Genomic DNA, 52,207 nt, shown 5'->3' with positions numbered 1-52,207 from the left:
TACCAAGAAGGTGACACGCACCCCCCTCTTAACCTGGATTACCGCATCACGAGAAATTGAAAGTTTGTAGCTATCTTTACAGTTTTAGATGCGTTTTCCTTGTCTGCTAGTATCGTAGGGTTAATGAGTCAGGTATTGCGCTGATGCACCAGCCACTACTGCTGGGGGATGCTTCCCCTTCTAATTTTTATGCCCAGGTTGAATGGGCAACAGGATTTACTCATACGATTTAGTGGCAGCATTGGATAAGTGACAGTGCTGAGATCGCCACAGATGCAGCCTATTGGAATTGTCAAAAACTATCCAAAGCTACGCTTAATGTCGTCCTGATGCAGAGGCTCAATCTAGCCTCCTCAGCCATTCTAAGTGGCTCAATCTTTTATCTGGACATCTCCCGTTTGTAGGTCGGCTGCAAGCGCCTGATATTGAGACTTGCTGTGTTAAGTCCTGGAACTAGAACACCAATCAAACTTTTGTCAAAGTTGAGAAAATAATGCAAACTATCTCGCCTTCCTCCTCCAGTCATCTTAATTTCACGACTCAAGATTACATTGACCTAGAAACTACCTACAGTGCAAACAATTATCACCCGTTAGATGTGATGATTACCAAAGGACAGGGAGTCTGGGTTTGGGATACCGATGGGAATCAATACCTAGATTGCTTGAGCGCTTATTCTGCTTTAAATCAAGGTCATTGTCACCCGCGCATCCTCCAAGCACTGGTGGAACAAGCCGCTAAAGTCACCCTGACTTCTCGCGCCTTTCGCAATGATCAGTTGGGGCGATTCTACGAAAAGCTGTGTCAGATTTCAGGCTTACCCAAGGTGCTACCAATGAATTCGGGAGCAGAAGCGGTCGAAACGGCGATTAAAGCCATTCGTAAATGGGCTTACACCGTGAAAGGCGTACCTGCAAACCAAGCTGAGATTATTGTGTGCAGTAATAACTTTGCCGGACGCACGATCAGCATTGTTAGCTTTTCTACGGAGGAGCAGTATCAATATGGGTTTGGGCCGTTTACATCGGGATTCAAAGTGGTGCCCTATGGCGACGTGGCAGCCCTGCAAGCCGCCATCACTCCTCATACGGCGGCTTTCTTTTTGGAACCGATTCAAGGGGAAGGCGGTATTATGATTCCCCCCGATGGCTATCTTCAACAAGCCGAACGCCTATGCCGCGAGAACAGCGTGCTACTGGTGTTTGATGAAATTCAAACCGGATTGGGGCGCACGGGTAAAATGTTTGCCTTTGAACATGAAGGGGTGAAACCGGATGGCATTACCATTGGCAAAGCCCTATCCGGCGGGTTCTACCCAATTTCTGCCTTTGTCAGCACCCACGAAGTCATGGATGTGTTTAATCCTGGCGATCATGGCAGCACGTTTGGGGGCAATCCCCTGGCAGCGGCTGTGGGCATGGCGGCGCTGGATGTAATTGTAGAGGAACAATTACCCGATCGCGCTGCCGAATTGGGAACGTACTTCATCATGCGATTGCATGAAATTGCCAGTCCTCATATCCAAGAAGTGCGGGGTCGAGGATTGTTGATCGGAGTGGAGCTAAAACCGGAAGCGGGTGGCGCACGACGATTTTGCAAAGCGTTGATGCAAGAAGGCATTCTGGCGAAAGAGACCCGCGAAAATATCATTCGATTTGCACCGCCACTGGTGATCACGCGATTGCAACTCGATTGGGCCTTAGAGCGAATTGAGCGGGTGCTGATGACAAATTGATTTGCAATCCAAATCTAGATAAACAGAGCCAATGATCGATCGCTCCAATCTCGTCTAATAGGGAGTTGGGTGGCGGTCGCTCGTTTTCAGGAGCTTTCAGACAGTTAAGTCCCTGCACTACCGGGATAATTTAAGGAGCAATATCCGTTTCTGTTAGAAGTCCGAGGAAATGAAGATACCTATGTTCAGTTAGAATTTCACTCTCCCTAAACGGAGAGGAAATGCCCACTTGGAGCTTTAAGGCTTTGAAGTTGAGATTTTAACCAGGTATACCAATTCTCTAAACCTTCCCCTGTAGTCGCCGACACCTGAAAGATTTGAATGTGAGGATTTACTTGTTTGGCATACTCAATACAGCGATCGACATCAAATTGAACGTAAGGCAATAGGTCAATCTTGGTCAAAACCATCACCTCACTGGCACGGAACATGTAGGGATATTTGATTGGCTTATCTTCTCCTTCGGTCACGGAAAGAATCACTACTTTAGCGCATTCGCCCAAGTCAAAGAGTGCCGGACAAACCAAGTTGCCAACATTTTCAATCGCCACAATTGAGTCAAGGGGCGGATTGAGCTCGGTGTACCCTCTTTCTACCATGGCTGCATCTAAATGACAGCCTTTCCCTGTATTGATCTGGACGACTTGACACCCCGTTGCTTTAATTTTTTGAGCATCGTTAACTGTCTCCTGATCTCCTTCAATCACACTAATGGGAATTTGAGCTTTGAGATCGTTAATCGTGCGAATTAATAGGGTCGTTTTGCCAGCACCAGGAGAACTGACCAAATTGAGTGCTAAGATCTGGCGGCCTTTAAACCAACCTCGATTTTGAGCAGCAATTAAGTCGTTTTTCTGTAAAATCTCCTGTTCTAAGCTGATGGTCGTGCCGTGCATTGGAGCATGAATTTGAGATGTATCCACAGAGGAATTAGGATGTTGGTGTGGGTGGATATGACTATGAGAGTGAGTAATTACTGTGCCATCGGCCAAGGTATGAATGTGCGACTGAGAGTGATGGTGTTCGTTGGCTTCTGTTGGCGAATTAGTGATTCTTACGTTACTATCATCGGAACAACCGCAGGTTACGCACATAGATCGTCTACCTCCATTGCCTTAATTTTCAGTTCATTGCCCCGCACGATTTCGAGATCGATGCTACCACAGCGATCGCAAATACCAAAGGGCTCGCTTAAAGGTATTTCTGCCCCACACTGACGGCATTTCCCCAAACCAGCAATTTCTAGGATTTCTAAACTGGCGCCTTCCAATACCGTACCCCGGCAGCAAACATCAAAGCAAAAACGAATGGCATCGGGCATCACTACTGCTAGTTGACCAATTTCTAGGGTTACTCTTTTGACGGGAAGGTTTCGAGCGTGCTCGGCTGCGATAGCAACAATATCTCGTGTAATTCCGAGTTCGTGCATTACGAGGATAATTGAGGTGGGATGATACTTTTATTGCAGCATTAAAATTGGTGGCTTTGAGGTTTTTCCTGGAATTTTTTAAGATTGTTTAATCACTCTAATGCACTTTTTACATCAGTAGTGCGATCGCAGACCTTAGACTGGACTCCTCACACACCCCCCGATGTTACGGTGGCGATCGTTCACCGAAATGAGGTTGAGCGAAAACTAGTCGGGTTTCTTCAAGCTGAACCAGGAGTTCGCTATCCATTTCACCGTCATGCAGTAGTCGAGGAAATCTTCATGCTAGAAGGGAATCTGGTAATTGGGGATGAGGTCTACGGTGCCGGAGATTATATCCGCTCTCACCCCGGTTCCAGTCATACGCCCTACACCAACAGAGGTTGCCGTTTCTTCGTCCATACCTCAATTGATGACAATATCCTGAATTAACCGGGGTGGCTTCTCTTTAAGCCGAGAGCACTACGCCTGCTCCCAAAGCTCTCGAACTCCATTTTCGGGTAGCCAACTAGCAATTTCCTGAATGCGCTCTTCAGAGAGTTCACGCTCCGTTGCTGAGAACACGGCTTTCACTGCCTGCCTGCGCTCAGTATCTTTATATTCGGGGTTTCGCTCAAGTCCACCTTCGTTTGCAACCCGGAAGAAAAAGCGATCGGAATCAATTTTGAAAATACCTAGACTTTGCCAGGGTGGACGAACCCGACTTAAGAAGCCTACTAGTGGATTCGTGTCTTGCCACAGATCGGTCATGTCCATCTGAAGTACTTTTTCTTGAGCTGGCATTTTCCGTTGGATCAATCTCCGGAATGTCTTTTCTCAATGTTTCATCTGCCATCATGATCTCCTTTGCCATGTGACAAAAATTTTGAATCTTGATTTAAATTAAGAGACCTCTGGTTAAAGGGTATCCTTACATAGTCGTGTGCGGACAAACATAAACCTTAAACGACTTAATACAAGACTTTTACCTAACACTTCCTATAGTTACTAATTGCAATGTAAGGATTGTGCTGCTTTTTTTGAGTCGTGCCATTGCAATAGATCAGCTTCAATAGTGTCGGGGAGTATAGATCCATTGTTTTCCCTGACACTGTTGTACGATTCGAGTTTTACTAGAGCCAATCAAAATCACCGTTCGCATATCGGCATCGTCGATCGCCAACTGCTCCAACGACTTAACCTTTACTGTTTGCCCAGGTCTGCCCAGATTGCGAGCTAACACGATGGGGGTTTGGGGCGATCGCCACTGCAACAAAATCTCTTTTGCTTTTTCGAGTTGCCAAGTGCGCTGTTTAGAGACGGGATTGTAGAAGGCGATTACAAAATCTGCTTGGGCAGCGGCTGAAATCCGTTGAGCAATCACCTCCCAGGACTTAAGAATATCGGAGAGAGAAATAGCACAAAAGTCATGTCCCAGCGGTGCGCCCACTTGGGCAGCGGCGGCCTGCATCGCCGAAATTCCGGGACAGACCTGAATTTCAACCTGCTCCCACTCTGGTTTTGCCTCTCGCTCCAGCACCTCAAAGACGGCAGCAGCCATTGCATAAATGCCTGGGTCACCCGATGACACGATTGCCACCGTTCGTCCTGTCGCCGCTAAATCTAAAGCAGAACGGGCGCGATCGAGTTCTACTCGATTATCGGATTCGTGTCGAGCAGTGTGAGGTTTCCGCAACGGTTCTGCTAGATTCAGGTAGGTTTTGTACCCGACCCAATCCGTCGCAGATTGCAGAATTTCTTTCACTTCGGGAGATATCCAGGCAAATGAGCCGGGACCTGTACCAACGATCGCCAGTTTTCCAGGCCGGGAGTCGGGAGTCGGGAGTCGGGAAGAATTAGACTCTGGATCAAACTCATAAACTAGACAGTTTTTACCCGGTGGTTGCATCGCTTCAGTGCGATTCTTCTGCACGATTTGAATCGTAAGAGTTGGAGAGTGGAGAGTCAGAATATTTTCCTTATTCTCCTCCCCACTACTCCCCGCTCCCCATTCCCCATTCTCCTTTTCTGCAATTGGTAATCGACTCTGCTCTAGCCAAGGTGCTTCACCTATCAGTTTAACGGTTGCCCCAGCTAGCACATTTGAGATAAACGTTTTAGCATCCTCAGGATTGACTAAGCGATATTCCGGTGGAGGCGACAACAGGGTTGTTTGAAATCGTAACTCACCCGTTGTAGTAATCGCAGCAGATACGTGCAAAACGGCTGCAATTTGACGTGCCAGATGATTCACGCCTTGCAAGCCGCCTAATAACGGCACAACGGCACTGCCATCTTCAGCGATCGCTAAAACTGGGGGTTCTTGCCATTTATTGGTCAGCAGAGGAGCGATCGTCCGAATCAAAATTCCAGCGGCACAAATGCCAAGAATGGGGGTGTTCGATCGAAACAGTTCCCGTACAGTGTCCCCAAAGTTGTCGTAGGTGAGATCTGCCGATTGAGTCCGGTTGGTTAATCCATAGACGACAGCTTCAGGAATGACAGTCTGAATTTGACGGGCAACAGGAATACTGGCTTCTCCTAGAATGATAATGACAGGTGCATTCATTTCCCTGGGATTTTCTAGCGGATTATTGAGTTCATTGTTTGATAAATGCTTGATGTTCTGCCGAACCAATTCCCGTTTGCAAAGTGGCTAGAATCTGTTTCATATTGCCTTGCAGCATTGCGGGCACATCTAACCATAATCCTGGAAGGACCTGACTGCAAATGACTCTCTGTTGATCCGGTTGCAACGAAACATAATCTCCGTCTTGCAACGTGAACCAATCAATCTTCTGATCAAAGACTTGCCAAACAATATATTCTTGAATGCCATTCCGTCGATAAGCCCGCTTTTTATCCCCCCAGATCGATACTGACGCTACTAGCAGCAATTTCGGTAACCAATTCCGGCGCACCTTCCAAATAACCATCATCGCTGAGTATCGAACGTCCGCCATTGGCTTGACGAATCAGCGAAACACCATCGGGTTGAGGTTCATTGTCAATGTCCAACCGCGCTGTTGGCTCAATTCCCATTTCCACTGGGGGTGTAGCGGCTTGATAAACCCCCAACCAAGTAATTAAACATCCGTGGGGTTCAGCATGGGATCTAAGGCGCAGCGGCGATGCCATGTAGACGACTCCTTCAATCAATTCGGCTTTTTTGATTTCTGGCATGGCATGGTAACGGCGCTCAAATTCGAAACGCGTTAGGCGATCGCCATTTTCCAGAGTTGGTAATTGAGAGCGGATGAACGGAAGAGTAGAAGTCATGGCAAATGGGGAATCGGAAATGGAAAGTGGGGAATCGGGAATGGAATTAGTTCTCGCCTACTCCCTACTCCCTATTCATTATCAACGGTTTCATTGGGGTTGGGTTTGGCTAGGAATCAGAATCAGCGACCAGTAGGGAACCTCGGCTGGATCAATCTCGGTAATGGCGACAATTCGCTGGTTGGGTTGAGTGGCTCGTTCGATATAGAGGGCGCGATCGAGTAAACCGAGTTGATCCAGAATGGTGCGGACTTTGGCAAAATGTCTACCCAATTTGATAATGACGGCTGCATCTACCACAGCAAGGCGATCGCGCAATGTTTCTGCATCCAATGTTGCAGGCATAATGCTCAATACATCATTGCGAAAGGTAATGGGCACCCCTAACATGGCGGCACTGGCTGTGGTGGACGAAATTCCTGGCACGACTTCGGTGGGAAATCGCGATGCTAACCGCTGAAACAAATACATGAACGTACCATACAACATAGGTTCTCCCTCGCACAGCACGGCCACGTCTCGCCCGACGCTCAGATGTTCAGCGATTTTCTCGGCGGCAATATCGTAGTACGGTTGAGACGATCGCTCCACGCTAAAGGGCAGCGGCATCGGAATTTCAATCTGGTCGGGACGAATGAAATCAGCCACGATTGCCCGTGCCAAAACTTTGCCGTTCTCTAAGGTCGGGTAGGCAATCACAGGAACGGAGGTCAAAATCCGGTGAGCTTTCAGTGTCAGCAGTTCGGGGTCACCTGGACCAATGCCTAAGCCGTAGAGTTTACCAGTGTTCATAGTTCATTCTCCTGGGCTAGAGCATTGACGGCAGCAGCGGCGATCGCACTCCCACCCCGCCGACCGTTGAGCGTGATAAAGGGAACACCACGACTATTGGCCGCCAGTTCTGCTTTCGATTCGGCAGCTCCGACAAAGCCAACCGGAAAGCCCAAGATCAATGCAGGTTTGGGTGCTCCCTCATCCAGTAGTTCGAGCAGACGGTACAGGGCTGTTGGGGCATTGCCGATCGCCACAACAGCCCCAGCCAGGTAAGGTTTCCAGAGATCCACTGCCGCTGCCGATCGCGTGTTGTTGATGCGCTGGGCAATCGCTAAAACTTCAGGCTGATTCAGGGTGCAAATAATCTCATTATTCGCAGGAAGTCGCTTGCGCGTAATGCCATTTGCCACCATTTGCGAATCGCACAATATGGGCACCCCTGCAATTAGAGCCTCTCGTCCTGCTTGTACTACATCGGGTGAAGCCACGAGATCCTGCACAATATCCGTCATGCCACAGGCATGGATCAGCCGCACTGCCACCTGCGCCAAATCCTCAGATAAGTTTTCTAAACTAGCCTCTGCGCGAATGATGGCAAAGGATTTGCTATAGATATCCTCACCGTTGCGAATATAGTCCATCATGCGAGTTTTAATATCATCAAATTCTAATCATCAAGTTCTAAAGGTTCGGGGAAGTTATCAATTGTTTAATCGTTGGAATTGAAAATCGAGTTGCGAATTCTCCAAAGGATTCGTCTGACGTTCGTCGGTGTTGTTGATATAGCGTCAGCAGTTTTTCTATTTGTGATGGCAATTCAGTAGCAGTCACTTCGCCCAGATAATGTTGAATGGCTTCTTGCTTCGAATTGCCACAGGAGTATAGATTCGTACTTACATAAATCTGATAGCCTTCTACAGTTTCACCGGACTGTTCAATCGTTGTGCCCAACAGGGTAATTTCAGCCGGACTGGGTTGGGCACAGGATTTGGGACATCCTGTTAGATGAATGTTGACGGGACATTCTAACGCCAGGTGTTGATTAAAGGACTTGGAAAGGGCGATTGCATGCGTTTGAGTCTGCGTTTTTGAGGCAGCACAGCCCGGTTTACCGCCACACGCCACGATCTGCGCTTCGCAGCAGCGCTTCGCTATCGCCGCAGCAACCCGATTGTCGGACACTGAGAATCCTAATGCCGCAAGGTTTTGCAATACTTCAGTCACGTATTGATCGGGAATATCCGGCAGCAAAATGGTTTGCCAGGGGGTCAGGCGCAGCTCACTGCTACCAAAGGTTTTGGACAGTTGCACCAACTCTCGCAGTTGTATTGCGGTCAGTTGCCCTAAACTCAGATGAATGCCGATATAAAACAAGCCAGGTTGTCGTTGGGGATGAACCCCCAGATGGGCATATCGCTGCGTCGGCAAGGGAGGGGGGCAGGCTGTCGCTGGGCGGAGTGGACGGGATAGACACTGATTCACCTGCCGGAGATAGCGCTCTATGCCCCAATCTTGCAGCAGATGTTTCATTCGGGGCTTTTTCTGTAGACGCGGCGACTGATTCACATAATCCAGATAGCCCTTTACCAAGGCTGCTACGACAGAGACACACTGATCGGGTTGAATCAACACCTGCGTGTCCCACAACTGTTTATCACCACCCAATGCCAACTGAAAGTAGACGGTTTGGAAGTCGGAAGTCGGAAGTCGGAAGCTGGGAGTCTGACATTCCCCCCTCTCCATTCCCCATTCTCCGCTTCCCAGAACTGCCGAAAGCTGAATCTCGTTGTAACGATGCTCCCACGGAATTTCTGACCGAGTACCAATTCCAACTGTGCCTCCTCCATCAATCCCAATACTAAATTTGGCAGGCAAATCAGCCAGTTCTGAATGGCATTGAATGTAATCATCCAGTGCTTGCACCCATGGACGAGTATCAATTAATTCTTGTGGATCAATGCCCGCTGTGGGGCTGGTCATCACGTTGCGGAGATGATCAATCCTGGGATTTTGAGCTGCAAGCCCCAGTGTCTGCAGGGTCTGAAAAACGTCGGCAGTCGGGGCGGTGTGAACGGCTCGAATTTGTAAGTTGGCTCGATTCGTTATCTGGATCGCTGCGCTGCCCCATTGTTCCACCAGAGTTGCGATCGCTTGTCCTTGCTGAGAATTTAATCTCCCACCAGGGATGCGAATCCGAACTAAGAATCCGTCCTGGGCTAGGGTGCCATAAAACAATCCTGGGCAAACATTCGGTTCAAGCAGCCAAATCAAAGTAGCCTCCTCCGTGCAACGCAGAGAGTTGATCAGATAACGCCCCTTCAAGACGTACTTGAGACTGGCATTCTGACTCGATCTATTTTAGACTTAATATTCTGAATTTCTGATTGAACGGTATGGTTTCAATCTAAAATCGCATTACAGTTGCGGCACAGTACCGAAATCGCACCGGACTTTCCCAGCCTCAAGCCCATGTAATATAGCACACTGAAGAAACAGAACTCTAATTCTCAAATTTTTCTTAATTCGCTGGAGCTTTTCGGCTTTTTGGCAAGGCGGATATGGAGCAAACCCCGTGCAACCCATCTACAGAAAAGCCTCGTTAATGTTTTGATTAAATGGATGACCTGGGATTCGAACCCAAAACCAGCGAATTAAGAGTCCAATGCACTGCCATTGCGCTAGTCACCCGTCAAAAATTTTAGCCGACTTTGTAGGCTCATAACTCAGCGATTAGCAAGTAAAAAGCCTAGTCCTCTATTGCGGAATATTAAGGAGTGATGTGATGCAAAAGTGGCTATCAATCGTAGGGATTGGCGAGGATGGGCTAGCCGGAGTCAGTCCAGTAGGACGATCGCTCCTGGCTCAAGCCACTCTGATCGTCGGTGGAGAACGCCATCTTGCCCTATTACCTTCAGAGGATAAACGCGAAAAGCTACTCTGGACTTCCCCAATCGCAGACTCGGTACAGCAGATCACTCAGCGTCGGGGTCAGTCGGTCTGTATACTGGCTAGTGGTGATCCGATGTGTTATGGCATTGGCGTAACCCTGAGCCGCCACATCCCCATCACGGAAATGATGATTGTTCCCGCTCCATCTGCCTTTAGCCTCGCCTGTGCCCGTCTGGGTTGGTCGCTCACCGAGGTGGAAACCCTCAGTCTCTGTGGGCGCGATCTGGCTCTCTTAAACGCTGTGCTTTACCCTGGTGCCAAGATTTTGCTCCTCAGTGCCGACAAAACGACCCCCAGCACGGTCGCTCAACTGCTAACCCAACAGGGCTATGGCGACAGTCAAATCACAGTTCTAGAACGCATGGGCGGCATTCACGAACGGATCACTGAAGGCATTGCCTCCGACTGGACGATCACCGACCTTGCCGATCTCAACACTATTGCCATTCACGCCCACTCCCCGCTCCCAACTCCCCATGCCCACCGCCTTCCCGGCATTCCCGACACTACCTACCGCCACGACGGACAATTAACCAAACGAGAAGTTCGCGCGATCACACTATCTACCCTTGCGCCATTACCCGGACAACTGTTATGGGATGTAGGAGCAGGCTGTGGTTCGATCGCTATTGAATGGCTACGCAGCGATCGCCGGTGTCGTGCGATCGCCATTGAACAACACCCCGATCGTCTGCAATACATTGCCGATAACGCAACAGCTTTAGGCGTTCCCCATCTGCAAATTGTGGTTGGGGCGGCCCCAAACGTCCTCAAAGATTTACCAGAACCGGATGCCATTTTCATTGGCGGTGGACTCACCACACCAGATTTGTTGGAGACCTGCTGGAAAGCGCTTCGTTCCGGTGGTCGCTTGGTTGCCAATGCGGTTACAGTCGAGAGCGAACACATACTCTTTCAGTGGCAAGGCAAGTTGGGCGGAACCCTGACCCGCATTGCCATTCAGCGGACGGAACCTGTTGGAAAATTCCTGGGCTGGAAAGCAATGGCACCTGTGACACAGTGGGCTGTGGTAAAAGGATAAACCACGAGGCTGAAAATATAGTCTATGAAGTGAAAGGTTCACCATCTAAGTTTGAGGTTAGTTGCAGCGGGTGATAGGGCATATTAGCTAACTATTTATCGAATCGCGACAACATATTTTTGAGCCACGACAAAGCACTCTCTATATCTGCAACGATGTCTCCTGGTGGAATGGGTGGACGCTGGATCATCACAACCGGAATTCCTAACTCCCGTGCGGCAATAATTTTGGCATAGGTGGCATTTCCACCACTGTTTTTACTAACGATCGCCCCAATCTCGTACTGTTGCAACAGCGATCGCTCATTGTCAAGTGAAAACGGTCCCCGTTCCAGCAGGAGCTTTCCGGGGGGTACAGCGGCATTGAGCAGAGGCGGATCAATCATTCGCATCAGGAACCAAAGATCTTGCAGATGGGCAAAGGCAGCGAGTTCTTGCCGCCCGATCGTTAGAAAGATTCGTTGAGCAAGTTTCGGTAACTTTGCAGCAGCAGCTTCATGACTGTCCACTTCAATCCAATCATCTCCCTCTGTTCGCTCCCAGGCTGGGCGAATCAACATTAAGTGGGGAATGCCCACCGCAGCGGCAGCGGCAGCAGCATGGCATGAAATTTGAGCTGCAAAGGGGTGAGTGGCATCAATCAACCCATCAATCTGCTGTTCTTGCAAGTAATGTGTGAGTCCTGCCACTCCCCCAAATCCACCAATGCGGGTGTTTTCAGAGGTTACTAGCGGATACTGAGTTCGACCTGCCAGCGATGTGATGACTTCTACTCCAGCGATTGTGGCAGCTTGAGCCGCTAATGCTGTTGCATCCCCGGTTCCACCCAAGATTAGCACTCGCTTGCGATTGCCCATGCCCCACCCCACTGTCTTTTCTGTCTAACCTTATCGCCTGAAGTACCAGACCGCAATTTCCATCTCATGCCTTCGAGAACCGGGCTATTGCGCAATTTGCCCATGGCAACGCTGCGAGACTGCTCTGGGAGTTCCCAGTTGGCACCTGTTGCTGTAAAAAGGGAGTAAGAATGGTTTCCATCTCCACTCTCGATAGTCTTCAGTTTCCAACCTCAATGGCACGTTCCGGCTACACCCTTCCCGTTTTCGCTGTCGCAGCTGCTAAAGCCGCCTTAGTTCATCTTCAATGCAGTAACCCCGAACCCCTGCAAACCATCACCCTGGATATATTACCCGACGAAGCCATCATTCCCATCCAGCAAATCGCCCGTTTAGACCGCAACAGTGCTCTGGCAATTACCATCAGCGACCCTGGCGATAATTTAGACCTAACTCGCAACACCCCGGTTTGGGCGTGGGTCAAACTTTTGCCCCGCCAAGCAGAACCACTGATTCTAGAAGCTGGAGAGGGCGTTGGCAAAACGCCATCCGGTGAGCCGGCCATTTATCGGTATGCTCGCCGTTTATTTGAAGCAAACCTGCTGCCCTTGATTCCTGCCGATCAAACCGTCACGGTGACCCTTGTTATGCCCGAAGGTCGGCAACTGGCTCAACGCACCTCTAACGAAGCCTTTGGTGTGCTGGAAGGACTGTCACTGTTGGGAACAAGTGGCATTTCCAAGCCCCTTTCTGCCGAAGATCACTTGGAGGATTTGCGTCAGATTCTGCAAACAAAAGTGAAATTTCACACCCATTTAGTTTTTTGTATTGGCAGTCATGGCATCCATGTTGCCCAACAAATGGGTTTTCCAGAAACCGCCGTTGTTCAAACAGGCAACTGGATTGGGGCATTGCTGGTCGAAGCAGGGTTACGGGGGGCAGAATCCGTGCTGCTGGTGGGCTACCAAGGTAAATTGGTAAAGCTGGCAGGGGGCATTTTCAATACCTCCAGTCATCTTGCGGATGCCAAGGTAGAAATTATCAGCGCCGCAGTCGCCAGGACGGGAGGCAGCTTATCTGCAATAGAAGCTGTTTTAGCATCCAAAACGGCAGATGCAGCCTATCAAAGTTTAGTTGCGATCGATTTGGCAGACAAGGTATTTCAGGCATTAGCCACAACCATTTCTCAGAAAGCGCAGGCTTATGTGAAGAAGTATGGGAATGTCGCTCTCACAGTCGGTACTGTTTTATTTAATCGAAAGGGACAGGTGATTGCCCAGGATGCGATCGCTACTCAATTCATCAATTCTTGGATGCCGAAGTAATCTCTAAACTGTCACTGCTTTCAGATACAGATTATTTCACCCTGAAAATCACTCGCAGATATGCATCACAATGAGATTATGGAACGCATAGGAAGTACAGCCTATTCAAGATAATTTATTTGATAAGGGCACCTCGAAAAATTGCCAAAATCAGTCTTAGCATGAGATCATCATAAGAGTTGACAGCAAAGAATACTCATGGGGCAAGCAGGATTCTGGGACTTCGAAGATCGTCAGGAAAAGCTCAAAGAGAAAAGAGGCAGTCTAACTCAGCTCAATCAACTAGTCCCTTAGGAAACCTTTCGACCAATCCTGGAAAAGATTTATGACAAACCTCGTAAGAGCAAAGCCGGTCGCAAACCAGTCGATGTGGTGATGATGTTCAAGATGCTGATATTGCAGCAGCTGTACAACATCAGTGACGATGAACTGGAGTACCAGGTGAATGACCGGCTGTCGTTCATGCGATTTCTGGGGCTCGGCATCGAGGATGCGGTGCCGGATGCGACGACAGTTTGATGTTCTGTCTTCTGTTAGCCTTAAAGAGCTTGTGATCAAGATGCTGGCGAATGCCTGGTATCCTCACAATTACTTTAAATTATCTTTTGGATTACAGGATAAGCTCGCGGAGCAATTAGACTCATTGAACTTGAAGATCAGAGCTGATTTCTAAAGTAAACCTTAAGCCGCAGCCCACTTCACCATGAGGCGAATGAGCGCACCATAGATCATCGCTTCACGGAGCTCGGTGTAGACCTCGTAATCCTTGCTCAACCGTCGATAGCGATTCAACCAGCCAAATGTCCGCTCCACAATCCAGCGCTTCGGGAGTACCTCAAATTCCTTGGCGTTTCGTTTAATCACCTCAACCCGTACCTGCTCGCCACAGACCTCCCGAATCGCTCGGGCAAAGTGCTCGCCAGAATAGCCCTGATCCCCATAGCCTCCTTCCAGTTTCGACAGCCGTTCCCGTACATTATCGAAGATCACAACAGCGCCTAAGCATTCTGACATATTAGCTTCGGTCACGAGCACACCGAGGACGAAACCTTGGGAATCGACGACGATATGGCGCTTACGGCCCTTAACCTTTTTGCCACCGTCGAAGCCGTAGACCGCCCCCTTTTTTTCTGTCGTTTTCACCGATTGCGAGTCAGCGATAACGACGCTAGGGTCTGGGTTTCGATGCATGCCTGCTCTGATGTCTGCTCGCAGGTCGTCGTGTAGAGCCTGCCAAATCCCTCGCCGTTGCCATTTGCAGAAGTACTTGTATACGGTGCTATGCGGGGGAAAGTCATGGGGGAGCATTTCCCATGGGTAGCCACTGCGCTGCACGTAGAAGATCGCGTTGAGAATCTCCCTCAGGTCAACCTCGCGAGGATGTCCAAACCCTTTCGGTGCGGGTAACTTGGGCTCTATCAGAGCCCATTCGGCGTCACTCATGTCGCTAGGGTAGAGTTTTCGGGTGGGGTTGGCAACGGTGAGAAGCTGGCTCATAATTCCTACGCTGGGCTACAGCTCTAGCCTAAAAACACGATCCGCTAATACCCCATTAGCTTTAGATTCTCTTAAGAAATCAGCTCTTAGTTCAGCCTTAGCGGCAAGCGTTACTGAATGCAATGGTGCCAGATTAGTGTTTGTCACCATTCGAGGACGCTTTCTCCGGTTGTTGTGGATTTGGGGCAATAGGGAGTATGCCGGAAAGGGCTTGATTCTATTGGGTTTCAAGCTCTTTTCTCATCCCTCTTTTGCTACTTCGTGAATTATCCAGACTAAAAACTAGAGCCACCCATATCCTGTTCCAGGCGCATTAATCGTTCAATTCGGGCTTCTGTGGAAGGATGGGTTGAGAATAAGTTAGCAAACGCCTGTCCAGACATGGAATTGATAATCAGCAGCGGTGAAAAGGCAGGATTACCTTCCATCGGTAACTGACGGGCACCCATTTCCAACCGTTGCAGCGCATTTGCTAACCCACGAGGATTACCAGTCAATCTTGCCGCTCCCGCATCAGCTTCAAATTCACGAGTGCGAGAAATGGTCATCTGGATCACTGTCGCTGCGATCGGAGCCAGAATTGTCATCAACAACAAGGCGATCGGGTTAGGCCGATCGCGATCGTTGCCAGCAAATGCTCCAAACCAGTAAGCCATTTGAGCCAGGTAAGAAATGGCTCCTCCGATTGTGGCCGCTACCGCCTGAGTCAGCGTATCCCGGTGAAGAATGTGGCTCAGTTCGTGGGCAATCACCCCTTCCAACTCATCCGCTGGCATCATTTGCAAAATGCCTTGAGTCACAGCCACAGCCGCATGTTGGGGATCTCTTCCCGTAGCAAAAGCATTGGCAGACGGAGTGGGGATGATATAAACAGCAGGGGTTGGGATTCCCGCTTTTTGCGCCAGTCTCTCCACCATCCGATAGAGGTCAGGGGCTTCAGTCGGACTCACAGGTTGAGCATTATAGGCAGCTAGAGCAATTTTGTCTGAGAAAAACCAGGAGCCTAAATTCATCACTGCTCCCAGAATCAACCCGCTTAACAGGCCCGTTTTGCCCCCGATCGCGCCTCCAAGCAACACCAACAAACTTGTTAAGAGGGCTAACAGGGCAACCGTTTTGATTTGATTCATACCCTTTTCTCCTGATCAACAGTCCGGTATTAGAGACTTCTACAATCGTAGAAATTCATGTAAACCAAGTCCAGCTAGAGAACGGTCATTTTCCTATCAGAAAAACTACGGTTCTGAACTTAGACAAGGTTAATTTTCTTTACTGTTATTATCTCAATCGCTTGTCTCCTATCGGAAGGGAAGAAAACTTGACTAGAATGGTACGGGAGGGCGGGGGTTAAAAATTGAGAGTTGAGAGTGGAAAGATAAGAGTTGATCCATCTGCGATCGCCATTGCGGCCCATGGAATTGATATGGTACTTGGATCGCGATCGCAACCATTTCAAGCCTTGAAATCTGTTGATTTGCAAGTAGAGGTAGGAACAGTCCACAATCCCTTTGCCCATCTGACGTTTTTTCCAATTTGCAACAAGTCTATTGATTTCGATGCCGATTAATTGCCCAGTACTTCAATGGTAAAGAGTTGCTGCATTGAGTCCAGGTAGGGTTGGAAGAGTTCGACTTGGTGAGGCTCCAGACACTGATTCATCGCTTGTTCCAGTAGCTCGACCAGAGAGCGTACCAGCCACCATTTCACTTTCAGGGGCGGATAGAGCATCACACATAATAGAAACAGTTCTTCCTGAAAGGCAGCAATGCTATTTTCCAGGGTGCAAACGCAGAGATAAATCTCAAACATTTCCACATCTCGAATGCTGGAGACCTGCACTGCAGAGGACGATAGAAAACCGCTGAAGGACTGGTAGTTACCTACATCTTGAATCACTTTCTGACATACTTCCTGGGCAATGCGACCACTCTGAGGCAGCAGGGCTTGCACGCAGCAAGGGGGGCAGAATGTTCAGAATGATTGGCAGCCACTTCATAAGCCCGCTGCAGAGGCATATACAGATGATCATCGAGTACCTTAAAGTAGTCCTCAATCAGAATCCGCTCAGCATCAGAAAGTGGCTCCAGTAATTTTTGCCCAGTATAGTGAACTTGCATACTCACAAGTCCTAGGGTGCGAGGGTCAGGAGTTGATACTGATTTGCGAACTCGACCACACTCTGGGCCAATGACGGTCGCCAGACTTTGAGGTGCCTTGCCTTGATGGTAGACCTCTAATACTTTTTCAAACAGTCGATGAGAGTCGCGGGCAATTTGCCAGGGGTCAATATAGTGGGGATTGATCCTATGCCGTTGTACCTCTGCAGTTAATAGAGATTCTGTTTTACTCCACACCTGAGCACTGGCAAAGTTAAGAGACTTCAGCAATTTTGCGGCCGTTTGTGCCCGTCCTTCCAGAGAAGAAACTTCACTGAATCGATCGCGATCGCGGTTACTCAGCACATGGGAGTAACTTAATAAGTTCTGGACATACCGCTTTCCCCACAATTTTACCAGCGCAGGAAAAGTCTCTCAATCGCCAGAATCAGACTCAGGATTAGGCATAACTCTTGATGAAATAAGTACACACCTAAAAATTAAGCTTCCCTAAAAGCGACTTAAACAAGCAAACGAAAAGAAATGCCAAAGAAATCCTTTAGGTACTGCAACAGAAGTAATTCAGCATTAATTTTTATTTGTCAGAGAGTTGCTGCAAGCTAAGCAGGCACTCGAATTTTTTGGTTGCCAGAGAGTTCAAAGGCATCGTGAATGACTTGTAACGCCTTCACTCCATCCGCTTCAGCCACGACGCAACTGACCTTAATCTCAGAGGTCGAAATCATTTGAATATTGATTTGATGCTGGGCGAGCGCCGCAAACATCCGCGCGGCCACTCCGGGTTGGTTCACCATCCCTGCCCCTACAATGCTGACTTTGGCGATCGCCGGATCCACCACGACCTCACCGCATCCTAAATCAGGAGACGCAGCTACAATAGCCTGACGCGCAGATTCCGCATCCATTTGGGCAACAGTAAAGGCAATGTCACGAGTGGTTTCACCGTTGGCTAAGCGGCATCGCTGGGATTGAATGATCATGTCTACACTGACATTATGATCGGCCAGCAGTTGGAAAATCCGAGCCGCCATCCCTGGTCGATCGGGGACATGACGAATTGCCAAACGTGCTTGCTTTTGATCCAGGGCTACACCGCGAACGGGAGGGAGGGGGGAATTTTGGATTTTGGATTTTGGATTTTGGATGGGGGCAGCCTCTTGATCAACGGGAGAAGTATTGACATCGAAGGCCAGACAGAGGGCGGAGATCGCCCGATCACAATCTTCCTCAGCAATCACACAACTGACTTTCACCTCTGAGGTAGAAATCATGCGGATATTCACTCCTGCTGCGGCCAGGGTGGAGAACATTTGCGCGGCCACACCGGGGCGGCCAATCATGCCTGCGCCCGAGATCGAAACTTTGGCAATTTGCTGCTCGACCATCACTTCTGCATCCGTCGCCACTGGAACTCCACCATACAGAGCGGGAATAATGGCATTGGCAACCGCTTCCGCCCGGTTCAAAGAGTCTTTGGCCACGGTGAAGGCAATGTCATTGGAATTGCCCTCATGGATGGATTGAATAATCAGGTCTACATTCAAATCCTGGGTGGCAATCTCGCCAAACAAGCGGGCGGCGACACCGGGACGATCGGGAACACGCAGCAGAGAAACTTTTGCCTGATCGGTATCAAATTCCACGGCATCCACGGCACGGGTCAGTTCCAACCCTTCCAGCGATCGTCCACTCGGCGCGTGGGAAATCACCCAGGTTCCCGGATCCTCCGTCCAACTGGAGCGCACCACCAGCGGCACACCAAAATTACGGGCAATTTCCACGGCGCGAGGATGCAACACTTTTGCTCCCAGGCTCGCCAGTTCCAGCATTTCATCACTGGTAATTTCAGCCATTAATTGGGCATCTGGCACCAAGCGTGGATCTGTAGTCAGAATTCCCGGCACATCGGTATAAATTTCGCAGTAATCGGCATGGAGGGCTGCAGCCAGAGCTACCGCTGACGTATCTGATCCACCCCGTCCTAAAGTCGTGATCTCCAGGTCATCGGTACTGCTAATTCCCTGAAATCCTGCTACAACGACTACTTCTCCCTGCGCCAGGTGACGATTCAGGCGATCAGTTTCAATCCGCAGGATCCGGGCACGACTATACTCCGCCTCCGTGACAATTCCTACCTGAGCACCTGTGAGTGAAATAGCGGGCTGTCCCAATTCCTGTAAGGCCATACTCAGGAGAGCGATTGACACCTGCTCCCCAGTAGACAGCAGCATATCCATTTCCCGACGGCTGGGGTTAGCGGAAATTTCACTTGCCAGTTTAACCAGGCCATCGGTGGTTTTGCCCATCGCTGATACCACCACTACTACAGCATTGCCAGCCTCTACAGTACGTTTAACTCGCTGAGCCACGGCCTGAATCCGCTCCACCGTACCAACTGACGTACCCCCATACTTCTGAACTACTAATGCCATAGCCGCTTCACCAACCCAATATATGAGCCTGCTCAACTCCAGGTATCATTAATCAGTATTCATTAAACCTCAAGATCAGCCTCTCGACCGTTAAACCTTTAATGTGAGAAGAGCAGGACGTAAGCCGGGTTCTGTTCTCCCAATTGCGGTGCAACCAGGGGACGGTTATCTATCTGGATCATCTGTTACCAGATGCCTCAAGCGGACTCGTAAAGATGCAGTACATCCTTACCGGAGCGGGGAAAAGACCAACCGTTGCTCCTGCGGCCTTGCTTCCAACCGGGGTTTACCGAGCCAGCACCTCTCGATGCTGCTGGTGCGCTCTTACCGCACCTTTGCACCCTTACCTAACTAGGTCCTAGGTCCTAGGTGCTAGGTCTTAGGGGAGTCCCAAGTCCCCCATTCCTAGTCCCGAGTCCCTGGTTTTGGCGGTATGTTTCTGTGGCACTATCCTCACGATCGCTCGCACTGGGCGTTACCCAGCAGGTTTGGTCTTTCGGAAGCCCGGACTTTCCTCGGACTGTTGGCACAATCCGCAACCGTCTCGCCTACTCTTCTCAATTTCAGTTTAATCGGGAATGGGGATCAGGAAATGGGGATTGGGAAGTGGTAATCGCAATCAGGCAGGAGAAAGATGGCTTTTAGCGTGGAATTTACTCAAAACTCTGAACTTTCAACTCTCAACTCCCCTACTTTGGATTCCACGGCAAGCCAGCTTTCCAGGGTAGTTTTTTTAGTTCCAGGCGGCAGCGAATTTGGGTACGATCGCCATCTATCAGGGACGTTGGCCCGATGAAACGAAGGGCCAGATCTAAAAAGATCTCCAGGGAATCCACTTGTTCGACAAAACGAACAAATCGCCGTTTTTCAGCAGCTTTTTTGCTCGTTTTTAGCGCATTAAAGTCCAGCAGGGGTTTATCGACTTCTATCTTCAACGCGACAGGGGAATCTTTAGATTCGTTACGTTTCAGGACATCCTCAGCAGTAATGGTTTCTTTTAAGGTGGTTTTTGGAGCAATGCTACTAAAGGGTTGAATTTGAAACAGATCCAGGGTGCTGCCCGGTACGAGGCGGGTCACTCGGCGCGATCGCCCCATTAAATTCGTTAATGCACAATAATCCCAATCAACATAAATAGAATGAGTACTGGATTTATTCTCAATATCGATACTAAATTGTTTAAATTTATCAATATTATCTTTCTCTTTTTTATTCATTTCATATCGTTTATCAAAATTACAACTGATGCCAATTATATCTTGCAATTGCTGATTCTCTAGTTGCGTTTTGAGATAGTCTTCATCTAACTTGACGGTATATTCATCATTAAAGCTGTTAGCTATTTTAAATAGAGCAACACCAATCAGAACCAGATAAGTCGTTAATAAAATAGCATCGGGAAGTTCCAACAGTATCCATTTGGCCTGCTTTTCGTCCTCGCAACAGACCAAATAAATCATCCATAGAGTCGGGTCGAGCAACATCATCGGCGACCTAGTGGAAAGACAATCCTTTTCGCAGAGACAGCAGGACTGCCCTGAAGGCTGGAAAAGTTTTCAAACCAACCTTTTTGACGGAAGAAACCAATCAGGGCAGTGGCAATGCCAAACATCACCGCAAGACACACTGGATATCCCCAATACCAGTTCAGTTCTGGCATATTGAAGGGCGATTTCTCCGGGTTGAAGTTCATGCCATAAACTCCGGCAACGAAGGTGAGGGGGATAAAGATAGAGGACATGACAGTCAGAAATTTCATGACTTCATTCATTTTATTACCTACGGAGGATAAATATACATCCATCAAACTGGAAGCCAGCTCGCGGTAGGTTTCCACCATGTCCAGAACTTGCACTGTGTGATCATAACAATCTCGCAGGTAGATCCTGACTTCATCGCTAATCAGATGACTGCCATCTCGAATCAGGGAGTTGATGGCATCCCGCTGAGGCCAGATGGCTCGTCGCAGGGTTAGCAGTTCCCGTTTCAGATCGTGGATTTTCTGCAAGGTCTGGCGGGTTGGGCTTTCAACCACTTCGTCTTCCAGTTCTTCCAGTTGCTCCCCGTAGACCTCCAATACGGGAAAGAAACCATCAATGATGGAGTCGATCAGAGCATAAGCAAGGTAGTCGGGGCCATTTTTCCGAATTGCTCCTTTACTGGTACGGATCCGATCACGGATCGGGCCAAAACAGTCATATCGGGGTTCCTCTTGCACGCTGAGCAAGTAATGTTTGCCCAGGATAAAACTCACCTGCTCGCTTTCAAAACTTTTGCCATCATCCCGCAGTGTCACCATTCGGGCAATGATTAACAGCTGATCGTCGTGTTCTTCCACTTTAGGCCGCTGAGGCACATTCACCACATCTTCCAGCACCAGAGGATGTAAGGAGAAGACATCACCTAGGCGTTGCAAAATCTCTTCACTCCCTAAGCCTTTCACATCCACCCAGGAAACAGATGTACTGTCTAGATAGGGAGTAATTTCTTCTGGAGTTTCTAATTCCTGCCGCGTCGCGTGAGCTTCGTTATAATCAATCAGCACGATGATGGGAGGGGGTGCCTCAGGATCAATATCGAGGGTGCCAGGAACATCTCCTGGATTGTCATAAAAATAATCCACGTAGGATTCGTCCTCATCCAGTTCGCTGTTCACCACTGGCACACTAAAGGAGCGTGGGCGATTGTCCACCATACTGATTCACCTCAAAGTTGTCAGGTTTGAATTAGTTCTGTGGTTGCGATCTGTCCTGCGATCGCAGTAAGACTTTGCCATTGTCAGCCGCCACAAATTCAACTTTCAAAGGGCCAGATGTAAAGGTTTTTTCTGCCGCCACAGCGCGGAGTTCAATCATCTGATTGTACTCTCGAATTTTCTCGATAAAAGCGATCAGATTCTGCACCCGGCCAATCTGTACCGTATCGGCCACAATTCCCAACCGTTGTGCCCGAAACCCCGCCGCAGCCAGTAAGAGATTAATCCGTTGCTGAATTTGGGCATCGCTCATCGTAGCAGGATTCAGGGAGGTAGCAGCCACTACGTCCCCAGGCTGGAACACCACCTGGTTAAGAATCGCTTCTGCAAACACTTGAATAGGAGCTTCCCCGATCAAGTAGTTCGCTGCCGAAGAAATCCGCACGAGATAGTCCCGACCATTATCAATCTGCCTCACCAGTTGTTCAACTTCGGCTTTGGTAATTTGAATGATTTGTTGCTGTTCCTGCGTGCCTGGTCGCGCCAGTTGGATAGCATTGCGGTTCGCTTCTCGTAAGAGTTGATCTACTGCCACCTGAGCCATTGCTGGATCTACAATCCGCACGACGGCTGAAGCCAGTACCTGTCCGCGCTGAACAGCCACATTGCCCCGCCGCAGTCCCTCTGCTTCCCGTTCCAAGCGGGCAATTTCCTGTACCAGATAATCCTGCTGAGCTTCCAGGCTCTTCAGTTGTTCCTCTCGCTCCCGAATCACGGCATTTTTGGCTTTAATTTCTTCCTCCCCTTCCGCAATTACCCGCAGGCGTTCGGCCTTCAGTTGCTCAATATCCGCTCGAAACCGTAGCACCTGATCGGAGACAGTCGCCAGTTGTCGCTGGTTGCGCTCAAGCTCAGCCTGGGTTTGCAGACGACTGGAGGTAGCTTTGTTACGCTCCACGATCGCACTCTGCAGAGATTGATTAGTTTCCTGGAGTTGCTTCTCCGCCGTCTGTCGCTGAGACCGTGCCTGATTCAGTTCCGTTTCGATCTGCCGCTTCTGGTTGTTGACTGCATCCAGTTGTCCTCTAGCCGTATCCAGCTCACCTCGTGTTTTTCTCAGTCGCCGTTGAATCGATTCCAGTTCAAAGATGCCCGTTCTCAAGGGGCCGCTGAAGCCCAACAGAATTCCCAGTGTAGAAGCGGCGACGACCGTTCCTGTCAGGATCGTTATCAGCGTTGCCGTTCTCCGAGGGCGCAGGTTAAACAAACTGAGGCGAGCTTTGCCCACCCTGGTGCCAATGCGATCGCCGATCGTGGCAATCACTCCACCTAAGACTAAAATCGCCAGAATTAGAATTAGCCCGCTGGACATTTACGCTCCCAACACCTGCTGCACCTGACAAAACATCCAGTCTGGGGCAGTGTATCTACAGCCTACCCTACTGTGAATTCAGTTGGTTTGAACATGAAATGGGGAGCGAAGGGGAACAACTAAGTAAACTGCTGACTTAAGGTTACTGGATTATGGACTGTGATTTTCTTTTTGTGGATGGAGATCATATTGTCCTGACGGAGATCGCCCAGAAGGCGGGTAACGGTAACGCGGGTAGAGCCGATTGCTTCTGCGATTGCCTGATGAGATAACTTGAGGTCGATCGTGATGCCCTCCTTAGTGGGAATCCCAAAATCGCGGCACAGGATCAGCAAAAAGCTAACCAGGCGAGATCCCATATCCCGGTGAGCTAGCGTTTCGATCATCATCTCGGTTTGTAAAATCCGGGACGACAACCCCTGCAACAGTAACATGGAAAGCTCCGGATTGTCTTTCAGCGATTTTTCCACCTGCTCAATGGGAACAGACAGCAACTCGACGGGCGTAAACGCTACAGCGTGATAAAAGCGATCCGAGCGATGCCCTGTAATCAGAGACAACACCCCAAACACACTATTTTCCCGGAGCAGAGCTACAGTAATCTCTTCCCCAGCCTCATAAACCCGTGACAGTTTCACCGCTCCCTTTTGGAGAAAATAGACCCGTTCCGCTGGATCACCCGGAAAAAAGATCGTCTTTCCACGCTCAAAGGCTTCGACGACTGGCGGAAAAGCTCCACCTCCCATCTGACGGAATACCGATGCCAATGGTTTATCTTGCGTCACAACCATGATCCCCTACTCGGAGCGTCCTATTGCTCACAACTGTTGACTCGTTTAATAAAACTCTGTAGTTTAGAATACTTAAACTTACTCCAGTGCCGTTTTTTGTGCTCCTTGTTACAGATTTCAGCTTTTTGGCTGCTTTTCAAACGACTAGAACCCTTAATGTTCAAGGCTGAGGCGGATCATACGCAACTTGAGCCGTAACCAGAGTAAAGCGTTTGCTGTCAAGGTCAGGCAGTTAGCGATCGCGCTGCCAGAGGTTCAGGAGTAGCCCTACTGCCTGACAGAAGCTAAATACCTCAAGATTAACAGTATATTAACCGAAAACGATTGGTTTGACCGTTGTGTCCCATCTTTGAGTATTCTCTTAATGGCTCCTAACTTAACACTAGGTATCTATGCTGGACTTGACAGGAAAAAATGCCCTCGTAACGGGGATCGCTAACAACCGCTCGATCGCTTGGGGGATCGCCCAGCAATTGCATAAGGCCGGAGCGAACATTGGAATCACCTACTTACCAGACGAAGAACGGCGGGTGAAAAAAATTGCCGAATTGGTAGAACCCGTCCAACCCAGTCTATTCCTGCCTTGCAACGTGCAGGATGACACTCAAATTCAGGACATCTTTGATACGATTAAGGACAAATGGGGCCGACTAGACATTTTGATCCACTGCCTCGCCTTTGCCAACAAGGAAGATTTAACGGGCAGTTTTTCAGACATCTCGCGTCAGGGATTTGCCACGGCTCTCGATGTCAGTACCTATTCCCTGGTGAAACTCTGCGGAGCCGCCAAACCGTTAATGACGCAAGGTGGCAGCGTTGTTACCCTCACTTACCTGGGAGGTGTGCGCGTGATTCCCAACTACAACCTGATGGGCATTGCCAAAGCCGGACTGGAAATGAGTGTACGTTATCTGGCGGCTGACCTTGGCCCGCAAAATATCCGGGTGAATGGTATCTCCGCTGGCCCCATTCGAACGCTCGCCTCGTCTGCCGTCGGTGGCATTCTCGATATGATTCGCCGCGTGGAAGAAGTAGCTCCCCTGCGCCGTACTGTCACTCAAACTGAAGTGGGCAACACCGCTGCCTTTCTTTGTAGCGATCTATCTAGCGGCATCACCGGCCAGATTATTTATGTCGATGCGGGATACGAAATTTTAGGTATGGCCTGAGTGCTATAGAAATCGGGTTTCTGGAAGTCGAGTTTGAAAATCCCGACTTCCAGGTCGTCACAACAGATGAGATGCCAACCCGATCGCTCCTCCGGCCAAGACTAACCAGACGGAGCTAATTTTGAAACGAAATACGGCGATCGCACTCAAAATAGCCACAACCAGAGTTAATCCATCCACTAAGGCGGCTCGTCCCAGGGTATAGGTAATTCCGGCCATCAGTCCCAAAGAAACTGCATTCAGGCCATCCAGGAAGTTACTGGCCCAGGAAGACTGACGCAACCTGAGTACCCAGGGATAGACCGCTCCCACCAGCACAAATGCTGGCAGAAAAATACCGATCGTTCCGGCGAGCGCTCCCGCATTGCCAGCCAGCAAATAGCCAATAAAGGTGGCCGTAGTGAAGACAGGCCCAGGGGTAATCTGGCCGATCGCCACGGCATCCAACAACTGTTGAGAGGTGAGCCACTGGTTGCGTTCCACCAACTCCTGTTGCAAAAAGGCCAGCAACACATAGCCACTGCCATAAAGCACACTCCCAATTTTGAGAAAGAACAGGAACACACTCACCCAACTCACGACTGCCCCAGTAGCTGCCGTACTTCCTGCTTGAGCCAGCATCCCGGAAACTAGCATTAGGATGGAGTGAAGGCTGGAGTGGCGGATTTGCCAGTTTTTGACCAGCATGACAGCCAGCCCCAGCAACATCAAAGCCAGAATTTCGTTTGCTCGAATGAAATAGGCAGCGATCGCGACCATATCTGCCAGCAGCGTAGGCCCATCCTTAATCGCTTTCTTGCTCAAACTCCACACAGCTTGAACCACAACCACAATGATCACAGGCTTGATCCCATACAGCAGCCATCCTACTTGAGGCAGGCAGACTTTGATACTGCTGGTAAAGCCCAGCCAACCCCCAGACAAGCAGCATAGCAGGCAGAATAAAGCAACCTCCGGCAATCACTAAGCCACGCCATCCCCCCCGTTCATAGCCGACATGAATGGCCAGTTCCGTGGAATTTGGCCCCGGAATCAGTTGGGTAATGCCCAGCAAATCCAACAACTTTTCCTGACTCATCCAGCGACGGCAATCGACCACTTCTTGATGAATCATGGCAATATGGGCGGCTGGACCACCGAAGGAAATCGTCCCCAATCGCAAAAACAGAGTTGCCAGTTCTATGAGCCGCTGCCGTTGCTCTCGGTGGAACAACGCGGAGTAAGCAATGGGTTCTGGCCCTTCCTGGGGTGTTCGGATATCCTCAGACACGGAGTTCTCCTAGTCTTTTGTGTTTTGTGTAATATGGAGATAGACACCGCGGGGCTGTAACGGTTTCGACGTTTTGGCGAACGCTACATCGTGATGCAGGTCGAGAGCGGGCTACCTCTCGTAAATCAATGGCTCAAACAACGTACATGCGAACAACATCGTACCTTTTGCTCGTAAGCAAGCACTCGTTGCTGCCTAAACACCTCTAACGGTTCGAGCGTCCGTCATTTGACTCCGTTAAGGATGATGGACCAACCTCAACGGATGCGCCAGACCACCGCCTCTGGTCGGTATCTGGCTAAGACCTTACCAGAGCATCCCATCGTCCGGGATAAGAGACGATTCCTGCGCTGAGGGTTAGAGGCGCTAAACCTGTGAATGAACGGTGTACTAATACCCAAGGCGGACACGGGTTCGACTCCCGTCAGCTCCATAGCTTATCCTCATTCATTAGCCGTACCAACAATAGGGATGGAATTTAAGAATGTTCTGAAAGCATGCTTTCCGGGCTGAATAGGTGAGTGGCAGTCGGAAGGCGGAATCATTTATGGCGCAGTCCAACCTGGTGAGGTTAGCAAAGCGAGGAGACACGATCGCGATCGCAACGCTTTTGAATCGAGCTTTTCACAAGCAAAGGGTGATCGTGCAGGTACAGTTGCAGGGTTCCTGTTTAAAGATTTTGCTGGAAGGGAAACCCTTGCCAGACCAGAGTCAGGCGATCGCCCTGATTCATCAGAGAATGCAGCGATTACAACCAGAGCGGATTAATTCAATTCAGGTCTATGGGCGGCAACCAGGAGCGACCAGACCCCTCTGGACAGAAGTGCGGCTCCTGCAAGGGCCAACTTCCCCTCCCGACCGTGAAACCGAATTATCCCTGCAGCCAATCCAACCTGTAGAGGCCCAACCTGTGGAGGAGGAATCCCACAGTCATCTGCAAACGAGCGATCGAGAATCAACTTACCCCCTTACCAGCCGAATCCTCACTTCCCCAATGTCTCTACAACCCAGGACGATCGAGGCAAGAGGTATGAGCGCTCTGTTGACGGGCTTCATGCTGGCGGTGATGCTATTCGTTCTGGGGCCACTGAAAGTACTCTTTCATGGATTTTTGATCCTGGTACATGAGGTAGGCCATGCCGTGACTCACTGGCTGTTTGGTCGTCCGGCTATTCCCAGCGTGAATCTTCTCTTTGGTGGAGGGATTACACTGGTGTTCGGTCAATCGCTATGGCTGATTGTCCTGATTTACCTGGGAATTGCTTTTCTCATTTACCTCTGCCGCTCCTACCCGCGATTGCAAGGGATCCTGGTACTGCTCACCCTGGTTTATACCGTCTGTCTGTTAACACGCACCAACACCATGCTGTCTACCTTGATGGGACATGGCATGGAACTGGTGGCGATCGCAGTCTGTCTTTACTTCTCTACCAGTGGCTACTTCTGTCGCATTCCTGGAGATCGGGCGATCTATGCCATGCTGGGCTTCTTCACATTGTTCAGTGATATGCAGTTTTCCTGGCAACTCAGCCACGATGCCGATTTCCGTGCCTGGTATGAGGGCGGCATCGGCGGCATGATTGATAACGATTTTGTCATTCTCGCTAACGAATACTTTGGAGTGGATTTATCAGCGATCGCCAATATGTTTTTGCTGGGTTGCTTACTGGCTGCCGCGATCGCCTTCCTGGCCTTCCGCTATGAAGCCTGGTGGATACGGGGAATCAGCCAATTATTCCAAAAGCAGGGTTAACTTCCCACCCCAAGCTGCGGCCTTAAAGCTGCACAACCACTTTTCCACAATTTCGGCCCTGCAACAGGTATTTGACGGCTGAGGGAATCGCCTCCAGTCCTCGAAACTCTGTTGGATCTACAGCAACTTTGAGATTTGCGTTGTAAAACAGTTCCAGCAGACGATCGCAGGCACTGGCAAAATGTTCCCGATAGTGGGGCATGAGAAATCCCCGGACCGAAGCGGCTTTCCAGAAGAGTTTTTGATAAATTCGGGGCTGGGTCACCATCTCAAAGGAACTGGTGTACTCAGAAATGAACCCCACAACCACCAGTCGTCCCCGAATTGCCAAATGCTCCACACAGGTATCAAATACTTGTCCGCCCACACAATCAAACACCAGATCAACACCGTTGGGATATTCTTGCTGTAACACTTCACCTAGATTTTCCTCGCGATAGCGAATCACGCGATCGCATCCTAATGCCTGCAACAATGCGGTCTTTGCCTGCGATCCACAGGTGCCAATGACGTGATTTCCAGCGCGTTTAGCCAGTTGTACGGCAATATGGCCTGTTCCTCCTGCCGCTGCTGTCACCAGGACTGTTTCGCCACTCGTCATTTCGCCCACCTGTTCCAGAGCAACCAGAGCCGAAACTCCAGTCGGCAACAGAGTGAGCACTTCCGGTGTCGCGGCTCGCACTTTAATCGCTTGTTCCACCAGAACAGTCTGATATTCCCGGTAGCCGCCTCCCCGATGAATCGTAGCAACCGCATCCCCAACCTGAACGGTAGACACGGCCTGCCCAACTGCAACGACTTCTCCCACGGCTTCCACTCCCAGATCAAACGGAGGATTCAGGTTGACATAGGGAATTTTGCCGCGACAGACTAGCGTATCAAAACCACCATTCACCCCTGCAAACCGATTGCGAATCAACAACTCATGGGGTGACAGAACCGGAATTGGACACTCTGCGATCGCAATCGCTGATTGAAAATCCTGGCTCAACTTCTTGGCAACCAGCTTCCGGTAAGTGGTCATTGCAGAGTCCTCACTTCAGGCAACATTAGCCCGTGCGCCACATTGAGCGGCATAGGCGATTGCCAGCCCATCTGCACTGTCATCTGGCGAAGGCGGTTCTGGTAGGCCAAAGATCTGCATGACCGCCTGTTTCATCTCAAATTTGCTAGCTCCATACTGAGCGACCGCTGCCTTCACTTGAGATTGATGCAGAAAGATCGGCTCTCTTAATCCACAGTCACCGAGAGCCAGTTCAATCACTCCCATTGCCCGTAATACTTTATTCGCATTGGTATTTTCTCGCCCAAAGAACGGCATTTCCAGAGCGGCCACTTGAGGCGTAAACAGTTTGCATAAATCCTGGATATCAGCCCGAATTTGATCTAGACGTTCATACATTGGCGCATTGGCAACAGTGGTAATCACGCCATATTCCAGCGCTCGATCGCCTTGAATGACGCCAAAGCCAATGCTGGCGATTGCCGGATCAATCCCCAAAATGATGCAACTGTTTAAATCCTCGAAAAGATTCATGGAGCTTCTGTTAAATAAACCTTTCTGACACTCTGGTTATAGAGCAATAGTACTACTGGTTCCAGAGATTGTCTGATAAGATTTCGTGATATTCAAGGTTCAAACTGGACAGCCATAAAACTGGTCTAACCTATCCTGGACTCGCAAAACTCTCCGGTGTAGTCTTTTCAGAAGTTTCCTGTAGCACGTCTAATAGCTGAGGTAATTTGGCTACAAGTTTCCTAACATAGGTGCTGAAACCGTGACTTGTAAATAGCTGAAGTACTTTTCTTCTGGCTATATCAGTCGAACCAAATCAATCAGAAAAAAGAAGAGCATTGAACGCTTAACTTGAAAAAACAACCACATCAACCTTGCTCTTCGGGAATCTACCAATTCTGCCGCATTACCATAACCCGGTGCATCGCGAAAACTAAGTTTCCTCCTCAGAGAAACTACGGTTTTGCAGGCAATCAGTTGCAAAGATAAGTTGAAATGCAATACGTGTGCAACAGGAATGCAACCCAGGTAAAGCAAGATGATGATTAACCATTTTGAATATCATCAACCTTGACATCAGTAAAGCCACCAAGTCGTTGCAATCAAGGCAACAAGGGGCATTCTTGATCTGAAATGTAGAGCAATTAAGTAGAACCTATTAGCCAAGGTGTTAGTCATGGTAAGTGGATGCGCGATCGATATCAGACAGAATAGTTGGATTCATTGGCTGCCTCGGATCAGCGATATGAAGCCCAGACCAGCCAGAACTTTTGATTACAGCCGTGCAGTTCCTGGAGTGGACTACAGTTTTGACAAACTGGGCGAAACCGACAATAGAGGATATATGACGGCTCAAAGAAGAGGCGTTAATGTAGGGGACTATATCCTGTTAGCGCCAGCAGGTGTCGTTAACAAGTATCGAATCCAGAAATTAGAGTATTACTCATCTCCTAATGATATGTGGATTGCTTTCCTGAGCAAGGTAGGCAAATAATTTCCATGCCCCTCAGTTTGCTTTGTAATATTCTGGCTAATTTTTGTTCCTCAAGACGTATGGCTATTAGCCACCTATACGACGGGGAGCATCTAATCATCAATTTCCCCTCAAAAAGACCAGCCTATCCAATGGAAGTCAATTTCACCCAAGCTTAGGTTAAGATATATGAAGAAATAGTTCTTCATAAAAAATTTTCTATTCCTATGCTGACCTCAACGGACTTCAGTGGGCTAATTAACGATCGCTTCTTCAAAAACTTCTTCCCCATTCCACCCAGTAATGATCTGAGCTATGGGAAGACCACCCCAGACTTTGTGCTGCCCAATATTACCCAGGGTGGCACCATTCAGTTATCTAGCTATCAACAGCAACAACCCGTGATTCTGGCATTCACACGCATTTTTACCGAGAAGCAGTACTGTCCTTTCTGCTTCCCTCATATCAAAGCCCTGAATGAGCATTATCCAGAATTGCGCGATCGCAACATTGAACTGCTGATGATCACCAGCACCGATGAGCAACAGAGCCAGATTGTCGTGCGAGATTTAGGCTTGCAAATGCCCCTCCTCAGTGACCCCAGTTGCCAGGTATTTCGGGCTTACCAAACAGGCCAGGCATTAGGCGCACCCCTGCCAGCTCAATTCGTCCTCGATCGCCAGGGTCAATTACGTTACAAGCATCTGTTTTCATTCTTAGACCATAATGCCAGTGTAGAAACCCTGCTGGCGGTTCAGGTATAAACCAGGCTTGCCTGGAGAACTGAGGTTTCCATAGGAGAAACTACGGTTCTGAACCTGGATGAAGTTCAAATTGAATCTGAAAAAACAGGCAGAATCTGACCAATGATGTAAACCGTAACTGATATCAGCAGGGATGTATGAGCCCGATTTCTTCTAAAACCCCTTCTTCCCCTTCTGTTCTGTCTGCCCCACTTCAGTTCGCCCAACAACCGTTCCTGTGGCTGCGTGCTTTCTGGAAATTTTCCCGCCCTCACACCATCATTGGCACTAGTCTCAGCGTCCTCGGCCTCTATCTGGTCGCCCTCTCTACTAGCAACGCATGGTCCAGAGCCATCACCCCCCTGCTCCTCGATCCCCAATCTCTCCTCCCCACTCTCCTCGCCTGCCTCGGCGGCAACGTCTACATCGTGGGCTTGAATCAACTGGAAGATGTCGAGATCGATCGCATTAACAAACCCCATCTTCCTCTGGCATCGGGGGAATTTTCCCGTCCACTAGCGATTGCGATCGTGCTGGTGATGGGAGTGCTGGCGATAGGACTGGCCTGGTTACAGGGGCCATATCTGCTGGCAATGGTGAGTATCAGCTTGCTCCTGGGAACGGCCTATTCCTTACCACCTATGCGTCTGAAACGGTTCCCCTTTTTAGCCTCATTGTGCATTTTTACCGTGCGGGGTCTGGTGGTAAATGTGGGATTGTTCCTGCATTTCAATTCCGTTAGGGAGCGGGGATTGGAAATGGGGGATTGGGCAGCAGGGAGTGGAGAGCGGGAATTGGGAGGGTTCTCATTCTGGGAAAACCTTGCCTTCTCGTTGCCACCCGTTGTGCTGGCGTTGACCTTGTTTATTCTGATGTTTACATTTGCGATCGCCATTTTCAAAGATATTCCTGATGCGGAGGGCGATCGCAAGTACCAGATCAGCACCTTTACCCTCAGACTAGGTCAACAGAAAGTTTTTAATCTGGCTCGCTGGGTATTGACAGTAGCCTACGGTGGCATGATCTTGGCGGGATTGGTTGGCCTACCAGGAGCCAATTCCTGGATACTGGTCATCACTCATTTACTGGCGCTTGGGTTATTTTGGCAGCGCAGTTTCCAGGTCGATTTGCAGGATAAAACATCGATCAGTCGTTTCTATCAATTCATCTGGAAATTGTTTTTTGTCGAGTATTTGATCTTTCCCATTACCTGTTTATTGCACTGGTACGGCTATCACTGAGCCAATACACTATTGCAATAGTGCAGCAGTAGCGATAAGCGATCGCAAATTTGCTGCTGTCGTTGCTGAAGAGTATTCTCCTGCCGAGCGGCTTGTAGAAATAGTGCGTCCATCTTCAATAACCGCAGTTGCTTGTCAATTTCTACATTGATCGACTGCAATCGATGCTGCAGTTCCGGTTCTAGACGCTGTAAATCCAGGTTCCAAACTTCAGTCTGGAAATAGGTCTGTAATGTAGCGATCGCGCTTTTCACGCGAGAAGCATCTAAAGGACCAATCAGAGTCTTTTGTAACTCCTCTATTGCCTGTTGCAAGTGCTGATAGGGCGGCTGATAGACGGAAGGTAACATCTCATGGAGATAACTAGGATATCTTAAACATACCCTGTTCAGGGCTACCTCCTGCTTCAATTTGAACCAGATGAGAGAGATGCCTCAGTTCCTTGCTGGGATTGCAGAAACTCTCGGACAACCTCTTTGACATCCCGCAATTCTCCTTCCACTGCGTAATTCAGACGACGCATCTGATCAGCGGTGATCAGGCCCTGCAGTTCGGCGATCGCCGGAGCCAGAGTAGGATAGCGCTTCAATGTTTCCTCTCGCACGATCGGCACGGCTTCATAAGGTGGGAAATGGCGTTTGTCGTCCTGTAGAACCACAAAGCCGAGACGCGCAATTTGACCATCAGTGGAGTTGCCTGCCGTGAGATCAATTTGCTTTTGTAATAGCGCCCGGTAAATCAGACCCAGATCCATAATCTGAGGCGGTTTGGCAAAGGTAAGATTGTAGGTTCTTGCCAACCCTGGTAAACCATCTTGCCGCTCAGAAAACTCATAGCCAAAACCAGCTCGCCATTGGGGAGTATATTGAGCCGCCTGAGATAGGGTTTGCAGGTTATATCGTCTGGCTTCATCCCCCCGAATCACGATCGCAAAGGTATTTTCAAAGCCCAATCCCGGCATCACAGCCAGCTTGAAGTTTTTAGCATAGCCCTGCTGCAATTGCTGAAATAACACTTTGGGATCGGCGGGAATCTTTTGATTTTCAAACAGCTTGCTAACGGTTGCTGCCGTCCCTGTGTACTCGATATAGGCATCAATTTTGCCAGCCAGGATCGCCTGATAACAGACATAGGAACCGCCCAATCGGGGTTTGCGATCGACTTTCAGCCCTGTCTTGTTCTCAATTTGCTGCGCTAGTAACTCTCCCAGGATATCCTGCTCTGTAAAGTCCTTGGAGGCCACGGTAATATCCGCATTGCCTGCCGTAGTGAAATTAGAGTGACAGGCCGCGATCGTCAGGGTCAGGGTCACGGACAACAACCCAAAAGCAACAAATCGGTTCACAATCGTCTGTTCTACTCGGTGATTACTCCTGGTGATAACAAAGCATAGCCCAAAACGCTAAGGTTGAAATATATCAAATAACCGTTTGCATGGGAGCGTGATGGGCTTGACCAAGCTGGAACAACAACTAGAACAACTGAGAGCACTGTTTGCTGAAATGGATCGGGCACTGATTGCCTACTCTGGAGGAATTGATAGCACGCTGGTAGCCAAGGTTGCCTGGGATATGTTGGGCGATCGCGCCTTAGCCGTTACCGCGGTTTCTCCCTCCCTGCTACCAGAGGATTTGGAAGAAGCCTGCATTCAGGCGCAAGCAATTGGGATCGCTCACGAACTGGTGGAAACCCACGAACTGGAAAATCCCAATTACGCTGCCAATCCCACCAATCGCTGCTATTTCTGTAAAAGTGAATTGCACGACACCCTGAAGCCCTTAGCGTTAGAGCGAGGATATCCCTATGTTGTGGACGGCGTGAATGCCGATGATTTAACCGATTACCGACCGGGAATCCAGGCGGCCAAGGAACGGGGAGCGCGATCGCCATTGGCTGAAGTCGGGATCTCCAAGCTAGAAGTTCGGGAGATGGCAAAATATTTAGGCTTATCTTGCTGGGATAAACCTGCCCAACCTTGCCTCAGTTCCCGATTTCCCTACGGTGAGGCGATCACCATGGCTAAACTGCAGCGGGTCGGAAGAGCGGAAGCTTACCTGCGTAAATTAGGCCTGAAAACGCTGCGAGTCCGTTCAGAAGGCGACACTGCCCGTATCGAGTTGCCCCCGGAACAAATTAAGGAGTTTATCCTTACGATCGACCTCCCCCAACTGGTCGCCCAATTCCAATCCCTCGGCTTCCTGTATGTGACGCTAGATCTGGAAGGATTCCGCAGTGGCAAACTCAACCAGGTTCTGCAAATGACCAATGCAGGCTAATCTGCACGGCATTACTAGATTGGTAAAGCAGGAGCGCCAACGAGCTGACAAATTAGCAGCCAAATTGAAAGAGTCAGGTGTGAATCCAGAGGATTTGTGATTCTCATCGGGCGTAGAAAACTCTGGCATCCATGCCATTCGATTGCAGGAGTTTGCTCATCGCTTCTGCTTCCCTCACTTGCATATAAGGGCCAACAACAACATGAGGGCCACGGGGCTTCTCTCTGCCCTGAATTGCCGCAGGGCTAACCCCCATACCCATCAGACGATTGGTGATCGCATTAAAATCCTCGGTTCGTGCCGGGATTACAACCTCATAACGAGCTGCCAGATTAGCATTCCCTGGTATAGCTGTGGTTGGTGGAGTTACCGTTGCCGTTCCCAGAAATGGACTTCCTATCGGAGCATTCATCGGCACCGTTGGCGGTAAAGCATCGATCGGCATCCCGAGCGGTGGTGCAACAACCGATCCATCCATGGGAGCGTTCGGCAAGGAATTTGTTGGCCCTGTCGGTGGCAGTTGCGTTATCGGCGCATTGATAGAGGCATCTGGAGAAGTATTGGTTGGCATTCCTGTTGGGGCAGGCGCTACTGGCACAGTTCCAAAAGCTGTCGGAGCCGCGTTAGGAAATAGATTGGAGGATGTGTTTGCGGTTGGCGAGATCGGCGATGAATTGAAGGGATTCCCCGTAGGAGCAGCCATCCCATTACTCATCGGAAATGACATTCCTGTCATCTGTTGTCCGCTGCCTCCCATATTGGCAGAAATGGCCTGCGCTCCAATCCCATAATCTGAGAGTGCCAAAACCCGTTGTTGAGCCGCTGCCGGATTATCAAATGTACCCGCTACAATCACTTGTCGTCCCTGATACATCTGCATGGAAGCATTAGGTTCCAGAAACTTGATCTGCCGCAACAGGTATGGGCTGGCTCCGTAGACGATCACTTGATAAGCCCCTCCATAATAGCCAGTAGTCGCCTGCCCCCCGGCAGGATAGGCTGCTGGAGCAGGAGATGCCGGAAGTGCAGGCATCGGTTGAGCCATGGATGGCAAAGGAACTGGATTGGTGTCGGGTGGAGGGAAACTACCGGGTACTGAAGGTGGCGGTGGCAGTGCCTGCATTTGGGCATAGCTCACGGCTGGCAGCAAGAGCAAACTGGCGATCGCCAGGCCCATGCTCCAACCCAACCGACTGGATCCTTGAATCCTTGAATCTAGACGATTCTCGCTTTGCGCCGCTGACATAGTAACTCCCTCATGGTTTTCTCTGGCAGCCATGTTACACGCAGAATCTGCGATCGACGCATTTGATTATCCACCCAAGGGATTCGCAGAGAAATCGTGCCTGCTTAAACAAAACTTCATCAATTCCAATCAATTGATGTGAATTAGAAGAAGAATTCCTGATGTTTTTACTGATTAATCCCGATTGCTGTTTTATTTAAGCATGGGCAAATGCATCCTGATTTGAGGCAGTATGTATGGCTTTTGAAAAACTCACGTAATCTCTGATGCTGCTTCCCAGCGCAGCATTGCAAAACCCGAAATGACCCGATTAGGGAATTTTATAGCTTTCTTTTAGCCCTGATTCTGCGTTTGGGCTAATTGCTGATGTTTTGCAAAGGCTGTTTTGACCGCTAGCCAGAGTTCTTGAATCGTTACATGATGAATATGTTTGGATCTTTTTCTCATTTTCACGATCGACTGGCCATTCTGACTGAAGACGGGCTACGTATTTCTTACGAGGAACTAGATCGATTAATTGAAGAATTTAAATCCCGTTTTTCAGCAGGCCGAGGAGTTGCTCTGATTGAATGCGAAAATTCATTAAATTCGATTGTTGCGTACCTGAGCGCTCTTCGTGCTGCTTGTCCAGCGATGCTAGTCGCCTCAAAACAGCCTGAAGTTAACCAGAAACTGCAGACTCAATTTTCCGCTTTATATTACGTTGATCCCGCTGCCAATCAAGTCACTATTCATCAATCAGGAGCGACAATTCAGTTACATCCTGATTTAGCGGTTATCCTCTCAACCTCTGGCTCAACTGGAACGGCAAAGTCGATTCGGTTGTCGTACAAAGCGCTTGAAGCCAATGCGAGATCGATCGTCGAATATCTTGCTATTCGTGCAGACGATCGGGCACCTACAACCCTGCCCATGTATTATTCCTACGGGCTTTCAGTGATCAACTCGCACTTATTAGCGGGAGCAACGCTAGTCTTAACGCAGAAGTCCGTCGCTGAACCAGAATTTTGGCAACTCTTTGATGAAAGTCGTTGTACAAGTTTTGCAGGTGTCCCTCATAGCTATGCCCTGATTGAAAAAAGCGGTGTAAAAACAGCCGATCGTAAGACTTTGCGGTATGCCACACAAGCTGGCGGACGGTTAGAACCCCACCGTGTCAAAGCATTAGCTGAGCAAAGCCAGAAAGAAGGCTGGTAATTTTTTGTCATGTATGGCCAAACCGAGGCAACAGCCCGGATGGCTTATCTGCCGCCAGACCAGGCATTAGCCAATCCTCACTGTATTGGTATTCCTATTCCAGGGGGTAAATTTCGGCTAATCAATGATCAGGGAGATGAAATTGAAAACCCAGACGAAACTGGTGAACTGGTCTATACAGGCGACAATGTGATGATGGGCTATGCGCTCAGTGCTGCCGACCTCTCTCGTGGCTATGATCTCACGGAATTACGAACAGGAGACTTGGCCCGTCGAACCAGCAACGGACTTTACTATATTGTTGGCCGGAAAAAGCGCTTCGTGAAGCTATACGGATTGCGAATTAGTCTGGATGAGGTTGATAGTTGGTTACTTGATCATGGCTACATTGCCGTTAGCACAGGTCGCAATGATACCTTGTGGATCCTGACGACCACGGCAACCAATGTTCCCCTCATTCGCGAGTCGGTTGCAGATTGGCTGGGTTTACCTGCAGCTTCAATTCATGTTGGTGTGATAGAAGCGATCCCCCGGAAAGCAAATGGCAAGATTGACTTCAGTGAAGTAAGCCGTTTGGCTGACCAGGAAGCTCAAAAACTGGATGCGGCGATCGCGGCTCAGGCTAAAAAAGCGCCCCAAAATACCGTTCGAGATATCTTTGCTGCACGTTTCCCCAACCAAGAGATTACACCAGGGGCATCTTTCGTCAGCCTTGGCGGTACATCCTTAGACTATATCGACATGATGATCGAACTGGAAAAGCGCATCAGCAATTTGCCGCCAAACTGGTATGAGCTAAGCCTGCGCGACCTGGAGCAGCAGCAAGGAAAGAGACGTCTTTGGCAAAAAATCGAGCCACAAATCTTCCTGCGCTGCCTTGCCATTTCGCTGATCGTGATCGGACACCTCACAGATTTTGATTACGGGGGAACAGGTGCTGTCTTGTTGTTGATGATTGCTGGCTTTAATTTTTCCCGATTCCAGCTTCCCAATATCATCGCCACAGGATCACCTCGACCGGTGCTAGCACTCGCTGCAACCATTGCAATCCCGACTATTGCCTATCTTCTGATCGAGCAGATAGTGTTCCGCAAGCTGCATCTTCCATCCCTACTGCTATTCTCTAATCTGATTCAGGCCAACGCCAATCAAGGCCTTTCTTATTGGTTTATTGAAGTTTATATACAAATCTTATTGATTGGTGCACTGGTAATCAGCTTAATCCCTAGAAGGTACATATCTAATACCCGTCAGGAAAGCGTTTCTATTGCTTTAATAGGATTTTCTCTATTGTCAAACCAGATTGGTCCTGTAGTTTGGGATACTAATCTATTGTACAATCGAGTACCTCACATGCTCCTCTGGTTATTTGCCTTCGGTATCGGTGCTCAGACGTTGAAAAGTCCATTGTCCAAGTTAATTTTGTCAGTAGCTTTCCTTGCTGCGGTTGCACTCAATTTTGGATTGGAAACTCCCTATCTAATTCTCACCTATGGTGGTTTATTGCTGATCTGGCTCCCCTGGATCAAGGTGCCAACCATTTTGAAATCGCCCATCTCTCAGGTTGCCAGCGCCTCCTTGTTCATCTATCTGTCTCACTTTCAGTTCCATTCACTGAGTAAGAAAATTTTTGGCAACCATGCCTGGATGGGGGTAATTTTTGCTCTTGTTGGTGGGGCTATTACCTGGAAGCTTTATCTTGCCTGCTGGTCTCATATAGTACGCATCCGACCAAGCCGCAAACTAAGAACACAGGCAAAAGTTACTCCACCAGTCGAGCAACTGCAGGAACGGGAAAAGTTTTGGTCACAAAATAGGTAGTTTCCTGGACAGAACGATCGCTTCTTCTGAGCTAGCGTTGGCCTTTTTCAGGATTGGCAACTCATGATGAAATCCCTGAATCAGGTTTATTTATGACAACAGTATCTGGTGTCCAAGCATCTGCCGCTATAAACGCACGCAAAAAGGCCAACTTTCCCTACTCCATTCACAGTTTTCGTGGCTTTGCACTTTGAGTGTTCGTCGCTCATCATGTTTTTCCGGAGAATAAAAATCGGATAGAGCAATCTATTTTTTCCATCAGCCCACGAGCAATTTACACCGTTGGCAATAATCCCCGCTCTGCCAACCATTGCCGATTGAATAGTTTGGATTGATAACGACTGCCGCCATTACACAAGACGGTGACGATCGTGTGCCCAGGACCTAATTGCTTGGCAAGGGCAATCGCCGCTCCTACATTAATCCCCACCGAGCCGCCCATGAACAGTCCATCTTTTTCCAGCAGTTAATAGACCACCCGCACGGCCTCATGATCATCCACCCGAATAGCATCATCTGCCGGGGCACCCTGCATATTACTGGTGATCCGGCTACTGCCAATTCCTTCTGTAATCGAGATTCCCTCTAGGGTAATCTGACCCGTTTTGACATAGCTATACAGGCCACTTCCCATCGGATCCGCGACGACACAGCGGATATTGGGATTTTTGGACTTGAGAAACAGAGCAACCCCAGCATAGGTGCCTCCGGTTCCCGTAGCTGTCACCCAGGCATCACTTTGCATCTTCGGGGCCAGTGGTTTCATAATGAGCACGGCGATTTGAAAGATTATCAAATTGGTTGGCCCAGATTGCATTCTCCATTTCTGAGGCAATCCGTCCAGAAAGTCTCACGTAGTTGTTGGGATCTTTGTAGGGTACTGCCGGAACTATGCGAACTTCTGCACCCAGCGTTCTCAACAAATCAATTTTTTCCTAAGATTGCGCCTCTGGAATAATAATCAAACACTTATAGCCCTTGGCATTGCAGATGTGGGCCAAACCAATGCCAGTGTTGCCTGCCGTTCCTTCGACAACGGTGCCTCCAGGTTTCAACAATCCTTGAGTTTCCGCGTCCTGGATAATGTAGAGGGCGGCCCCGTCTTTGACAGAACCACCGGGATTCATAAATTCGGCTTTTCCCAGAATTTCACACCCCGTCTCGTCACTGAAGCTATTAAGCCGAATCAAGGGAGTATTGCCAACCGCTCCTACAAAGCCATTTTTAATGTCCATTCTGTCAATTTCCCTGATAGCAGTCCTAAATCGAGTTGTCCACAGGAATAATCAGTGTACTTCTGCAACAGTAACCATTCCAAGGCGGTCAGGGCGATCGCAACTTCCCTAATCAAATTTGGCAGATAACCTACCCAAAATTTTATTCACTGCTTCTGCCTTCTGTATCCAGGCAGAACAGCTATAGAGCTAAATAACAGAGTAAGCTGTAACAGGATATTTGCAAGAATTTGCGTAAGCTCTATTTCTTTCACATTTCTTAATTTTTTCGCTTTCCTCTACCCTGACACCTCTTCGATGCAACCCACTGACACTGATCGCGCCTTACGGACTTCTGAAGACTATCCTATTCATGTAGACTTTTTACCGAAACGGGTTGTGCCTCTCTCTGGCCTGTTGGGAATGACGATCGCCCCTGGAAAATGCAACCAGGGAATGCGCTTTCATTGGTGCCGGAATCTATCCCTGGATCTAGCGCGGTTACGTCATGATTACGGTACGAATTTGCTGGTGACGCTATTAGAAGCGGAAGAAATGGTAGACCTGCAAATTGCCAATTTGCTCTACAAGCCGTTCCCACCTACGGCATGAAATCCCGCTGGTTCCCCATTCCCGATTTTGGAACTCCCGCCTCGATGACTGGCTTGAGCCAACTAGTCGAGGATATCTTGGCTGCCTTGGAGGGAGGACGGGCGACGGTAGTTCACTGTCGCGCGGGGCTGGGCCGAACTGGCTTAGTTGTTGCGTCTTGCCTGGTTGCACTGGGTTATTCTCCGAAAGAAGCATCTACCCACGTACGCACCGCTCGCCCTGGCAGTGTGGAAACTCTGGAGCAGGAAGCTTATGTGCATCAGTTTGCGGCAGTCTGGAAGCAGGATAAAAACTTTTCTCGGCACCCCAGGTCACGCTAAAGCGAAACTACAGCTCTGAACGTAAACAAGGTTTAGAATCAAGTCTGCGGCATTTCTGATGTAAAGCCAGTGATGAACTTTCTTTCTTCTCTCCTGATTCTGGCCTTCCAGTTTACCTCCCCTGGCCCGGAAATCCCCTTCCTGCGGTGGGGATCATTTTCGATTCGCTGGTATGGGTTCTTGATTGCCTCGGCGGTGCTAATTGGCGTAACACTCTCCCAGTACCTGGCCCGCCAGCGACAGGTCAATCCTGAGTTGGTCAGTGATCTGGCGATCTGGATGGTAATTGGGGCAATTCCCTTAGCCAGACTGTACTATGTCGCATTCCAGTGGCAGGAGTACGCTCAGCATCCGGATCAAATTATCGCGATCTGGAGAGGCGGAATTGCCATTCATGGGGCGATTATCGGTGGCTTGATTGCAGCCTTGATTTTCTGTCGTTTACAGCGAGTGTCTTTCTGGCTAATGGCCGATCTGGTTGCTCCTGCATTGATTCTGGGACAGGCGATCGGACGCTGGGGCAACTTCTTCAACTCCGAAGCCTTTGGTCGTCCCACGGATTTGCCCTGGAAGCTTTACATTCCCCCCAACCACCGTCCTCCGGGCTATCAAAGCTTTGAGTATTTCCATCCCACCTTCTTATATGAGTCGCTATGGAATTTGATGGTGTTTACCATTCTGATGGTGCTGTTCTTCCGCGATCGCTCTGGCAAAATGCGCCTGCAAACGGGCACGATTTTTCTGGTTTATCTGGTGGCTTATAGCTGCGGACGTTTCTGGATTGAAGGCTTGCGAACCGATAGCTTGATGCTGGGGTCGCTGCGAGTTGCTCAGGTCGTCAGTCTGGTTGAGATCGCGATCGGTATGACTGGACTGGCCTGGTTGTACTTGTGGCACCGTCCCCTTCCTGATGTGGTGCCTCCCCAGAAAGGGGAAAATTCAGCGGACGCGGCCAGTTCCAACAAACAGCCCTAAAAAAATAACCCCGGAGCCAAAACTCCGGAGTCTCAATCAGGGTGCATCTACCACTTCATTCTTCCCAGGTCAGAGAGGCCATCCGGAAACTTTGAGAAATTAAACAGGATTGAGTCACTGATGTTTCATTCTGTCTTTTCACTTCATTAGAGGTAGTAGATCGAAGTCCTGGCGAATTTCCAGCAGGGGGCGATCGAGCAGTGATTCAAACTCCATAAACGGAACCCAGCGTTGGCGATGGCAAGTCTTTAGCCGCAAAAACACTAACTCTGGCAACAACTGGAGTAACACGAACCCAATCGAGACATACAGCCAGAGGACTCCCCGTGCTTCAAGGAAGTCTTTGTACATATCCCGAACTGTTGAATCGATAGTTGGATTCTGAATCGTTTTTAGATGATCCCCAAACGTGTAGTCACTCGTCCACCAGATCAAGGGCAGAATTTTAAGTTCATCATATAGGCTAGTGTCACACCCATACACAACGTGGGACACATCATGAGCCAGCAAAATTTTGCCAAATTCTGTGGGTAACGCCCTGGGATCCATCACATGCGAGTTCAACGTATAGTATTCCTCCAACCCCTCCCGCAAGGTTTGAATACTAGTTTTATCTATGTATTGAGCACGTTGTTTGTTCATTGCTCCACCGACTCAAGGCAGAAAGTCTGAATCAAGCCTCTGCAACTCGTTGTTTGACGCTCTGGTTGGTACTGGCACTTCAGTAGATGCATCAACGGCAGTTGCAGATAGTTGCCTAATTCTTGCTGTTCGCTGCGCCCCAAGGCTTCTAGTTCCTCAATCAAATTGTCAACATCTAATCCTGTCCAGTATCCTTTTCGCAGATAGTCGGCCTACTGTTGTGTCCATTGCAAGAAATCTTGGTCATAAAGTGTGGCCTCGTGCATGCGCCGTAGCTCCTAAGCAGCCAGCAGAAAATTTTTTAGTAAAACTGTATACCTGATCCTAGCAAGTTGAGATCAAATCATTATCGGGTAAGGTGGATAATCTGCTCAACGGTTTGGGCATAGGTACGATCGTCCAGCACAGGAAGACTGTCACTGATCTCAAAGGATTGGTGTAAATCAATCCAGGACTTGCAGCCCCCATAAGTCTCTGAGTAGGGAATCAGTTGGGCAGATGTGAACTGGTAAACCCGCAGCAACAGGACGTAAAGCGGTTGGCTGGGTTTCCAGCGCAGGCGATCGCGGACAAACTGTTTATTCCAGATGTGAAAGGGAAACAGCGCGTCAACCCCCTCCACCCTGTCAATTTGCACAATATCGGTAATCTCTGCCCAGGAACCAATTCGTACCTGCTCTGGGTGCCATCCCGAAGCAACCAGTTGAATCTGATCGGCATAAGTAGCTTTCACCAATTCCGGTTTTTGATGCTCCACGGTGGGATACAGCAGGACGCGATCGTGCTCTACCCGAAACCGACCGCCTTCCTCCCGAATTCCCCCCTTTCGTAACAGGACGATCGTTTCCCCCCGTTCCAGAGCATGAACGGCAACCTGCCATTCCTTTAGTGCACTGGTCAATAGGTCATACGTCATGCGTCATTAGTTTGAATCTTCAGCTTTTCTCAAGGGTTAGGGAATTCACAGAGCCATGCCTCCCCACTAGCATGAAATAAGAACAATCTGATCGCAATTGAGCCAAAGGAAGTCTATAACCCTACACGACTTATTGATGCTAATTTTAATGCTCTCTCCTGGAATTCTGCTCTTCATCATCGTTATGGGGACTTTTGCCTTTGGAGGATGAGGGGAGTTGAGAGTGAAAAGTTAAGAGTTAAGAGTGAGAAATAGACAGTGAATAACAAACTTCTAATTTTTAACTCTTAACTCTCAATTTCCTACTCAGCCAGGCCAATTTCCCGTAATCGCTGCATCAGGTACTCGCCTGCGGTGATGGCGGGAAATAGTTGTTTCCCGACTTTGGCAATGCAGCCAGGAAGGGGAGTGAGATCAATTTCCTTCCGAGGATGAACGAAGTAGGGCATCGAGAAGCGACGGCGGCGATCGCCTGTGGGATTCACAACCCGATGAGTGGTGCTTTGCAAGACTCCATTGGTTAGTTGTTGCAGCATATCACCGCTATCCACAATAATTTGTCCTGGCAGGGTTGGAATGGGTAGCCAGGAGCCGTCTCGTTGCAGTAGCTCCAGCCCATCGTCCGTGGCTTCACAGAGCAGAGTAATTAGATTGATGTCTTCATGGGGAGCTGATCGTAGACTGGCCGGATGGGCATCTGCGGGAACGGGAGGGTAGTGAATGATGCGAAGGATCGTGTCACTCTCCTGGATCATGTCAGACAACAATGTTTCTGGTTCTCCCAGGTACAAGGCACAGGCTTTTAGCAATTCAGCAGCACAGGCTTCTAACTGAGCATAAAGTTGGGCCATCACCGGATGAAATTGGGGCACTTCGGCAACCTGCAGGTTAGCTGCATAATGTCCCGTTAGGGGATGTCCGGCTTGTAAATCCCATCCCACATGCCAGAACTCTTTCAAGTCAGGGTAGGGATGATCTTTGGCGTGTTCTTGCCCAAAAGAGGTGAATCCTCGCTGTCCATGCAATTCCGGAACTTCATACTGTTGCTTAATGGCCTCTGGTAATTCAAAAAACTGTTCCGCAACCTGATAAGCCTGCTGGATCAGGGCTGAATCCACGCCATGATGGGTAATCGCGAAAAAGCCAGTTTTTTCTAGTGCCTGACCCAGTTGGATGATGAAGTTAGTGCGGCGATCGCTACTGGCATGAAAGTCCCGTAAATCCAGAACCGGAATGCTTTGAATTGAAGCCATAAGATGTATTTGTGGGATGCTAAAGGTATCTCATTCACAGCAATCTGATTCACAGCAATTGAGAGATAGCTAATGACTGGCTTGATTTTAGTGTATGCATTGCTAGTCGCTATTGGCGGCATTGTGGGATATGTCAAGGCGGGCAGCCAGCAGTCTTTAATCTCTGGCTTAGTGAGTGGGGTTGTCCTGGCGATCGCCTGGTTCCTCAGTTTGCAAAATCCTGCTGCCGGATTTGCCCTGGCGGCCTTTCTGGCACTGGGACTGTTGATCGTTTTTACGATCCGCTTCCGTAAAACAGGGAAGTTTATGCCTGCGGGGTTAATGGCAGTATTGAGTTTGATCGCTATGGTGATATTTGCAGTGAGTTGGTTGAATTGACCCGGTTATGGCAGTTAAGAACCCAGTGCGATCGCTTCAACATATCGTCGTCACGGCTGACCAGATGCAGCAGATTGAGGAGCGCGTGTTTGCCGCCGGCATGCCCGTACCCGCGCTGATGGAAAAGGTTGCTGGACGAATTACCCAGCGGATTGAAGCGTTATTTTTAGGAAGGTCTGGATTGCGGGTGGGAGTGCTGGTTGGGCCAGGACACAACGGCGGCGATGCGCTGGTCGTTGCCCGTGAACTGCATTTTAAGGGCTGTCAGGTCGTCATCTATCAACCATTTACCAAGCTGAAAGAGTTGACCGGACATCACGCTCAATATTGCAGCAGTTTGGGGATCCCAACCATTGAGCAGGTAGAAGCTCTGCAGGAGTGTGACTTGCTGGTTGACGGATTGTTTGGCTTTGGTCTGGAGCGATCGCTCTCTGGCGACATTGCCAATGCAGTCGATCAGATCAATCAATGGCACAAACCCGTTGTTAGCATCGATCTCCCATCCGGACTCCATACCGATACCGGACAGGCATTAGGCACCGCTATTCAAGCCACGCATACCCTTTGTCTGGGACTCTGGAAACAGGGATTGTTACAGGATCAGGCACTGGCTTACGTGGGTCAGGCTGACTTGGTGGATTTTGATCTTCCCCTGGCGGATATTCATGCCGTCCTGGGAGACCATCCTCCGGTACAACGGATTACCTCAGAACGCGCGATCGCCTACCTGCCGTTGCCCCGTTCGTTAACCGCGCACAAATACACCGCAGGCCATCTGCTTTTGATCTGTGGTTCCCGTCGCTATGCCGGAGCCGCGATTTTGAGTGGCCTGGGAGCACGAGCCAGTGGAGTGGGAATGCTGTCGATCGCCGTTCCCGCCTCTCTTCAACCTGTGCTCATGGCCCAGTTGCCAGAAGCCCTGGTCGTCGGTTGTCCAGAAACCCCGTCCGGTGCGATTTTGTACTTACCGGATGAGATGCAGTTGGATAAATATTCTGCGATCGCCTGTGGCCCCGGACTCACGATGGAAGCCAAGTCTGTCGTGCGATCCGTGCTAGGTAGTTCTCTGCCTGTAGTGCTTGATGCGGATGGATTGAACATGGTGGCTGACTGGGGCACCTCCATGCTGGAAACTCGCACCGCTCCCACGATTCTGACTCCCCATCCCGGCGAGTTTAAGCGGCTGTTTCCCCATTTAGCGGAAAATCTCCCATGTCGGGTCACGGCAGTCCGGGAAGCCGCTGCCCAAACGGGAGCGATCGTTCTCCTGAAAGGCGCACGAGTCACCATCTCAGATTCCCACACCGTCTGGATCAATCCCGCCAGTACACCCGCCCTCGCACGTGGGGGCAGCGGCGATGTCTTAACCGGATTAATCGGCGGCCTCCTAGCCCAACCACTCGCCCAGCAGCAGACCCAGTCCCCCATCCCCCATTCCTCATCTCTCATCCCCAACCTCGTCCAATCTGCCGCCTGGTGGCATTCTCAGGCCGGCATCCTGGCCGCTCAGGAACGCACCGAATTAGGGGTCGATGCTCATACCCTGGCCCAATACCTCATTCCTGCACTCAAAGCCCATTTGTAAAGAGAATCGGTCATTCCTGTAAGGGGGCATCAGTCATTCAGCATCAGTTCATTTCCCATCCACTCACCCACGCAGCCCCTCCCCCCTATTGGTCAACTGTTGCTGTCCACAAATGCGGAGTTTGAGAACGGCAATCCTGCTGCACCAGGGTATGTACCTGCCAGCCTGGATCGGTTTGAGGATAGTCCGATCGAAAGTGTCCCCCGCGGCTTTCGGTACGAAAATTCGCACTTTTCAGGATCAGCAAGGCAATATCCAGAAGATTACGGGTTTCTGCCCAGGTTCGCAGCGATCGCCCCTCCTCTGCCGTCTGCAACCATGGGGAGCTTTCTGGAACCAGCGTCTGAAGTATTTGACTGATCGGTAAGCGAGCAAAGTCTTCCCGCCACTGCTCAACCTGAGCGATCGCCCCTTCCATCTGGGCAGTCTCCCGACAAATTCCGGCACTCTGCCACACCAGGCGGGGTAACTCCTGGCGTAATTTTTCAATACGGGCAAGTTCCTCTGGAGAGAAAGAAATTTCAGGTTTTTGATTGACTGTAGAGCAGGGATTGGGGATTGGGGATTGGGGATTGGGGATGACACCTGAATTTTGAATGTTGAATTTTGTGCTATCCCCGAATTGTGCTCCAAACACCAGGCATTCCAGGAGCGAGTTGCTGGCCAGACGGTTGGCACCGTGAACTCCCGTACTGGCGGTTTCGCCCACAGCATAAAGACCGGCGATGGAGGTGCGATTGCACAAATCCGTGGCAATTCCGCCCATCCAGTAATGAGCCGCTGGAGTTACGGGAATCGGTTCTTGAAACACATCAATGCCCCACTGCTGGCAGACTTGAATGATGTTAGGAAATCGATGCTGAATAGTGGTCTGGGGAATCGGACGCAGATCTAACCAGATGTGGGCATGGGCCGGATCGGTACTGGTCTTTTGCAGATGATTAAAAATGGCCCGACTGACGACATCCCGGGGAGCCAGTTCTCCAGCAGGATGGTAGTCAAAGGCAAACCGATATCCCCGATCGTCCACTAAATGCGCTCCCTCCCCCCGTACCGCTTCACTGATCAAAAAATGGGGCGCACCGGGTTTTGTTAAAGCCGTTGGATGGAACTGTACGAATTCTAGATCTCGCAGGATTGCTCCAGCCCGATAGGCGATCGCAACTCCATCTCCCGTACTTAAGGCCGGATTAGTCGTTTGGGCGAAGACTTGTCCCCCTCCCCCTGTTGCCAAAATAACCGCTCCCGCCTCTACCCAGAAAACCTGATTTTCATAAAGTAAACTCACCCCTCGGCAGTGGCCATCAGATGGATCAAGCCATAAATCCAGGGTAAATGCCTGAATCACCTGAATATTATCCCGCTGCAAAACACGGGCAGCCAGGGTACTGACTACCGCCCTGCCTGTAGTGTCCGCCGCGTGTAGTACCCGTCGTCGCGAATGAGCCGCTTCCAGGGTCAGAGCGAGTTGTCCGGCGTGGCGATCGAAGCCGACTCCCAAATCCACCAGATTTTTGATGCAAGACGAGGCATGTTCGACTAAAAATTGCACCGCCGCCCGATCGCACAGCCCAGCCCCTGCCCGCAGAGTATCTTGAACGTGCAAGTCGATAGAATCCTGGGGATCAATGACGGCAGCAATTCCCCCCTGTGCCCAACCACTGGCGGAGAGAGAGAGAGGTTCCTTGGTAATCAATCCCACCTGCAGAAATGGAGGAAGGCACAGCGCAGTATACAGTCCGGCGGCTCCGGCTCCAATGACCAAAACATCAAAGGGTTGGGACAAGGAGAAGGCTGAAGACATGCAGTTAAAGCCGTAAACAGAAAAAATTGCTCTCTGTCCTGGAATCGGGCATCGAGCAATTCAGAAAATTAATATTAAGTGTAGATTAACGGTAAATTCCGTTATTGATCCGATCAGCACCTTCCACCAACGCAGATTCCACAGAGGTGACTGTGAAGTTGCTCAGGTTATTTTTCAGAACTTCCTTTTGCTGCTGAGTCAGGCCAGGAATATCCAGAACATCATCCACATTCTCATAGGGAGCATTCTTAACAATGATGCCAGCAAGGGTTGGGTATAGCCCTTGATACTGTCTGAATGCACGAACGTTTGTATTATTAAGATCTAATTTTTGACCAAACTCGCTGGCTAGTTTCTCACTCACGGCATCGCGCACCTCTTCCTCAGCCGCCGCAATCAACGTTGAGTTGCTAGTCTGCCAGGTGAGTTGAGTCAGGGTATTAGCGTCAGAACTCAAAGGAGCCGCGATCGCGGACTTAGACACACCAAACCAGCCAAGTAAGCCAACCAACAGGGTTAGCAGACACAGAATTCGTCTCATAAAATTTATACCTCCCATTCCATTCCCACGGAGTCTATATAGGCATTTATTAGAGCCTATCATTTCCTGGTCACTATCTGTTGGGAGATTCTCAGAAAGACCTTTGCTCAAGACACATCAGGTTTGTGCCCTAGTTGACCTTCTTTCTTTTTAAGGAAGGCATCCAGTTCTGTAAAGGAGCAGGCATAGGCAATGGCAGGAGCATCATATCCCCGCAGGTTGACCGTGTACTGACCACATAGAGTCTCGTCAGCACCCAGAGTCGATAAGCATTGGAACGTCGTTTTGCCAACGGCTACATCCTTCCCGATCTGCTTCGTAGAGGTTTCTAGCCGGAAGGCGGCATTCACTGTGTCACCCAGGGCAGTGTAGTCGGGGCGATCGCCGCTGCCCGTATTCCCTACCATCGCATAGCCCGTATTAATCCCGGCACCAATTCTCAGCGGGAAAGGCAGTGGATAGAGGTTATAGAGATCGGTGGTCATTTTGTGTAAGGCGCTGAGAGCGTGGAGAATTTTCAGCATTTCATCATCGCCTACTTCCTGAGCACCGTGGATCCACACGGCCATCACCGCATCTCCAATGTATTTATCAACCCAACTGCCGTATTGTCGAATAATATCTCCGGCGTGTCGAAACCAGGTGCCAATCATTTCAGAAAGAATCTTTTCATCCAACTGGCGAGTCAGCCCCGTAAAGTTGCGAATATCAACAACCAGTACAGAAATCAAACGCCGGACATGCAGGGTTGCCGTTGCCGTAAACTCCCTGGAATCCATCCCGGCACTGTCCTCGTCCTCCTCTGGCTTAGGATGGCTGGGGATGGGGCAGTAAAATTCCAGTTCCGTCTGGCCAAAGGTAAGGCAATCGCCATTGTTGAGGGTGACAGGAATGCTCACCCGCCGACCATTGACAAACGAGCCATTACGGCTACCCAGATCAATTAGATAAAATTCTCCCGTTTCCATATACTGCAATATCGCATGATTACGAGAGATCCAGCGATCAGGCAGAACAAAGTTATTATCCTCACTACGGCCGATCGTCCAGCAATTACTTCCTGTCAGAAGCAAGCGCCGGTAACCAGAATCGGTCCGCAGAAGCAGATGGGGTGTGGGTTGGGTTGTCACCACAGACTGTGAAAAACGTAATTCTTCCCTATGATGCATCCTGACACATCCGTTAGGGTCAGTGTAAGGGCTTAAAAGAGACTTGCCCGAATTTTTCTATTCGGACTGACTCCAGCCTAGCAGTCAGTTAGCCAGTTGTCCCTGCTCAAAATGTGCGAGATGAGTTGAACGAACTAAGCCAAGCAGGCCGCTACCCAGAACAAACCATCCACCAGAATTGTGCTCAACACTGCGCCACTGAATGCCCACCAGTGTAACTTTTGGGAAGCTAGCGGCAACAGACTGAGAGCCAGCAGCAGACTAGCCAGTATGATAGCCCAAGCGATTCCCCAAGGGGTCTGTATTTGAGCAATCGCACTTTGGAAAATGGGTCGAGCAGAAATTTCGCCCACCTGCATTAGAGTACGCCAATAAGGAATTAAATCTACCAGATAAAAGTAAATATCTGTGACAACTGTTCCCAAAAAGGATCCCAGATAGAAGAAATTAGCGACCTTATTCTCTTTTCGAGAAATTCCCCAAAGCGCAAAGGGTAAACCGATTGCCTCAACTGGCAGATGGTACAGCGGTTCCCAACGCAGCCAGCCCCAATACAGAGAACCAGCCAGCCATGTCCAGGTAAACCCAATGAGTAAATCTCCCCACACCTGAGTTTGGCGATGTGCCTGCAGCCAACGCCCCAATCCCAACCAACCTACAGTAAAAAACAGGCTGACCCAGGGAAGCGATCGCACCAGGGGAGCCTGGATAAACACGGGAACAGAAACTAAGAAGATGGCAGCAGCAAACAACAGCCATTGCTTTCGTTGTATGACCTGAGCAGAGGCAACAGGCAATGCATCTAAATCTGGCAGGCAGACGAGAGATGGAGCAGCGTAACTGGATGATGGCGTAGAGGAAATCAAGGGCTTATGAAAAATGAGTGGACAATATACAATCGTTAATACTTCTTATTTACTTTACTTTATTTAATATATCAAGCTAAACAACTTAATCTATTGATTCACTATATCCCCATATCCCCCCCAGGGGCATACTTTTATCTTACACAGAATCTCCTAGTTCTGGAATCTCTCTATATTTGTAGTGGCTATGGGAACACTCAAAAAGATCTAATATTGGCGGCTTGTCCTAACGTTAAAGATTTGGTAGGGTTCCAGTCGAGCTACAGACAGCAGGGATATCTTTTGAGATAGTTGCAAGCAGTTTCATTCACCGTTCTGCCGCGATCTGGTCGGCCCCTGGTTGGGCTAATCTCTATCCGGATCTCAGCTTTTCTAGGGATCCAGTGGCTGCTGCAGTACCTAGAGCGTCACAGTACCTGTTTTTTTGGTTTGAGATTATCTGTTAGGGGGCATTTTCTTAATTTCTGGAGTCCCAA

54 protein-coding genes, 1 tRNA gene, 2 other RNA genes, 2 pseudogenes and 1 riboswitch are annotated in these 52,207 nt (G+C 49.5%); of the genes and pseudogenes, 19 read left to right on the top strand and 40 right to left on the bottom strand.

What is annotated here, in order from left to right; all coding sequences use genetic code 11:
* Positions 1–493 precede the first annotated feature (493 nt).
* Positions 494–1,735, top strand: coding sequence for an ornithine--oxo-acid transaminase (rocD, locus tag ACUVQO_RS04205; protein WP_445924637.1), 1,242 nt, complete (start codon positions 494–496; stop codon positions 1,733–1,735).
* Between the two features lie 206 nt (positions 1,736–1,941).
* Here the strand turns inward: rocD and hypB are convergent, their stop codons facing one another.
* Positions 1,942–2,658: a hydrogenase nickel incorporation protein HypB gene (gene hypB / locus ACUVQO_RS04200; RefSeq protein WP_445924636.1), complete on the bottom strand. Its 717-nt coding sequence runs from the start codon at positions 2,656–2,658 to the stop codon at positions 1,942–1,944.
* 161 nt (positions 2,659–2,819) lie between these two features.
* Positions 2,820–3,164 carry a hydrogenase maturation nickel metallochaperone HypA gene (gene hypA, locus ACUVQO_RS04195; RefSeq protein ID WP_445924635.1) on the bottom strand — a complete coding sequence of 115 codons (345 nt, stop codon included), beginning with the start codon at positions 3,162–3,164 and terminating at the stop codon, positions 2,820–2,822.
* Between the two features lie 84 nt (positions 3,165–3,248).
* Between hypA and ACUVQO_RS04190 the strand changes: the two genes are divergently transcribed.
* Entirely contained in the window at positions 3,249–3,596 is a 348-nt protein-coding gene (locus ACUVQO_RS04190) for a cupin domain-containing protein (protein ID WP_445924634.1), read from the top strand.
* A gap of 30 nt (positions 3,597–3,626) precedes the next feature.
* On the opposite strand, the gene ACUVQO_RS04185 is transcribed toward ACUVQO_RS04190, so the two are convergent.
* The 8 genes from ACUVQO_RS04185 to ACUVQO_RS04150 all read right to left on the bottom strand — a co-directional run bounded on the left by ACUVQO_RS04185 (position 3,627) and on the right by ACUVQO_RS04150 (position 9,884).
* Positions 3,627–3,920 carry a DUF2267 domain-containing protein gene (locus ACUVQO_RS04185; protein ID WP_445924633.1) on the bottom strand — a complete coding sequence of 98 codons (294 nt, stop codon included), beginning with the start codon at positions 3,918–3,920 and terminating at the stop codon, positions 3,627–3,629.
* Between the two features lie 292 nt (positions 3,921–4,212).
* The gene (cobJ, locus tag ACUVQO_RS04180) at positions 4,213–5,712 is read right to left on the bottom strand and encodes a precorrin-3B C(17)-methyltransferase (RefSeq protein WP_445924632.1); all 1,500 of its coding nucleotides are present in this window, start codon (positions 5,710–5,712) and stop codon (positions 4,213–4,215) included.
* Between the two features lie 31 nt (positions 5,713–5,743).
* Entirely contained in the window at positions 5,744–6,079 is a 336-nt protein-coding gene (locus ACUVQO_RS04175; RefSeq protein WP_445924640.1) for a Uma2 family endonuclease, read from the bottom strand.
* The gene (locus ACUVQO_RS04170; protein WP_445924631.1) at positions 6,003–6,422 is read right to left on the bottom strand and encodes a Uma2 family endonuclease; all 420 of its coding nucleotides are present in this window, start codon (positions 6,420–6,422) and stop codon (positions 6,003–6,005) included. The genes ACUVQO_RS04175 and ACUVQO_RS04170 overlap by 77 nt, the downstream gene beginning before the upstream one ends.
* 90 nt (positions 6,423–6,512) lie before the next feature.
* On the bottom strand, positions 6,513–7,214 hold the full coding sequence (locus ACUVQO_RS04165) for a precorrin-2 C(20)-methyltransferase (protein WP_445924630.1): 702 nt from the start codon (positions 7,212–7,214) through the stop codon (positions 6,513–6,515).
* Positions 7,211–7,840: a precorrin-8X methylmutase gene (locus tag ACUVQO_RS04160; RefSeq protein WP_445924629.1), complete on the bottom strand. Its 630-nt coding sequence runs from the start codon at positions 7,838–7,840 to the stop codon at positions 7,211–7,213. Before ACUVQO_RS04160 ends, ACUVQO_RS04165 begins: the two co-directional genes overlap by 4 nt.
* A 37-nt stretch (positions 7,841–7,877) precedes the next feature.
* Positions 7,878–9,467 carry a precorrin-3B synthase gene (gene cobG, locus ACUVQO_RS04155; protein WP_445924628.1) on the bottom strand — a complete coding sequence of 530 codons (1,590 nt, stop codon included), beginning with the start codon at positions 9,465–9,467 and terminating at the stop codon, positions 7,878–7,880.
* 45 nt (positions 9,468–9,512) lie between these two features.
* Positions 9,513–9,675, bottom strand: a riboswitch (cobalamin riboswitch).
* A gap of 137 nt (positions 9,676–9,812) precedes the next feature.
* Positions 9,813–9,884, bottom strand: a tRNA-Lys gene (locus ACUVQO_RS04150).
* 94 nt (positions 9,885–9,978) lie between these two features.
* Between ACUVQO_RS04150 and cbiE the strand changes: the two genes are divergently transcribed.
* Positions 9,979–11,187: a precorrin-6y C5,15-methyltransferase (decarboxylating) subunit CbiE gene (gene cbiE, locus ACUVQO_RS04145; protein WP_445924627.1), complete on the top strand. Its 1,209-nt coding sequence runs from the start codon at positions 9,979–9,981 to the stop codon at positions 11,185–11,187.
* Between the two features lie 91 nt (positions 11,188–11,278).
* Here cbiE and ACUVQO_RS04140 read toward each other — a convergent pair whose 3' ends face one another.
* On the bottom strand, positions 11,279–12,043 hold the full coding sequence (locus ACUVQO_RS04140) for a cobalt-precorrin-6A reductase (protein ID WP_445924626.1): 765 nt from the start codon (positions 12,041–12,043) through the stop codon (positions 11,279–11,281).
* A 215-nt stretch (positions 12,044–12,258) separates the two neighbouring features.
* Between ACUVQO_RS04140 and cbiD the strand changes: the two genes are divergently transcribed.
* Both cbiD and ACUVQO_RS04130 read left to right on the top strand, forming a co-directional pair.
* On the top strand, positions 12,259–13,347 hold the full coding sequence (gene cbiD / locus ACUVQO_RS04135) for a cobalt-precorrin-5B (C(1))-methyltransferase CbiD (RefSeq protein WP_445924625.1): 1,089 nt from the start codon (positions 12,259–12,261) through the stop codon (positions 13,345–13,347).
* A 198-nt stretch (positions 13,348–13,545) separates the two neighbouring features.
* A pseudogene (locus ACUVQO_RS04130) lies at positions 13,546–13,863 on the top strand (transposase); the annotation flags it as partial.
* Positions 13,864–14,028: 165 nt separating this feature from the next.
* On the opposite strand, the gene ACUVQO_RS04125 reads toward ACUVQO_RS04130, so the two are convergent.
* Complete coding sequence (locus ACUVQO_RS04125; RefSeq protein WP_445924624.1) at positions 14,029–14,844, bottom strand: IS5 family transposase; 816 nt, start codon at positions 14,842–14,844, stop codon at positions 14,029–14,031.
* Positions 14,845–15,119: 275 nt separating this feature from the next.
* Complete coding sequence (locus ACUVQO_RS04120; protein WP_445924623.1) at positions 15,120–15,974, bottom strand: M48 family metalloprotease; 855 nt, start codon at positions 15,972–15,974, stop codon at positions 15,120–15,122.
* Positions 15,975–16,198: 224 nt separating this feature from the next.
* Between ACUVQO_RS04120 and ACUVQO_RS04115 the strand changes: the two genes are divergently transcribed.
* Positions 16,199–16,411: a hypothetical protein gene (locus tag ACUVQO_RS04115; RefSeq protein ID WP_445924622.1), complete on the top strand. Its 213-nt coding sequence runs from the start codon at positions 16,199–16,201 to the stop codon at positions 16,409–16,411.
* Here the strand turns inward: ACUVQO_RS04115 and ACUVQO_RS04110 are convergent.
* The 8 genes from ACUVQO_RS04110 to ntcA all read right to left on the bottom strand — a co-directional run bounded on the left by ACUVQO_RS04110 (position 16,408) and on the right by ntcA (position 24,251).
* Positions 16,408–16,740, bottom strand: a complete 333-nt coding sequence (locus ACUVQO_RS04110) for a hypothetical protein (RefSeq protein WP_445924621.1) — start codon at positions 16,738–16,740, stop codon at positions 16,408–16,410. The two genes, ACUVQO_RS04115 and ACUVQO_RS04110, sit on opposite strands and share 4 nt — an antisense overlap.
* The gene (locus tag ACUVQO_RS04105; protein ID WP_445924620.1) at positions 16,737–17,351 is read right to left on the bottom strand and encodes a hypothetical protein; all 615 of its coding nucleotides are present in this window, start codon (positions 17,349–17,351) and stop codon (positions 16,737–16,739) included. Before ACUVQO_RS04105 ends, ACUVQO_RS04110 begins: the two co-directional genes overlap by 4 nt.
* Positions 17,352–17,560: 209 nt before the next feature.
* Positions 17,561–19,393 (bottom strand): aspartate kinase, encoded by a 1,833-nt coding sequence (locus ACUVQO_RS04100; protein ID WP_445924619.1) that lies wholly within the window; start codon positions 19,391–19,393, stop codon positions 17,561–17,563.
* A gap of 105 nt (positions 19,394–19,498) precedes the next feature.
* An RNA gene (gene rnpB / locus ACUVQO_RS04095) (RNase P RNA component class A) lies at positions 19,499–19,948 on the bottom strand.
* A 134-nt stretch (positions 19,949–20,082) separates the two neighbouring features.
* Positions 20,083–20,880 carry a hypothetical protein gene (locus ACUVQO_RS04090; RefSeq protein ID WP_445924618.1) on the bottom strand — a complete coding sequence of 266 codons (798 nt, stop codon included), beginning with the start codon at positions 20,878–20,880 and terminating at the stop codon, positions 20,083–20,085.
* Positions 20,877–22,088: a magnesium/cobalt transporter CorA gene (gene corA / locus ACUVQO_RS04085; protein ID WP_445924617.1), complete on the bottom strand. Its 1,212-nt coding sequence runs from the start codon at positions 22,086–22,088 to the stop codon at positions 20,877–20,879. The genes ACUVQO_RS04090 and corA overlap by 4 nt, the downstream gene beginning before the upstream one ends.
* A gap of 31 nt (positions 22,089–22,119) precedes the next feature.
* A complete protein-coding gene (locus tag ACUVQO_RS04080) occupies positions 22,120–23,460 on the bottom strand; it encodes a DUF3084 domain-containing protein (protein WP_445924616.1) in 1,341 nt (446 codons plus the stop codon).
* Positions 23,461–23,579: 119 nt separating this feature from the next.
* The gene (gene ntcA, locus ACUVQO_RS04075) at positions 23,580–24,251 is read right to left on the bottom strand and encodes a global nitrogen regulator NtcA (RefSeq protein ID WP_445924615.1); all 672 of its coding nucleotides are present in this window, start codon (positions 24,249–24,251) and stop codon (positions 23,580–23,582) included.
* A gap of 392 nt (positions 24,252–24,643) precedes the next feature.
* On the opposite strand from ntcA, the gene fabI reads away from it, so the two are divergent.
* Positions 24,644–25,420, top strand: a complete 777-nt coding sequence (gene fabI / locus ACUVQO_RS04070; RefSeq protein WP_445924614.1) for an enoyl-ACP reductase FabI — start codon at positions 24,644–24,646, stop codon at positions 25,418–25,420.
* 57 nt (positions 25,421–25,477) lie between these two features.
* Here the strand turns inward: fabI and ACUVQO_RS04065 are convergent, their stop codons facing one another.
* Together ACUVQO_RS04065 and ACUVQO_RS04060 are read right to left on the bottom strand one after the other, a co-directional pair.
* Positions 25,478–26,260 (bottom strand): chromate transporter, encoded by a 783-nt coding sequence (locus ACUVQO_RS04065; RefSeq protein WP_445924613.1) that lies wholly within the window; start codon positions 26,258–26,260, stop codon positions 25,478–25,480.
* Complete coding sequence (locus tag ACUVQO_RS04060; RefSeq protein ID WP_445924612.1) at positions 26,205–26,690, bottom strand: chromate transporter; 486 nt, start codon at positions 26,688–26,690, stop codon at positions 26,205–26,207. Before ACUVQO_RS04060 ends, ACUVQO_RS04065 begins: the two co-directional genes overlap by 56 nt.
* A 50-nt stretch (positions 26,691–26,740) precedes the next feature.
* Between ACUVQO_RS04060 and ssrA the strand changes: the two genes are divergently transcribed.
* Both ssrA and ACUVQO_RS04050 read left to right on the top strand, forming a co-directional pair.
* Positions 26,741–27,126, top strand: a transfer-messenger RNA (tmRNA) gene (ssrA, locus tag ACUVQO_RS04055).
* Positions 27,127–27,237: 111 nt separating this feature from the next.
* Complete coding sequence (locus tag ACUVQO_RS04050; RefSeq protein WP_445924611.1) at positions 27,238–28,443, top strand: hypothetical protein; 1,206 nt, start codon at positions 27,238–27,240, stop codon at positions 28,441–28,443.
* A 22-nt stretch (positions 28,444–28,465) separates the two neighbouring features.
* Here the strand turns inward: ACUVQO_RS04050 and ACUVQO_RS04045 are convergent, their stop codons facing one another.
* The gene (locus ACUVQO_RS04045; RefSeq protein WP_445924610.1) at positions 28,466–29,467 is read right to left on the bottom strand and encodes a zinc-binding dehydrogenase; all 1,002 of its coding nucleotides are present in this window, start codon (positions 29,465–29,467) and stop codon (positions 28,466–28,468) included.
* 15 nt (positions 29,468–29,482) lie between these two features.
* Entirely contained in the window at positions 29,483–29,980 is a 498-nt protein-coding gene (locus ACUVQO_RS04040; RefSeq protein WP_445924609.1) for a crossover junction endodeoxyribonuclease RuvC, read from the bottom strand.
* 655 nt (positions 29,981–30,635) lie between these two features.
* Here ACUVQO_RS04040 and ACUVQO_RS04035 point away from each other — a divergent pair.
* From ACUVQO_RS04035 to ACUVQO_RS04025, 3 genes are all read left to right on the top strand, one after another.
* Positions 30,636–30,953, top strand: a complete 318-nt coding sequence (locus tag ACUVQO_RS04035; protein ID WP_445924608.1) for a hypothetical protein — start codon at positions 30,636–30,638, stop codon at positions 30,951–30,953.
* Positions 30,954–31,159: 206 nt separating this feature from the next.
* The gene (locus ACUVQO_RS04030; protein WP_445924607.1) at positions 31,160–31,696 is read left to right on the top strand and encodes a peroxiredoxin-like family protein; all 537 of its coding nucleotides are present in this window, start codon (positions 31,160–31,162) and stop codon (positions 31,694–31,696) included.
* A gap of 137 nt (positions 31,697–31,833) precedes the next feature.
* Positions 31,834–32,916 carry a homogentisate phytyltransferase gene (locus ACUVQO_RS04025; RefSeq protein WP_445924606.1) on the top strand — a complete coding sequence of 361 codons (1,083 nt, stop codon included), beginning with the start codon at positions 31,834–31,836 and terminating at the stop codon, positions 32,914–32,916.
* Here the strand turns inward: ACUVQO_RS04025 and patD are convergent.
* Positions 32,910–33,266 carry a heterocyst frequency control protein PatD gene (gene patD / locus ACUVQO_RS04020; protein ID WP_445924605.1) on the bottom strand — a complete coding sequence of 119 codons (357 nt, stop codon included), beginning with the start codon at positions 33,264–33,266 and terminating at the stop codon, positions 32,910–32,912. The genes ACUVQO_RS04025 and patD overlap by 7 nt on opposite strands.
* Before the next feature lie 56 nt (positions 33,267–33,322).
* Complete coding sequence (locus tag ACUVQO_RS04015; protein WP_445924604.1) at positions 33,323–34,261, bottom strand: glycine betaine ABC transporter substrate-binding protein; 939 nt, start codon at positions 34,259–34,261, stop codon at positions 33,323–33,325.
* Positions 34,262–34,367: 106 nt separating this feature from the next.
* On the opposite strand from ACUVQO_RS04015, the gene larE reads away from it, so the two are divergent.
* Positions 34,368–35,192: an ATP-dependent sacrificial sulfur transferase LarE gene (larE, locus tag ACUVQO_RS04010; protein WP_445924603.1), complete on the top strand. Its 825-nt coding sequence runs from the start codon at positions 34,368–34,370 to the stop codon at positions 35,190–35,192.
* Positions 35,193–35,295: 103 nt separating this feature from the next.
* Here the strand turns inward: larE and ACUVQO_RS04005 are convergent, their stop codons facing one another.
* Positions 35,296–36,438 carry a hypothetical protein gene (locus tag ACUVQO_RS04005; RefSeq protein WP_445924602.1) on the bottom strand — a complete coding sequence of 381 codons (1,143 nt, stop codon included), beginning with the start codon at positions 36,436–36,438 and terminating at the stop codon, positions 35,296–35,298.
* Between the two features lie 417 nt (positions 36,439–36,855).
* On the opposite strand from ACUVQO_RS04005, the pseudogene ACUVQO_RS04000 reads away from it, so the two are divergent.
* Positions 36,856–39,456: pseudogene (locus ACUVQO_RS04000) on the top strand (AMP-binding protein).
* A 274-nt stretch (positions 39,457–39,730) separates the two neighbouring features.
* Here the strand turns inward: ACUVQO_RS04000 and ACUVQO_RS03995 are convergent.
* From ACUVQO_RS03995 to ACUVQO_RS03980, 4 genes are all read right to left on the bottom strand, one after another.
* Positions 39,731–39,898, bottom strand: coding sequence for a hypothetical protein (locus ACUVQO_RS03995; RefSeq protein ID WP_445924601.1), 168 nt, complete (start codon positions 39,896–39,898; stop codon positions 39,731–39,733).
* Positions 39,899–39,922: 24 nt separating this feature from the next.
* Complete coding sequence (locus tag ACUVQO_RS03990; RefSeq protein WP_445924600.1) at positions 39,923–40,222, bottom strand: pyridoxal-phosphate dependent enzyme; 300 nt, start codon at positions 40,220–40,222, stop codon at positions 39,923–39,925.
* Between the two features lie 169 nt (positions 40,223–40,391).
* On the bottom strand, positions 40,392–40,691 hold the full coding sequence (locus ACUVQO_RS03985; protein ID WP_445924599.1) for a pyridoxal-phosphate dependent enzyme: 300 nt from the start codon (positions 40,689–40,691) through the stop codon (positions 40,392–40,394).
* The gene (locus ACUVQO_RS03980) at positions 40,667–40,807 is read right to left on the bottom strand and encodes a hypothetical protein (protein ID WP_445924598.1); all 141 of its coding nucleotides are present in this window, start codon (positions 40,805–40,807) and stop codon (positions 40,667–40,669) included. The genes ACUVQO_RS03985 and ACUVQO_RS03980 overlap by 25 nt, the downstream gene beginning before the upstream one ends.
* Before the next feature lie 181 nt (positions 40,808–40,988).
* Here ACUVQO_RS03980 and ACUVQO_RS03975 point away from each other — a divergent pair, with 181 nt between their 5' ends.
* From ACUVQO_RS03975 to lgt, 3 genes are all read left to right on the top strand, one after another.
* Positions 40,989–41,282, top strand: a complete 294-nt coding sequence (locus ACUVQO_RS03975) for a hypothetical protein (protein WP_445924597.1) — start codon at positions 40,989–40,991, stop codon at positions 41,280–41,282.
* Positions 41,279–41,602 (top strand): phosphatase domain-containing putative toxin, encoded by a 324-nt coding sequence (locus ACUVQO_RS03970; protein WP_445924596.1) that lies wholly within the window; start codon positions 41,279–41,281, stop codon positions 41,600–41,602. The genes ACUVQO_RS03975 and ACUVQO_RS03970 overlap by 4 nt, the downstream gene beginning before the upstream one ends.
* A gap of 72 nt (positions 41,603–41,674) precedes the next feature.
* Positions 41,675–42,577, top strand: a complete 903-nt coding sequence (gene lgt / locus ACUVQO_RS03965) for a prolipoprotein diacylglyceryl transferase (RefSeq protein WP_445924639.1) — start codon at positions 41,675–41,677, stop codon at positions 42,575–42,577.
* A 138-nt stretch (positions 42,578–42,715) separates the two neighbouring features.
* On the opposite strand, the gene ACUVQO_RS03960 is transcribed toward lgt, so the two are convergent.
* The 4 genes from ACUVQO_RS03960 to ACUVQO_RS03945 form a co-directional block, all read right to left on the bottom strand.
* Complete coding sequence (locus ACUVQO_RS03960) at positions 42,716–43,219, bottom strand: hypothetical protein (protein WP_445924595.1); 504 nt, start codon at positions 43,217–43,219, stop codon at positions 42,716–42,718.
* Positions 43,216–43,422, bottom strand: a complete 207-nt coding sequence (locus tag ACUVQO_RS03955; protein ID WP_445924638.1) for a DUF29 family protein — start codon at positions 43,420–43,422, stop codon at positions 43,216–43,218. The genes ACUVQO_RS03960 and ACUVQO_RS03955 overlap by 4 nt, the downstream gene beginning before the upstream one ends.
* A gap of 143 nt (positions 43,423–43,565) precedes the next feature.
* The gene (locus tag ACUVQO_RS03950; protein WP_445924594.1) at positions 43,566–44,135 is read right to left on the bottom strand and encodes a DUF1802 family protein; all 570 of its coding nucleotides are present in this window, start codon (positions 44,133–44,135) and stop codon (positions 43,566–43,568) included.
* A gap of 302 nt (positions 44,136–44,437) precedes the next feature.
* On the bottom strand, positions 44,438–45,388 hold the full coding sequence (locus tag ACUVQO_RS03945; RefSeq protein WP_445924593.1) for an isopenicillin N synthase family dioxygenase: 951 nt from the start codon (positions 45,386–45,388) through the stop codon (positions 44,438–44,440).
* Between the two features lie 72 nt (positions 45,389–45,460).
* Here ACUVQO_RS03945 and ACUVQO_RS03940 point away from each other — a divergent pair, with 72 nt between their 5' ends.
* On the top strand, positions 45,461–45,766 hold the full coding sequence (locus tag ACUVQO_RS03940) for a TMEM14 family protein (RefSeq protein WP_445924592.1): 306 nt from the start codon (positions 45,461–45,463) through the stop codon (positions 45,764–45,766).
* A gap of 7 nt (positions 45,767–45,773) precedes the next feature.
* The gene (locus tag ACUVQO_RS03935) at positions 45,774–47,351 is read left to right on the top strand and encodes an NAD(P)H-hydrate dehydratase (RefSeq protein ID WP_445924591.1); all 1,578 of its coding nucleotides are present in this window, start codon (positions 45,774–45,776) and stop codon (positions 47,349–47,351) included.
* Between the two features lie 85 nt (positions 47,352–47,436).
* On the opposite strand, the gene nadB is transcribed toward ACUVQO_RS03935, so the two are convergent.
* The 4 genes from nadB to ACUVQO_RS03915 all read right to left on the bottom strand — a co-directional run bounded on the left by nadB (position 47,437) and on the right by ACUVQO_RS03915 (position 51,731).
* Positions 47,437–49,155, bottom strand: coding sequence for an L-aspartate oxidase (nadB, locus tag ACUVQO_RS03930; protein ID WP_445924590.1), 1,719 nt, complete (start codon positions 49,153–49,155; stop codon positions 47,437–47,439).
* An 85-nt stretch (positions 49,156–49,240) separates the two neighbouring features.
* Positions 49,241–49,696, bottom strand: coding sequence for a photosystem II complex extrinsic protein PsbU (gene psbU, locus ACUVQO_RS03925; RefSeq protein WP_445924589.1), 456 nt, complete (start codon positions 49,694–49,696; stop codon positions 49,241–49,243).
* A gap of 107 nt (positions 49,697–49,803) precedes the next feature.
* Complete coding sequence (locus ACUVQO_RS03920) at positions 49,804–50,826, bottom strand: FHA domain-containing protein (RefSeq protein ID WP_445924588.1); 1,023 nt, start codon at positions 50,824–50,826, stop codon at positions 49,804–49,806.
* A gap of 173 nt (positions 50,827–50,999) precedes the next feature.
* Positions 51,000–51,731 (bottom strand): DUF3120 domain-containing protein, encoded by a 732-nt coding sequence (locus tag ACUVQO_RS03915; RefSeq protein WP_445924587.1) that lies wholly within the window; start codon positions 51,729–51,731, stop codon positions 51,000–51,002.
* Positions 51,732–52,207: the final 476 nt, after the last annotated feature.

The sequence above is a fragment of the Leptodesmis sp. genome (genome assembly GCF_052746595.1).
Note: the sequence above shows the minus strand (reverse complement) of the source record. Positions and strands in the feature narration are given on the sequence as shown.

What these genes read in the sequence shown, in the direction of transcription:
- rocD (WP_445924637.1), top strand. Translation starts at nt 494, where the DNA reads ATGCAAACTATCTCGCCTTCCTCCTCCAGTCATCTTAATTTCACGACT.
- hypA (WP_445924635.1), bottom strand. Translation starts at nt 3,164, where the DNA reads ATGCACGAACTCGGAATTACACGAGATATTGTTGCTATCGCAGCCGAG.
- ACUVQO_RS04185 (WP_445924633.1), bottom strand. Translation starts at nt 3,920, where the DNA reads ATGGACATGACCGATCTGTGGCAAGACACGAATCCACTAGTAGGCTTC.
- cobJ (WP_445924632.1), bottom strand. Translation starts at nt 5,712, where the DNA reads ATGAATGCACCTGTCATTATCATTCTAGGAGAAGCCAGTATTCCTGTT.
- ACUVQO_RS04175 (WP_445924640.1), bottom strand. Translation starts at nt 6,079, where the DNA reads ATGGTTATTTGGAAGGTGCGCCGGAATTGGTTACCGAAATTGCTGCTA.
- ACUVQO_RS04170 (WP_445924631.1), bottom strand. Translation starts at nt 6,422, where the DNA reads ATGACTTCTACTCTTCCGTTCATCCGCTCTCAATTACCAACTCTGGAA.
- ACUVQO_RS04165 (WP_445924630.1), bottom strand. Translation starts at nt 7,214, where the DNA reads ATGAACACTGGTAAACTCTACGGCTTAGGCATTGGTCCAGGTGACCCC.
- ACUVQO_RS04160 (WP_445924629.1), bottom strand. Translation starts at nt 7,840, where the DNA reads ATGATGGACTATATTCGCAACGGTGAGGATATCTATAGCAAATCCTTT.
- cbiE (WP_445924627.1), top strand. Translation starts at nt 9,979, where the DNA reads ATGCAAAAGTGGCTATCAATCGTAGGGATTGGCGAGGATGGGCTAGCC.
- ACUVQO_RS04140 (WP_445924626.1), bottom strand. Translation starts at nt 12,043, where the DNA reads ATGGGCAATCGCAAGCGAGTGCTAATCTTGGGTGGAACCGGGGATGCA.
- cbiD (WP_445924625.1), top strand. Translation starts at nt 12,259, where the DNA reads ATGGCACGTTCCGGCTACACCCTTCCCGTTTTCGCTGTCGCAGCTGCT.
- ACUVQO_RS04125 (WP_445924624.1), bottom strand. Translation starts at nt 14,844, where the DNA reads ATGAGCCAGCTTCTCACCGTTGCCAACCCCACCCGAAAACTCTACCCT.
- ACUVQO_RS04120 (WP_445924623.1), bottom strand. Translation starts at nt 15,974, where the DNA reads ATGAATCAAATCAAAACGGTTGCCCTGTTAGCCCTCTTAACAAGTTTG.
- ACUVQO_RS04100 (WP_445924619.1), bottom strand. Translation starts at nt 19,393, where the DNA reads ATGGCATTAGTAGTTCAGAAGTATGGGGGTACGTCAGTTGGTACGGTG.
- ACUVQO_RS04090 (WP_445924618.1), bottom strand. Translation starts at nt 20,880, where the DNA reads ATGATGTTGCTCGACCCGACTCTATGGATGATTTATTTGGTCTGTTGC.
- corA (WP_445924617.1), bottom strand. Translation starts at nt 22,088, where the DNA reads ATGGTGGACAATCGCCCACGCTCCTTTAGTGTGCCAGTGGTGAACAGC.
- ACUVQO_RS04080 (WP_445924616.1), bottom strand. Translation starts at nt 23,460, where the DNA reads ATGTCCAGCGGGCTAATTCTAATTCTGGCGATTTTAGTCTTAGGTGGA.
- ntcA (WP_445924615.1), bottom strand. Translation starts at nt 24,251, where the DNA reads ATGGTTGTGACGCAAGATAAACCATTGGCATCGGTATTCCGTCAGATG.
- fabI (WP_445924614.1), top strand. Translation starts at nt 24,644, where the DNA reads ATGCTGGACTTGACAGGAAAAAATGCCCTCGTAACGGGGATCGCTAAC.
- ACUVQO_RS04050 (WP_445924611.1), top strand. Translation starts at nt 27,238, where the DNA reads ATGGCGCAGTCCAACCTGGTGAGGTTAGCAAAGCGAGGAGACACGATC.
- ACUVQO_RS04045 (WP_445924610.1), bottom strand. Translation starts at nt 29,467, where the DNA reads ATGACCACTTACCGGAAGCTGGTTGCCAAGAAGTTGAGCCAGGATTTT.
- ACUVQO_RS04040 (WP_445924609.1), bottom strand. Translation starts at nt 29,980, where the DNA reads ATGAATCTTTTCGAGGATTTAAACAGTTGCATCATTTTGGGGATTGAT.
- ACUVQO_RS04035 (WP_445924608.1), top strand. Translation starts at nt 30,636, where the DNA reads ATGGTAAGTGGATGCGCGATCGATATCAGACAGAATAGTTGGATTCAT.
- ACUVQO_RS04030 (WP_445924607.1), top strand. Translation starts at nt 31,160, where the DNA reads ATGCTGACCTCAACGGACTTCAGTGGGCTAATTAACGATCGCTTCTTC.
- ACUVQO_RS04025 (WP_445924606.1), top strand. Translation starts at nt 31,834, where the DNA reads ATGAGCCCGATTTCTTCTAAAACCCCTTCTTCCCCTTCTGTTCTGTCT.
- patD (WP_445924605.1), bottom strand. Translation starts at nt 33,266, where the DNA reads ATGTTACCTTCCGTCTATCAGCCGCCCTATCAGCACTTGCAACAGGCA.
- ACUVQO_RS04005 (WP_445924602.1), bottom strand. Translation starts at nt 36,438, where the DNA reads ATGTCAGCGGCGCAAAGCGAGAATCGTCTAGATTCAAGGATTCAAGGA.
- ACUVQO_RS03995 (WP_445924601.1), bottom strand. Translation starts at nt 39,898, where the DNA reads ATGGGCGGCTCGGTGGGGATTAATGTAGGAGCGGCGATTGCCCTTGCC.
- ACUVQO_RS03990 (WP_445924600.1), bottom strand. Translation starts at nt 40,222, where the DNA reads ATGAAACCACTGGCCCCGAAGATGCAAAGTGATGCCTGGGTGACAGCT.
- ACUVQO_RS03985 (WP_445924599.1), bottom strand. Translation starts at nt 40,691, where the DNA reads ATGGACATTAAAAATGGCTTTGTAGGAGCGGTTGGCAATACTCCCTTG.
- ACUVQO_RS03975 (WP_445924597.1), top strand. Translation starts at nt 40,989, where the DNA reads ATGCAACCCACTGACACTGATCGCGCCTTACGGACTTCTGAAGACTAT.
- ACUVQO_RS03970 (WP_445924596.1), top strand. Translation starts at nt 41,279, where the DNA reads ATGAAATCCCGCTGGTTCCCCATTCCCGATTTTGGAACTCCCGCCTCG.
- lgt (WP_445924639.1), top strand. Translation starts at nt 41,675, where the DNA reads ATGAACTTTCTTTCTTCTCTCCTGATTCTGGCCTTCCAGTTTACCTCC.
- ACUVQO_RS03960 (WP_445924595.1), bottom strand. Translation starts at nt 43,219, where the DNA reads ATGAACAAACAACGTGCTCAATACATAGATAAAACTAGTATTCAAACC.
- ACUVQO_RS03950 (WP_445924594.1), bottom strand. Translation starts at nt 44,135, where the DNA reads ATGACGTATGACCTATTGACCAGTGCACTAAAGGAATGGCAGGTTGCC.
- ACUVQO_RS03945 (WP_445924593.1), bottom strand. Translation starts at nt 45,388, where the DNA reads ATGGCTTCAATTCAAAGCATTCCGGTTCTGGATTTACGGGACTTTCAT.
- ACUVQO_RS03940 (WP_445924592.1), top strand. Translation starts at nt 45,461, where the DNA reads ATGACTGGCTTGATTTTAGTGTATGCATTGCTAGTCGCTATTGGCGGC.
- ACUVQO_RS03935 (WP_445924591.1), top strand. Translation starts at nt 45,774, where the DNA reads ATGGCAGTTAAGAACCCAGTGCGATCGCTTCAACATATCGTCGTCACG.
- nadB (WP_445924590.1), bottom strand. Translation starts at nt 49,155, where the DNA reads ATGTCTTCAGCCTTCTCCTTGTCCCAACCCTTTGATGTTTTGGTCATT.
- psbU (WP_445924589.1), bottom strand. Translation starts at nt 49,696, where the DNA reads ATGAGACGAATTCTGTGTCTGCTAACCCTGTTGGTTGGCTTACTTGGC.